Raw genomic sequence first — 56,120 nt, 5'->3', positions numbered from 1 at the left:
GAGGTCGGCGATGTCCTTGGAGTAACTGGTGTTGTCGTCCATGACGGCGACCTTCTTGGCTCCCTCCTTGGTGAGCCACTTGACCGCCGCGACCGCCTGCTGGCTGCCGGTGCCGTTGATGAGGAAGACGTGGTCGAGTTGCTGCGCGACCAGTTCGTTGGAGTTGGCCGCCGGAATGATCATGGGGATCTTCTGCTTGCCGAAGACCGGCAGGGTGGGCAGCGTGGCGCCGGAACAATAGCCGCCGACCGAGACGACCGTGCCTGCCGCAACCAGCTTGCTGGCCGCCGCGACCGCGGTCTTGGGGTCGCAGGCGTCGTCCTCGACCTGCAGCTTCAGCTTCCGGCCGAGCACGCCGCCCTTGGCGTTGATCTCGTCGATCGCAAGCTGTGCGCCGTTCTTCATGTACGGGCCGATGTCCGCGCTGCTGCCGGACATCGGTATGTCCATCCCGAGCACGATGGGGCCGTTGTCGTCAGCCTCGGAGCTGCCGCCGGCCAGTCCGTTGCAGCCCGTGGTGGACAGTGCGGCCACTGCGAAAAGCGAGGTCAGCGCCACAACGCGGGACGTGGCGTGGGCGGTTCGGGGCAGGACGGGGATGGTGGGTCTCTTCACGGGGGCACGCTCCTCTGCGAGGTAATGCGGACGGTCGGGTGGGAGGACCTGGGGGATCGGTAGGCGGGTGACACGGTGAGTGGCAGCCGGCACGTGGCGGCCGGCTCAGGACGCGGCTCTTCCCTCTTCCGGGTATGAGCCGTGGCCGCGCAATGTGCCGTGTGACATTTCACATCGCGCTGGAGTAGTCGGTCAATGGCTGGAACCCGACCGTTATCCAGGCCGGTCTCTCGCAAGCCCCTGCCGGCCCGTCGGACAGGGTGTGGAGCAAGACGCCCTCATCGCGCGGCTCGGATCGAAGACAGTGCCAGCGAACAAGGCGGCTCCGGTCCGGAGTGCCTCGGGACGTGAAGGGGCGGGAGTTCGAGCACCGTACAGCCGAAGCCGGTGATCCGTCCGACGATTGCGGCGGCCTCGAGATCACGCACGGAGAAGACGAACGGTCCGGGGATCAGCAGTACGCCGTAGCTGCCGCGAGCCACCAGGTCCATCAGCCTTTCCAGGCCGGGCAGCGGGCCTGGGGAGCGCAAGCCGTTGTCCAGGTGGATCGAGGGCTCGGGCAGCCCGAGTACTTCGGCGTAGCTGCGAAGTGCGATCCGATGCGTTTCCATTCCCCAGGCATCGAAGGGAAAGCACCGAAGGTATCCCGCGATCCCGGCGGTGCCGTGCACAGTGATGTCGAGGTTCATGCATGTCTCCTCCGCCATCGGATTCCCCGGCCATAAGGGGATTTCCCCGGATGTATGTGGCCGGTGCTTCCAGGAGACGGAGAGAAGGCGGCCACGTCCATGGCCGGACGAACACAGTCCGGTCACCGGTGGCGGCCCGTACCGAAGATCGCTGGGTAGGAGGTACCGGGTGTGGAATGGAACGCTACGTAGTACACAGCCCCCGTGTGCCTATGGGGTCGGCCGCAGCGGCCGACACGCATGAGGTACCGCGGCGACCTATGGGTTGTTGGTGGGCAGGGCGTCGCGGACGGCGTGGCGACTGGTGACGCCGAGCTTCTTGAGGACGCTGGCCACGTGGTGTTCCGCGGTGCGGGGGGAGAGGAAGAGGGCATGGGCGATGTCGCGGTTGGTGGCGCCGGTGGCGAGAAGGCAGGCGACTTCCTGCTCGCGGGGGGAGAGCTGCTCGCCGTAGCTGCGGCGTCCGACCGGCGGGCGGGCTTCGCCGAGGTCGCGCAGAGTGCGCTGGCAGCGGGCGGCGTCGAAGGTGGCCCCCAGGTGCCGGTAGATCTCGTCGATCTCTGTCAGGTCCTGCGCGGCACGGTGGGGCGTGGTGGGGATCAGGGTGCGGGCGGCGTGTTCGGCGGCCTGGGCTGTGGGGTAGGGGCGGCCGATGCCCTGGAAGGTGGCGCGTGCACGGTCGAAGTGATCGCGAGCCCGGGCCGGGTCGTCGTCGCGCAGCAGCAGTCCGAGGCAGAGGTGAAGGTGGGCGGTGGCGGCCGGCGCGTCCTGGCCCTCGATTGCGCGCTCGAAATCCCTGGTCAGCTTCGTGGCCGACTCGGGCCGCGCGGTGGCCAGGGCGGCCTCGACGGCGACCGGAACCACGGCTGAGGCTCTGAGCCAGGGCCCGCCGTGCCGCAGGCTGTCCGCTGCCGGGGCGCTGATCGCCCACGCTGTCTCGGGCTCACCCTGGGCAAGCCTGACCCGGCCGATTCCGGCGGCCGCATCGGCGGTCCAGACCGCGTAGTCACTCGCGTCTCTCGCGGTGGTGTACCTCTTCAGAGCCTGGCTCCACTGTCCGCGGGCTTCGGCGAGTGCCCCCAGAACCAGCGATCCCTCAACCTCCAGCATCAGGATGTCCTGGACTTGGGCGAACAAGGACGCGTAGGCGGCCTCCAGGTCGCCCCAGGCGCCCGAGTACCAGGCGAGTTCCTGGCGCAGTATGCGGCCGATGGCGTCAAGATGCGGGGCACCGGTGCGGTGGGCGAGTTCCTGGCTCTGTTCGAGCAGGGCGCCGACCCGATCGTCGTGGCCGAGATCCAGCGCGGCGTCGGCCGCGTTGTACAGCGCCCTGGCGGTCTGCCTCAGAACGGCCAGGTCTCTGCCTTCCCGGGGCAGGTGGTCGATCAGCTCCCACACCTTCGGATGTCCGAGCTGGGTCAGCACCGCGATCTTGTTGGCGTGCACCGTGGCCCGCGCCGCCTCATCGGGACTGGCCTGCACAGCGCGCTCGGCACGCTCGATCCAGGCCAGTGCTTCCGCGGCGGGCCGCCCTCTGAACGTCGCCCACAGGGCAAGATGACTCATCGCGTGCGCGGCGGTCTCGGGCCGCTGGTCGCCCAGCTCATCGATGGCGCTTTCCAGCTCCCGGATGCCTGCCGGGTCGCCGGCCTGACTGGTGAGGATGAGGCCGAGCCCGACGCGGATCTCACCGCGGGTGGTGGTGGGCAGCTGGGGGTCGGACAGGATTCGTTGCAGGACCGCCACCGACGCCGTGTACTCGACGCTGTAGGTGGCGGTGCGGCTGAGGGCCAGCGCTACGCGGGTACGCACATCCTCATCCAGCCCGGGTTCGGCGAGGATGGTGTGCAGAAGGGCGGCGGCGGTGCCCTGGTCACCCAGCGCGAGCGCCTGAGCGGCGGCCGCCTCGGCCTGGGTGAGCCAGCCCTCCCAGTCGCCCAGGGCACGGAAGTGATGGGCGATCTGCACCAGCGAGGGGCTGTCCGATGTGCGCAGGGCCGCGATCGCCCGCTCATGCAGGCGGCGACGCCGCGGACCCGGGATGGTCTGGTAGACGGCCTGCTGGGCGAGAGCGTGGCGGAACCCGTACTGCATCGGCTGGTTCTCGCGCAGTACTGCGGCGCCCAGCACCTCCATCAGGGCCTCCATGCCCTGTTCAGGGTCGAGATCGGCGACCTGGGTCAGCACGGGTTCCGCGGTGGGCACCGCCAGCACCGCGGCGGCCTCCGCCACCGCCACCGCCTGCGCCGACAGGCCTCGCACTCGTGTGGATACCGCCTCCCGCAGCCCTCGAGGCACCACCGCTTGGCCGAGCCTGGTCACCGGATCGACGACCTCGACGCTCAGGTATCCCCGATGTCCCTGTTCACTCAGGGTGATCAGGTCCTCCTCGACCACCAAGGGCAGGCCCGCACTGCGCTCGAACAGGATGCGGCCCAGTGCGTGAGTGGCACGGGGGCCGAGGGCGGCAGCGGTCAGGTCTTGGATGTCTGACTTGGTCAGCGGAGCCAGGTGGATCTCCGCGCCACTGGTGCCCGGCGGGCGGCGATAGGCCGCGCCCAGGACGGGCGCGCGCGGCGGCAGCTCTTCCTGCCGGTAGGTGAGCACCAGGCCCAAGCGCGGTGGCAGGTCGCGGGCCAGGAGCAGCAGCAGCTCGCGGGTGGCTTCGTCCACCCAGTGCAGATCCTCGATGACCAGGATCGCAGTGCCGCAGGCCTCCAGGACCGCGCGCACCGCCCGTACCAGCTGGTAGCGCTCAGCCCCGCTCTCCTGCACGTCGGCAGGGGCGGGAGGCAAGTGGTCGGTCAGTTCCGGCAGCAGCGGCGCCAGGACGCCGGCCAGCGGGGACATCTCCGGGGCCGGCGGCAAATAGGGGCCGGCCTGGCGCAGGGCGTCGATGACCGGCCCATAGGGAAAGGGTTCGCGCAGCGGGTGGCAGGACCCGTACAGGACCCGCCCGCCCTGGCCGACCAGGTCCGCAGTCACCTCGCTGACCAGGCGGGACTTGCCGACGCCCGCCTCTCCCTCGATCAGCACCACTGCGGGTGGATGCTGCAGGGCGCCCCGCAGCAGACCGGATTCCCGTCGACGGCCCACAAAGGCGAAGCCCCCGCCGCCCGCGGCGCGGGGGCTGGGATCGAGACTCACCACCATGACGCACCCAACCGTTCGCCAGGGCCACGGGCTGGGCGGCTGCCCCTTGCATCCCGCGTCACGCCCGCAGCCTCGTACCCACCACGCTAGACCCGCTCCAGCGAAGCGCGAAACGACGACCGTCGGATGATCGCGGTTTTGATCAAGAAGACCTCTCCCTTTCGGCCCGGGCGCAGTGACCACGCGTGTGTCGGGGTCTGCATGAATTACATGTGACATTTCACATAGGACTGATGGTTTCACTCCTCTGTTCGGGAGCTCCCGCCGGTCCTTAACATCCGCGCCATGGATCTCGAGGTACGGCACTTGCGAGTCATCTGCTCGATCGCGGAGGCCGGAAGTCTCACCCGCGCCGCCGCATCGCTGGGCATGACGCAGCCAGGGCTCAGCGCCCAGCTACGGCGCATCGAGATCATGCTGGGCGGGGCGATCTTCGACCGTGGACAAGCCGGTGCGGTCCCCACAACGTTCGGCGAGCTGGTGCTCACGCGAGCACGTGCCATCCTGCCGGGTATCGACGGCCTGCTGGCCGACACCGCCCGCGCCGCGCGCTGCCGATCGACAACCGACCGCGTTCGCCTCGGATCGGTGGGCGCCCCGGTGCTCGCCGATCTCATTGTGGCGGTAAGGGAGTTGACGCCCCGGTCGGAGGTGACGGTCCGATGCCAGTACTCACCCTCGCCACTGCTCGACGACCTCGCCGCAGGACGCCTGGAGGGTGCGGTCCTCGGGGACAACCCCGGCCAGGAGCTCTCGCCACGCGATGAAGTCGTACTGCGCCCACTGGCCACCGAGCCCGTCTTCGCCCTGCTCCCGTCAGCCCACCCGCTGGCAGAGCAGGAAGAGGTGAGCCTGAACCAGCTCATCGAGGAGGACTGGGCGGTGCCCCACCCGGACACCGACCGCACCCGGGAATACTGGGCGTCCGTCTTCGCCCTGGCGGACCGCCAACCGAAGACGCCCTACGAGGCGGAGGGCCGGCAGCTGATCGAGCTCGTACGGGCAGGCCTGGCCGTCAGCCTCTGCCAGGCCACGTTCATCGCGGTGCCCGGCGTCGCAGTCCGCCCTCTCGCCGGGAATCCGATCTGGTACCGCCACGTGCTTGCCTGGCGTCGCGACGGCCCGCTCGCCGCACACGGCGACGCGATCTTCCACAGGGTCGGCCAAGGCTATCTGGCCACCTGCGCCGCCACTCCGGCGTACGCACGGTGGCGCGAACGCCATCCGCGCTCGGTGCGGCTGCTGGACTGAGCCGGTGCGCGGTCGCGGACCCGTGGTGACTCGACAGCGCCCGGTTCCGGGCAGTGGCCGCGGTGGATGGCGACCGAGGACGTCTCGGTCGCCATCCACCGCAGTGGCCTACTGCTTGGTTATCGATATGTCGTCGTGCAGAGGGCTGCTGTTCTTGACGTCGATGCGGACTCCGGTGTCCGGATCGGTGAAGGATTGTCCTGGGTGGAATGCGGCCATGTCCAGTTGCGCGCAGCCCGACGGCGGGGTGGCGTCAGGGTTGCCGTTGACGACCTGGACCGGGCCGTAGCCAGTCTGGGCGGACGAGTCGACCTTGTAGATGAGCACGCCGGTGGAACAGGCATTGGCATCGTTCCCGACGGCCTTGCGTGACTCGGCGACGTACGCCGTGGTCTCTCCGGTGCGGACCACCGCGATCTTGGTTCCGTCGGGGCGCTCGACGGCCTTCAGGCGGACGGTGCGGCTCCCGGCCGTGGACAGGCAGGAGACCTGGTCGTCGTCGATCCAGCCGAACTTCCAGAGCTCCCAGCCGACGTACTGCGGGGCGGGCCCTGCGATGTTGCCCATGAGGTCCCAGCCGCGGACGTAGCGGTGGAAGTCGGTGCCCTCGAAGGCATACAGGTCGGGCAGCCCGAACGTGTGGCCGGTCTCGTGGTTGACGACTTTGAAGCCCCAGCGCCACAGGTCCTGTCCGAAGGTCACCCCCCACTTGACGCGCTTGCCGTCGGCGACGATGCCGGTGGTAGCGGGGTCGTACAGGTAAGTGGGGGAGAACTTGACCGCCTTCGCAGCCCTGGTCGGGACGATGTAGACCATGTCGTACCGGGAGAAGTCGACATGCGGATCGGCGGCCTCGACAGCCTGACGCACATACAACTCGTGCTGTTCGAAGGTGATCCCGCGGTCGAAGCCGTAGGTGGTGGAATCCTGCGGCATCCGCAGCCAGCGGTTCAGCTGGGTGATGTCGAGCTTGACTCTCCCGAAGGAGGCCTTCTGCATCCAGTCGGCGGCCGGAGCGAGTTCGTTGTAGTAGTCCGTGGTGGAATCGGAATCGGTGGCCTGGGCGTCGGGGAAGTCGACGTAGAGCATCAGCACGCGCTTGGTGCCGATGGGCTGCTGGAACTGGCGGTAGTCGGTGTCATGACCCTCGTCGGTCCAGCCGGTCCTGCCGGGGAGAGCGCAGTCGGCGGCGGGGGTGGTGGCGGAGTCCTCCGAGACGGCACTCGCCACGGGGGTGGCCGCCGCCAGAGGGATGAGCACGGTCAATGCGACGGCGAGCCGCCGGACCTTGGGGGCGTGTCTGAGCATTTTCTCAATTCCTTTCTTGCGGTGGCTGCCGGACGTCAGATGCGTCCGGCAGCCATGTCCATCGGGCGGGCCAGGACGCGGTCACCGGAGGCGGTGACCCCGTCGTGTTCCCACTCGTCACGTGTGGCTCATGGGGTCCCCCCCTGCCGAGAGCGGCTCGGGGTAGTGACAGGCGACCTCCTGGCCCGGAGCGATCAACCGCAGGGCGGGCCGCTCGGCGGCACAGCGCTCGGCCGCCCTGGGGCACCGGGTACGGAACGGGCAGCCGCTGGGGGGACTGAGCGGGCTGGGCAGGTCTCCGGCGAGCACGATCCGCTCGCGGGACCGCTCGGCGTCCGGGTCGGGCACAGGCACCGCCGACAGCAGCGCATGGGTATAGGGGTGTGCGGCGCGGCCGAACAGGGTGGCCCGGTCGGCCGTTTCCACCACGGTGCCGAGGTACATGACAGCGATACGGGTACTGATCTGGCGGACCGCACCGAGGTCGTGCGCGATGAACACATAAGCGAGCCCGAAATCCTCCTGGAGATCCTTGAGCAGGTTGAGGATCTGCGCCTGCACCGACACGTCGAGCGCGGAGACCGGCTCGTCGCAGACGACCAGCTTCGGCCGCAGTGCCAGCGCCCGGGCGATACCGATGCGCTGGGCCTGACCGCCGGAGAACTCGTGGGGAAAACGGTCGGCGTGCTCCGGCCGCAGCTCCACCCGCTCCAGCAGGTGCTCCACCGGCTCGTCTGGCGTCAGCCCTTGGTAGCGGTACGGAGCTGCGAGGATCTGCCGGACAGTTTTCCGGGGGTTCAGCGATGAGAACGGATCCTGGAAAATCATCTGCAGGTCCCGGCGGACCGGCCGCATCGCCGCCTCGTCCATCGATGCCAGTTCCCGGCCGGCCACCCGGATCGTGCCGGACGTGGGCTCGACCAAGCGCGTGATCAGCCGGGCGACTGTCGACTTTCCGCAGCCGGACTCGCCGACGACGCCGAGCGTCTCCCCGGCCTCCACCCGTAGCGATACACCGTCAACTGCCGCGACATGACCGGCGAGCCGCCGGGTCAGACCGTGCCGCACCGGGAAGTGCTTGACGAGGTCCTGGACTTCGAGCAGCGGTGCGTTCACGGTGTCAACTCCGGTGCTTCGACCGGTGCCGCGACCGGCGTGTGCAAGGTGGGAAGACGGCGCGGCAGCGGTCCGTCGACGCGTGGCACGCAGGCGAGCAGACCCTCGGTGTAGGCGTCCCGCGGTCGGTAGAACACATCGCGGACCCCGCCCCGCTCAACCGCACGGCCGCCGTACATCACGACAACCTCGTCGGCCAGTCCGGCAACCACACCCATGTCATGGGTGATGAGCATGATCGCCGTGCCGGACTGCTCCCTCAGTTCCCCGAGCAGCGACAGGATCTGGGCCTGTACGGTCACATCGAGCGCGGTGGTCGGCTCGTCCGCGATGAGCAGGTCGGGCTCCAGGCACAACGCCATCGCGATCATCACCCGCTGCCGCATGCCGCCGGAAAACTCGTGCGGGTAGGCGCGGGCACGCCGCTCGGGCTCGGGGATGCCGACCCGCTCCAGCATCCGCACCGCGACGCGGTGAGCCTCGCGGCGCCCGGCCCCGCGGTGCGCCCGGTATGCCTCGGCGATCTGGAACGCCACCGGATAGTAGGGGTTCAGACAGGACAGCGGATCCTGAAAGATCATCGCGATGCGGTCGCCGCGCAGCTTGCGCAGCGCACGTCGGCCCAATCCCGTCAGATCCTGTCCGTCGAACCGGATGTCACCGGTGACGCGGGCGTCCGGCAACAGACCAAGGACCGCAAGGCTGGTGACGGACTTTCCGCTGCCCGACTCACCGACCACGCCGAGCACAGCGCCGGCTTCCAGATCCAGGTCCAGTCCGTCCACGGCGCGTGTCCCGGAACCGAAGTCCACGGTCAGATCTCGTACTGTCAGCAACGTCATCCCACGGCCCTCACTCTCGGGTCGAGGACTGCGTACACCAGGTCCACAACGACGTTGGCGAGCACCACGAAGCACGCGGCGAACAGGGTCACCCCGAGGATCACCGGCTGGTCGGCGCTGTTGATCGCGTCGGCCGCGAGCTTGCCCACGCCGGGCAGGCCGAACACGGACTCGGTGATGAGTGCGCCTCCGAGCAGCGCACCGAGGTCCATCCCGAAGATCGTCACGATGGGCATCAGCGCTGGGCGCAGCGCATGCCGACGCATCACGGTCGGCTCGGGCAGGCCTTTGGCGCGGGCGGTGCGGACGTAGTTCTGGCTCAGGCTGCCCAGCATCTCGCTGCGGGTGATCCGGGCGTAGACCCCGGCGTAGAGCATCGCCAGCGTGATCCACGGCATGATCATCGATTCCGCCCAGCCGAGCGGGTCCGCGGTGATCGGGACCGCCTGCGGATAGGGCAGCAGCCCGAGCTTGACGACGAGCAGGTACTGCAGCACCAGGGCCGTGAAATAGATCGGCAACGAGACGCCACCGAGCGCGGCCGTCATCGCCGCCCGGTCCCACAGGCTGCCGCGGCGCAGCGCGGACAACACACCCGCCGAGACGCCGACGGCCAGCCACAGTACCGCCGCGCCCACCGCGATCGAGACGCTGATCGGCAGACGGTGTGTGAGCAGCTGCCAGACCGGCTCGTTCGTCTGGAAGCTGAACCCCAGACAGGGGAAGGGACATGTCACGGCCTGATCACCGGTGCCGTAGCTCCGGCCGGCCACGATGCCGCCGAGATAGTCGCGGAACTGCACAAGGAGCGAGTGGTCGAGGCCGAGCGTCGCGCGGATCTGCGCAATCCGCTCCGGGCTGCACGCCTTGCCGCAGGCCCCAAGTGCCGGATCGGCGGGCATCAGGTAGAAGATCGCGAAGGTGGCGCCGCAGATCACCAGCAGGATCGTCGCCGTTGCGGCCAGTCTGCGCAGGACATACAGAATCATCGTCGCCGGCTCCGGGGGTCGAGGGCGTCCTGTACCGCGTCGCCCAGCACGTTGAAGGCGAGCACGGTGACGAACAGGAAGACGCCTGGGATCAGGAAGTAGACGGGGTCGGAGGCGTACCACGGCACCGCGGAGGCGATCATCTGGCCCCACGAGGGGGTGGGCGGGGCCACCCCGACGCCGAGGAAGGACAGGCCCGCCTCGGTGGCGATGTAGCTGGGGATCGACATGGTCGCCACGACGAGGATCGGCCCGGTCAGGTTGGGGAGCACCTCACGCACCAGGAGCGCGCGCCGGGAGGCGCCGAGCACCCGGGCGGCCGCCACGAACTCCCCACGGGCCAGCACCATCGCCTGCCCCCGCACGATTCGCCCGACGTACGGCCAGCCGAAGAAGCCGAGTACGACGACCAGGAGCAACTGTCGGTCCACGCCCGGCGCCGCGGAGATCAGCGCGATCATGAAAATCAGGCTGGGGAACGACATCAGCAGGTCCATCAGCCGACCGACGAGGGCATCGGTCCAGCCGCCGAAGAACCCCGCGGCCAACCCCAGCGCCGTTCCCAGCACCACCGACAGACCGGTGGCGAGCACGGCGATCAGCAGCGAGACCCGCGCGCCGTACACGACACGGGCGAGGATGTCCCGGCCGCTGCCCGGCTCGACTCCCAGCCAGTGCGTGGTGCTGATGCCGCCCGCCGCTCCTCGCGGCAGTCCGCCGAGCGCCGGAGTCACCGCATCGGAGTGGAACTCGGTCGGCGACGTACCTGTTGCCCAGGTGATCAGCGGGGCCGCAAGCGCGATCAGGACGAGTGCGACGACTCCTGTGAGCGCGGCCGCCGCGGACGGCTGCATCAGCAGCCGCCGCAACAGGGACACCTCGTGCCGTCCGACGCCGTGTGACACGTCGGACGACACCGAGGTGGGGAGCATCGTGGTCACTTGCGAAGCCCCAGTGAGACCAGATCCAGACGCCCGACGTAGGCGACGTGCCCGTACGCCCCGGCGACGTTGGGACCGACGAGGACGGCCGCCTTGTCCCACAGGAACGGCACGACCGGCGCGTCCTGCATGATCTGCTTGGCCAGCTCGCCGTAGGCCATCGCGGCGGATGCCGGGTCGCGCACTTTGGCGATCTCGTCGATCCGCGCGTTGACCTTGCGTGAGTTGTACTGCGAGTGGTTGTTGTTGCCCTCCGGGGTGATCATCCGGCCGTCGAACACGATCGGCAGGTAGGTGGAGGCGCCGGGCCAGTCGGGCGTCCAGCCGTCGATCACCAGGTCGTGCTCCTGGGCCGTGTTGCCCACTGTGCTGTAGTACGCCGACGAGCTGATCGCGTTGATCTTCACCGTGATGCCCGCCCGGGCGAGGGACGCCTGCACCGCCTCGGCCTGCGCCTTGCCTGTGGTTGTCGCGGGGGCGTCGAGGGTGAGGGCCAGGCCCGAGGCGTGACCGGCCTGTGCGAGCAGCGCCTTGGCCTTGGCCGGATCCCCCTTGCCGTCCTGGCTCGGGTACGGGTCGTCAGAAACGAAGCCGGGCAGGGACGGTGGCAGCAGAGTGGTGGCCAGCTCCCCGATGATCGGGCCGCCGCGAGCGGTGCGCAGCGCCTCCTTGTCCAGCGCGTATGCGATCGCCTGCCGCACCCGGACGTCGTCCAGCGGCTTGTGCTTGGTATTGATGCTGACGAAGCGTGTGTTGATCGATTCACCGATGACATGTCGCTGACGCACCTTCGGGTCGGCCATCACCGGCCCGATGGAGGCTGCGCCGATCGGCTCGAGAGCGACCGCGTTGGCGTCCTCGCCCCCAGCGGCGATGAGCCGCTGGTCGATCACGGCCGGATCCAGATTGAGATCGATCACGATCTTGTCCGGGAGACCCTTGCGCACCGGGTCGATGTCCGGACTCCAGTGAGTGTTGCGGACGAGTGTGAGCTGCTTCTTGGCTTCGAAGTTCTCGATCTTGTACGGACCGGAGGAGAAAGGCCTGGAGTCGTACTTGACGCCGTTGTCCTTGTCTCTCGGTACCGGGGCGAACATCGGCAGCGACACCGCCGAACCGAAGTCGGCCACCGGGCGGTTGAGCTTGAAGACGATCGTCCTGTCGTCGGGGGTCTCGATCGAGGCGAGCCCTTGCTTGTCCTTGTAGGGGCCCTTGTACGTCTTGCCGCCCGCCAGCCAGATCCGGCCGTACGGCGGGCCTTCGGGCAGCTCCGCGGCGAACGTCCGCTCGACCCCGTACTTGATGTCCCGGCTGGTGATGGGCCGGCCGTCCTCGAATTTCACCCCCGCCCTGAGAGTGAAGGTCCAGGTTCGGGCGTCGTCGCTGGGGCGCCCGTTGTCCGTCGCCAGGTCCGGCACGATCTTGCCCCCGGCCAGGCCGGGGGCCGCCGCGAAAGTCGTCAGTGTCCGGTAGACAAGCCGGCCGACGTTCTGGGACGAGGTGACGTAGTTGCGGGCCGGATCGAGGTGCTCCAGGTCGATGCTGGACAGCACATGCAGTGTGCCGCCCTTGCTTGCCGTCTTGGCCTGCCCATCGTCGCCGCCCTGGCCGGTTCCCCCGCAACCGGCCACGGCGATGAGCCCAAGGGCCGCCGTCATGACCGTTCTGGCTCGTCGTATTCTCACAACAGGCTCCCTTTGTGATGTGACATTTCACAGAGTGGGGACAAGGTTGAATGCGACCAGTCCTTACGGATAGCTCCCATGTCTCCATAACTTCGCGTTATGGAGCCTCGCCCCGTCGTTGCCGGGTGGACTGCCGAGAGGATGGAGGCATGCCGGGGCGGTGTGGTCGGCGCATGCCGCGCCGGCCACACCGCCCGTTGACCAGAAGCATCCCGTGCTACGCGGTCACCATTTGTAGGTCCAGACGGTGTCGTTGTACGCGTCGGAGCTGTTCACGTAGATCCGGATGCGAGCGGTGTCGTCCTGGAACGACTGGCCGGGCTTCCAGGTCTGCATGTCGGGCGTGGAGCAGTTCCCGGTGGGTGCAGCGGCGTTGGGGTTCGTCACGATCCGGATCGGCCCGTTGCCGGTGGTGGTGGAGGTGTCGACCTTGTAGATGACTACGCCGGTGGCGCAGGCGCTGGAGTCGTTGTTGGCGGCCTTGCGGGACTCGGCGACGTAGGCCGTGGTGGCGCTGGTCTTGATCACTGCCAGCTTGTAGCCGGTGCCCCCGTACTCCACCCCGTTCAGAGTGGTTGAATACGTGTTTGCCGTGGACAGGCACGAGACCTGACTGTCAGTGATCCAGCCGAACTTCCACGCGTGCCAGCCGAAGAACTGCGGGGCCGCGCCGTTGACCTTGCCCATGATGTCCCAGCCGCCTACGTACTGGTGCAGATCGCCGCTGAAGGCGTAGAGGTCGGGCAGGCCGAAGGTGTGGCCGGTCTCATGGACGGCGACCTTGGAGCCCCAGGTCCACAGGTCCTGACCGAAGGTCACCGCCCAGTGGATGGCCACCCAGCTGTTCGTCTGCCCGTTCCAGACCCAGGTCACATTGGTGGGGTCCTGGATGAAGGTGGGGGAGTGACTGATCGCGGCAGCGGTGCTGGTCGGCACGATGTAGAACGTGTCGTAATTGGCGAGGTTGACGCCCGCACCGGCGGCGCCTGTGAGCGCGTCCTTGACATAGGTCTGGTGCGTTGCCCAGGAGAAATCGCGCTGCCAGTTGTACGCGGTGGAGTTCTTCGGCATGCGCACCCAATTGCCGTACGGGGCCTGAAGGTCCAGCCAGGTCTTCCCGTTGGAGGCGTTCCACAGCCAGTTGGCGGCGCCGGAAATCTGGTTGTAGTAAGGAGTGAGAGGCGTGGTGGTCCCGACGGCGTCGGGGAAGTCCACGTAGATCACGCCCACGCGCTTGGTCCCGGTCGGGCTCTGGAACCGGTTGTAGTCGGTTTGCTGGCCCTCATCGGTGAAGCCGGTCGTTCCCTGGAGCGCACATGCGGAGGCGCTCCCGTTGAATGCATGGGCGGGGCCGGCGGGGACGGTGACCAGGGCAAGCAGAGCGAGCAGGGCGGACAGGGCGATCAGGAGCGCCGCGGGGAGTGGGCGCCGTGGCCTGGTCGAAGAGCGCAAGGTATGCCTCCGGGGGAGAGTGGTCCGGGCTCGGACCCGGCAGCTGCGACCCTCCGGCAGGCGACGTGACGGCTGCCGATGACAGGTGGGCGGGTCGCAGACTCGGCTCGCCGTCTCTTCACAGCTGTTGCGATATGGCGGAGGGCAGGTCGGCAGCTCGTTGTGAGGAGCTCTCACCTGCCCTGGGGATCGCGCCGGTATAGGAGGTTCGACCTCCCGATCATCTGGGCGATCGCGGAGCGTACCTGTGCGTCCAGGCTGAGTGCCGCCGGGAATTGCCGCTGAGCAGGATCCGCTTGAATGTCGGTTCGGGGACATAGTGCGGGCCGGTCGGCGCCTCGGGTAGCTCTCACCTGTTCATCACATGGCGTTATGAGCCTGGAAAACTGCGACTGTTGCTCACCTTACGTGTATGCTCGGCCACTTTCGGCGAGCGCCATATGACTACCGCAATGCGCTACCCATCGTTTCCTCCGCTTAATGGGTGCGCCTACGCGTTGATCTCTCAGTGGCCGCCGGCGTTCTGTGGAGACAGATGTTCGGGACATCCGGAATGCGAAAGGGCGGCAGGACCATGACGATCAATGAAGGGGACGGACCGCTGATCGGCCGCCTGGCCCACGTCGTGGCCCACCTCAGTAGCCTGGTTCCCGGGGCTCACCGAGGTGTGACCAGATCTCAATGGTTCGAGCGCCACCCGGCCTCCGTGGCCGCCGCTCGGAGTTTCACCCGCGACACCCTGGTCGATTGGACCCGTGAGGAATCGGAAACCGTCGAGTTGCTCGTCAGCGAACTGGTTACCAATGCTGTGCGCCACGGAGCAGGCCCGATCCTGCTTCGTGTGACTGTCCGCGGCACGTCACTGCGGTGCGAAGTCACCGATGCGCATCCGGCTTCCCCGTGCCTCAAGGCGGCAGGCGCCGACGACGAATCCGGCCGAGGCATGTGGCTGCTTCATGAGCTGTCCCACCGCTGTGGCGTCCGTCCGGCGCACCAAGGAAAGACGGTCTGGTTCGAGCTGCAGGCTCCTGGCCCGGCCTCCGTCCCGGCTTCCGCCCCTGGCCCGGCCGAAGCCTCCGTCCCTGTCCTCAGCCGCTTCGCCCACGCATAGCCGCCCGGCCACACCACTGCAGTGCTGGTCGGCATCGCATAACTCCGGGTTATGGGCTTTCGAGATCTCCCCGACGACGAACCGGAGGCCAGATGCTGAGCGAGCCACGACGCTCGGACACCATGCCTCCTCGCCGGTTTCACCCACGAGCCGCGGGCAAGTCGACGCCCACGGACGGTACCCCTTCCGCATGAGGGAGAACGGCTTCCTGGCAGTCCTTGAGGCTCTGGCCCCGATGGTCGGCCGGGACGCTCAAACCACCTCGTGACGGGAGTACCGATGAGCATTGCTTGCGACCCCGCAGAGCCGGCCGCGACCAGCCCTGCTGCCGACGGGCAGCGGCCGTTGACGGACGTTCGGAACACAGCCGATGCAACCCGATCCCCGGATCCGTATGACTCCGCATGCCATTGCGGGCAGTCGCTGGTCTGCTGCGACGGTTGCGGTGCCCTGCGCTGCCTTGATTGCGACCCCTACCGTTCCGATGACTGCAACGTCGGCTGCTGAGGGTTCGCGCGACGGCGCCGCAGCCGAGGGGGACCCGGCCGCCGGCACGCTTTCGGACGGTAGCCGTGCCGACGAGTACTTCATCGTCGTCGGGAGCGACGTGGCGCGCAGGGTCTGCGGCTCGTTGAAATCGGCCGGTCACCAGGTGCGCCACCTGGCTCAGCCCACGGACGAGGATCTGCGCCGGGCGCTGGATCGGGACGTGGCAGGCGTCGCGATCCTGCTCGATGACGATGTCGAGTCCCTGCGCTATGCGCTTGCCGTGGAGCACATTCGTCCCAACGTCTCGCTGGTGGTGACGATCTTCGACCGAACGGTTGCCGAGCAGCTGGTACGCGTGGTCCCGAACTGCCGGGTCACCTCCCCGGCGGACGTCGTCGCACCGACCTTCCTGGCCGCATGCGTCGAGTCCGATCTGCTGGCCCTCGCCCGGACCTCTTCCGGCCACATCGCCGCCCGCCGGGAGGGGGACAGTGTCCGCCTCGCGCCCTACAGGCCACCACGCTCCTTGAGATACCGGGCACGGCTGGGGAGGATCCGGGGGCAGCTTCGGCCGCACGACAGCAGCTCACGGATCACGCTGACCGGCCTCGCCGGGCTTCTCTTGGTGCTGTTCCTGGACTGGCTCTGGTCCGTGACCCTCCAGCACCGGCCCCCGATCGAGGCCCTGTTCGAGGCGGCGCGAACGGTGTCGGCCGTCGGCCCCGTGTCCGCGCACGGTTCGGACGCCTACATGGTGTTCGCCAGCGTCGCGATGCTGCTGACTGTCGTGTTCACCGCCGTTTTCACCGCAGGCCTGATCGATCGCCTCCTGGCTCCTCGTTCGGTCGGCATCGTGGGTCCCCGGGCCCTTCCCCGGGCGGGCCACGTGGTGGTCGTCGGGCTGGGACAGGTGGGTCTGCGGCTCTGTACCCAGGTGCAGGACCTGGGCATCGGTGTGGTCGCCGTGGAGCGGGACCCGGCAGCTCCCAACCTCCGGCTGGCCAGGGCACTTGGCGTACCCGTCGTCGTCGCCGACGCGACGGACAGGTTCGTGCTGGGCGAGCTCGGCCTGCACAAGGCGCAGGCGATGGCCGCCGTCGCCTCGGACGACCTGGACAACATCGCGGTTACCGTGGCCGCGCTGGCGGTCGCGCCTGATCTGCGGGTGGTCATGCGCGCAGGTGACCACGAGGCCATCGCGGAGACCCGTTCGTTGTTCAGGATCGGCCTCGTCCACGACCTCAACAGCATGTGCGCCGCGTACACGAGCGCAACCTTGTGCGGAATGCAGCCGCGCGGCGTGGTGGCAGACGGAAAGCAGCTCCTGGTGGAACGTGCAGACGGAAGCTTCGTGCCCTGGCCGCACGCGGACCGGTGTGGCCATGAGTAACTTCCTGGATTCAGGGCGTTCAGGCTCAGCCGCGTCTCAGCTCGTGCTCCGGGACGGCGTCGGCTCCCACAAGGATGCGGACCTCAGCCTCGGCGAACTCAGCTCCGTCCACCTCCCTCGGGTCGAAGAGCGATCCGAGCCAGCCCAGCAGGAAGCCGAGAGGGATCGAGAACACAGCGGGGTTGCCGAGGGGAAAGACGTCGAAGTCCGCGTCCGGCAGCAGCGCGGTCGGACCTCCCGACACGGCAGGGGAGAGCAGCACCAGCCCCACCGAGGTGAACAGTCCCCCGTAGATGCTCCAGAGCGCCCCTCTCGTCGTGAAGCCCTTCCAGTACATGCTGTAGAGGAGGGCGGGCAGGATCGCCGAACCCGCGACGGCGAAGGCGAGACCCACCATGAACGAGATGTTCAGGCCCTGGGCGTACATGGACAGCACTGTCCCCACGACACCGATCAGCAGCACCGAACCCTTGGCGACCAGGAGTTCACTCTTCTCAGACGCCTTGCCGTTCCTGAAACCGACTTGGTAGAGGTCGTGTGCCAGCGCGGTTGAGGCCGCCAGCACAATCCCGGCAACCACGGCGAGGACCGTCGTGAAGGCGACACAGGAGATGAGTGTGAGGAGGAAAGCGCCTCCCAGGAACTCGGCCAGCAGCAGAGTGGCCGAATTGCCCGAGGCGCTGTCTGCCGTGATGGCCTCGCGTCCGAGCAGCGCCACGGCACCGAAGCCCATCACCCCGGCAAGGAGACAGAACGCGAGCGTCAGGTAGGCCGCCCACTGGACCGATGTGCGCGCCGCGCGCGCGGTGGGCACCGCGCCGAGCCGCATGAGGAGATGCGGTAGTCCGGCCGCTCCCAGCAGAACCGCCAACTGCAGGCTCAGCGAGTCGAGTTTGCTCACGCTGTCGTCGCCGTAGCGCACACCGGGCTGGAGGAAGGCATCCCCCAGACCGCTGCGGGTCGCCGCTCGGTTCAGCAGGCCCGCGGGATTCCAGCTGAACCTCGACATGACCAGGAAAGCCAGAAAGGCGCCCCCGCCCAGCAGGATGACGGCCTTCACCAACTGGACCACGGTGGCGGCCCGCATCCCGCCGATCAACACGTAGATGATCATCAGCATGCCGAGCGAGGCGACCAGCACCTTTCGCGCGCCCTGTCCGTCCAGCCCCAGGATCGGCGCGGCCAATGCCCCGGCGCCGACCAGCTGTGCGATGAGGTAGACCAGGCAGATGACGAGCGTGGCGGTCCCCGCGGCCCGGTGGACGGGCCGCGAGCGCAGGCGCCGTGCGAGGCTGTCGCCGATGGTGAACCGCCCAGTGCTGTGATACGGCTCGGCGACCAGCAGGAGCATCACGATCCAGGCGACGATCGGTCCCAGCAGGTAGGGGATGCCGTCGTACCCCGTCAGTGCGATCACGCCCGGGGAGCCGAGCAGTGTCGCTGCCGACATGTAGTCACCGAACAGGGCGATGCCGTTGCGAGCCGGGGTCAGCCGGCCGTCACTGATGTAGAAGTCACCCGGCGTAGCCCGGTCCGTCGTGGCCCAGATGGCCAGAAACAGCGTGCTGGCGACGAAGGCGGCGAAGACCACGAACACGGGGAACCCGTCGGAGTCGGCGAGTGGCAGAGCAGTGGTCACCGCGTGTTCTCTCTCTTTTCGACGTGAGCCCTCAGACGCCTGCCGTCAGGGTCGAGGAAGTTCCTGGCGTAGCGCGTGTACCACCAGACGGCCCAGGCCGTGGTGACGCACTGGATCAGGCTGAGGGCGAGACCGATGTTCAGCGGTCCGGCTACTCCTACGGCCATGAATCCCCGCGCTTCGCCGGCGAGCAGCGCGTTGAGCAGGTACAGCCCGACGACAGCGCCGGCGACGGCGAAGACCGGGCGCCGGCGTGCCGCTCGCAGGCGCTGCAGACCGGGGTCGGCTTGCAGCTGCTCGTAGACGGTCGGGACCGGCCGCTGCGGCGGACTCGGTTCCCTCAGCGAGTCCGAGGCCCATGGCGGCCCCGGTTCCCACGGCGGGGGTGGTGGCGCCGAGGGAGTCATGACACCCCTCTCAGCGACGCGGCGCCGAGGCCGGCGGCGGGTCGGCCCGCGGGCGGGTGCGTCTCGCCGGTCCGGTCGTGGACCAGGTCTTCCGCCATACGAAGGGCCCACCTCCGGCGTACCTCGCTCATCTCGCCGCCTCGCGCTGCCGCCTGGCGCAGGGCTTCGGCGTACCGGCGACCGAGCGCGTCCGGCCCGCCGACTTCTGAGACGGTCTGGGCGATGGCCCCACGCAGTTCGGTGTTGGAGTACAGGGACTCATGGTCGAGTTGGCTCATATACAAGGCCGACACCGGATAGGGATCCTGTTCGGGATGCTGGGGAATGCGGCTCATTGCGTGTCCTGGACTGATCAGGGGACGGATGGTCCGGTGACTCGGGAAAGAAGGTCACTCGGGGAGAGAAGCGGCTATGTGATGACGTCCACCTCCAGCTCCCCGTCCGCGTACTGCTTGCGCACCGTCTTTTTGTCGAATTTGCCGACAGATGTCTTGGGCACCTCCCCGACCAGGGCCCAGCGCTCCGGGAGCTGCCATGCGGCGACCTTTCCGGCGAGGAAGCCCCGCAACTCCCCAAAGGCGGCCGTGCTGCCGGGCCGGAGAACCACCGCGGCCAGGGGGCGCTCACCCCATTTGTCGTCCGGGACGCCGACGACACACGCCTCGGCCACGCCCGGGTGCGCCATGAGGTGGTTCTCCAGTTCGACGGACGAGATCCACTCTCCGCCGGACTTGATCACGTCCTTGACCCGGTCGGTGAGCGTGAGGAAGCCGTCGGCGGCGATCGTGCCCACGTCGCCGGTCCGCAGCCAGCCGTCGTCGAACTTCTCCGGGTCGTCGTCGAGGTGGTACGAGCCGGTGATCCACGGGCCGCGCACCTCCAGCTCGCCGACGCTGTGTCCGTCCCAGGGCAGGACCGTCCCGTCACGGCCGATGAGCCGGGCCTCCACCGGCGCCGGGAAGCGGCCCTGGCTGAGCCGGTAGCGCCAGGCGTCCTCGCCCTGTGCACCTTGGGGCACACGGGCCAGGGCGCCCAGCGGCGACACCTCGGTCATGCCCCAGGCGTGCAGCAGCTGGATGCCGAATTCGTCCTCGTAGGTCCGCATCAGGGACGGCGGGCAGGAGGAGCCGCCCACGACGGCCTCCTGGAGGGAGGAGATGTCGGCCTCCGGGTGTTGCTCGACATGGTGGGCCAGGCTCTGCCACACCGTGGGCACACCGGCTCCCTTGTTGGGGCGGGAGGCGGCGATGAACTGCGCAAGGGGCGCGGGGGCCAGGAACCGGTCCGGCATGGCGAGCGAGGCGCCGGTCAGGAACGCTGCGTACGGCAGACCCCACGCCTGGGCGTGGAATTGCGGGACGATGGCGAGCAGGCGGTCGCGGGCGGAGATGCCCATGAGGTCCGGCAGGCTGATGCCCAGCGAGTGCAGGTACAGCGAACGGTGGCTGTAGACCACGCCCTTGGGATTGCCCGTGGTGCCGGATGTGTAGCACATGCCTGCCGCCTGGTTCTCGTCCAGGTCCGGCCAGTCGTACGTCTCGGGCCGCTTCTCCAGCAGCCGGCCGTAGTCGTGTACGGCAGCAGGACCGCCGGGCAGGACCGAGCCCTTCGCCTCGCCGTTGACGACGACGTGCCGCACGGTGCGCATGCCGGGCAGCAGCTCGGCGAAGACCGGCAGGAGGGAGGCATCGACGATGACCACCGTGTCCTGTGCGTGGTTCGCGATGTAGGTGAGCTGTTCCGGGAAAAGGCGGATGTTCAGGGGGTGGATCACAGCGCCCATGGCGGGTACGGCTAGGTATGCCTCCAGGTGCTCCTGGTTGTTCCACATGAACGTGGCCACCCGGTCGCCCGGCTGTACGCCGAGGCCGGCCAGCGCGTGGGCCAGCTTGGCGGCGTTGCGGCCGACCTGGGCGTAGGTGGCAGTCCTGGTGCCGTTGTTGTCCGTGGCCGTGATCACTTCGCTGCCGCCGTGCAGGTTCATGCCGTTCTCCAGCAGCCTGCGGACGAGCAGCGGCACCTCCTGCATGGTGCTGGGGACGGCTGGACGGCTGGACATTTCCTTGGTCATCTTCGGTCTCAGTTCCCCGTGACGGTTTTCGAGGGTCAGCGGCCGGGCCGGTGGGCGGCCGGGCTTTCGAGCCTCCATCGCTTCCATCGCTCGCTGTGGCGATGGGCGAGAGCTTGGGTTTTGCCGGGGCGAGCGGGTAGCTCCAGGGGGAGGTGTGACTTCGGAGGTCTCCATTCGGAGATGGACTCAGCCACCGCCCCAAGTCACCATGTGTGCAGCGGAGCGCGAGGGCGTCCGACACGGTCCCGCAGGGCGTGAGGCGACATACCATGACAGACGAGGCAGGCAGAGGGCGGGAACGGCCCTTGCCGAACGCACTGTTCGAGCTCACCGAGGGGTACGGCCAGATCCTCGGCCTGCTCGACCAGTCCATTGCCATGCACCGGGTCGTGGACGATGTGCCGGAGATCAGCGGGGTCGACGTGGCCTGGGTGGGCGAACCGGACGGCGCGGACCGGATCGTGCTCGGACACACGGTGAACACGCGGACACCCGCCGTGAACGGCTTGGTCGTGCCGTCCGGGTGTGGGCTCGGCGGGCAGGTCATGCTCCAGCGCAGGCCCCTGTGGGTCAGTGACTATCGCAGCTCCGACACCATCACCCATCACTTCAAAGCCCAGGCCGAGACGGAGGGGCTGGGCGCGATGATCGCCGTGCCCGTGATGCACGAAGGCCGGCTGTTCGGTGTCCTCTACGGCTCCAACCGCGAGACCAGCACGTTCAGCGACCGGACGACCCGGGCCCTGGAGCAGGCGGCGAGCCGCGCCGCGGCCGCCGCCGTCGTCGCCGAGCGGGCCCGCCATGCGGCCGAGGTCGCCGTGCACGAGGAACGACGCCGGCTCGCGTTGGAACTCCACGACACCATGGGGGCCATGCTGTTCTCCCTGGGGGCGGGCATCCGCACCCTGGCCGACGAGCTGCCGCCCGAGGACGCCGTGCAGGCACGGCTGAGTGACCTGGAAGAACAGGCCGTCCAAGCCGCGGCCGCGCTGCGCGTCTCCCTGTATGCGCTGAACGCGCCGCCGGAGCAGGTCGCCCTGGGAGTCGCGCTGCGTGGCGACTGCCGGGCATTCCAGGAGCGCACCGGGGTCATCGCCCGGCTCATCATTGTCACCGAGGTCCCGGTTCTGGCGGCGGCCCCGGTCAAGGCACTGACCAACGCAATACGGGAGGCGCTGCTGAATGTCGAGAAGCATGCGCGGGCCCGATCCGTGGTGGTCAGCGTCTTCACTCTGTCCGGGGGAGTCTGCGTGACCATCGCGGATGACGGGGTCGGGCTGCCGCCTGTGGAAGGACACTCCCGCGGCCTTGGCCTCTCCGCCATGTCCGAGCGCCTGGAGCGGGTGGGCGGCAAGGCCCACATCCTCCGCAACGAGGACGGCGGCGTCACCGTCCAGGCATGGGTGCCGGCGTGAACGAACCGACCGTACATGTGCTCGTGGTCGATGATCACCCCATCGTCCGCGACGGCGTCGCGCTCGCGCTGGGCAACGCCTCCTGGATCACCGTGGCGGGATACGCGAGTTCCGGCAGGGAAGCGGTCATGGAGGCGGAACGCCTGAAACCGGATGTCGTGCTGCTCGATCTGCGCCTGCCCGACATGCTCGCCCCCGAGGTGATCCGGGCGATGCGCACCCATGTCCCCGGTGTCAAAGTGGTGATCTTCACGGCTTACCCCGAGCACGCGGCTCTGGAGGAGGCGCTCGGCGCCGGAGCGCACGCCGTGGTCGTCAAGGACGCCGAGCGATCGGATCTGGTGGACATCGTCCGCCGGGTCCACGCCGGGGAACGAGTCGTTCGGACCAGCCCGGACCATCTCCTCCATGTGTTGCTGGCCAGAAGACTCAAAGAGAGCGGGCTGACCCGTCGTGAGTACGAGATCCTGCGCAGGGTGGCGATGGGCGAGACGAACCCGGAGATCGCAGACGTCCTGGGACTGACGAGGAACACGGTCAAGACCTACCTCCAGCGAACGCTGGAGAAGCTGGGCGCGCGCAACCGAGTCGAGGCGCTGGCCCGCGCCAGCGAGCGAGGGATCCTCTAGTTCTCCGGCTTGCAGCGGACGGCGCCACTGCTCAGACACGCCCGGCCGCCGGACCGAAGGACACCCCTGGGTCAGGGCAGCGTCCGCATCGGTCGCCTGAACGCTGGGGAGGATGCGGATCTCACCTGCCACCCGATGCAGCGCCGCCGCCGGTGTGGGCCGGTTTGGCTCGCCGGCCGGACATGCCGCCCCATGCGTCGGCACGCCATGCGTGGCACGGTGGGATCGAGGGGGCCGGAAGGCGGTGAGGGTCATGCGAGCCCAACTTGGTGATCTGCTCGTGGTGGAAAGCCCCACTACAGGCTCCACCAGACGGGACGGCGAGATCGTCGGACTGCACCACGAGGACGGCACGCCTCCCTACGACGTCCGCTGGTCGGACACGGAACAGATCACCCTGGTGTTCCCCGGGCCCGACGCGCATGTCCAGCACAGCAACCACATGCCCGAAGGGCTTCGGCAGGTGTCCCGCCGGGGGACGGAAGACATGACCCCGTCCCCACGACCCCCTGACCCCGGCGACATCGGCCGGCGCGTGGCCCTCGAACGAAAGCGCCAGGGACTGACCCGTGCGGAAGCGGCCCGCCGGGCCAAAATCGCGCCGGAATACCTGCGGTATCTCGAAGAGCGGTCCGCCCACCCGAGCCCGGCGACGCTCATCAGACTGGCCGACGCCTTGGGGACCAGGGTCGCCGAGCTGCGGGGAGGCGGCGTCGACCTGCCGCCCGGACAGGGCCGGGCACTCGCCCATCCCACACTGGAGGAGCTCACGCCCGATGAATGCCGCACCCGCCTTTCCACACACGGCGTCGGACGGGTCGCGGTGTCGACGCCCGACGGCCCGGTGGTCGTTCCGGTGAACTACGAGGTCATCGACGATGCGATCGTCTTCAGGACGGCCCCTGGCTCCGAAGCGGCAGCGGCTGTGGGAACAGACATCGGCTTCGAAGCGGACCATGTGGACGAGGCCCTGAGCCAGGGCTGGAGTGTGCTCGCCGTCGGCCCCGCACAGACGGTTACCGAGCCCGACGCGATGCGGCGGCTGTCCGAGCGGGCACACACCGCTCCCTGGGCCGGCGGAGACCGCGAGCTGTGGGTGTCGATCCGGCCGACACGCCTCACGGGTCGCCGCATCGTTCCGTCCCGCTGACTGCCGGCCGCGTTCCAGAGCACCGGGCGGTGGCCGGCGTCCGCCGTACGGCTCTCAGGCGTGCGGAACAACCGCGACCGGGCAGGTCGCATGGTGGAGGGTGGCATGGGCGACAGACCCGATGTGCGGACCGATGGGGGAGCGGCGCACGCGGCGGCCGACCACCAGCAGCCCCGCACGGGAGGCGGCCGACAGGAGCACCTGCCCCGCGCTCCCGATCTCGACATGCTCGATCACCGGCACGTCGGGAAACCGCTCGCGCCAGGGGGCGAGTGCCTGCTCCAGTGCCTTCTTCTCGAACGGCTCAAGCCCTCCCGCCTCATCGGCAAGGTACAGCGAACCAGGGCTGTACGCGAAGACGGGCGGCAGACTCCAGGCCCGCACCGCTCGCACGGTCGTCCCCCTTACGGCCGCGGCCTCGAAGGCGAATCCCAGCACCGCGTCGCTGTCCTCCGCCCCGCCCTGCTGCCCCACGACGATCTCGGCGCCCTCCGGCTCGCCCGCATCCTCTGCGTGGGCCCGGACCGAGACCACCGGACGCGTCGCGGCGGCGATCACCTGCTGACCGTACGAACCGAGGATGAAGCCGACGAGGCCGCCGTGCCCCCGTGATCCCAGTACCAGCATCTCGGACTGTTCGTCGGCGCCGAGCAGCGCGGCAACCGCGGTGTCGGGCACCACCTCGGCGGACACCGGCAGGTCCGGATACCGGCCGGCCACAAGGGTCTCGGCTTCCCGGACCACAGCGTCGGCCGATTGCGTCTGTGCCTCCCTGTCCTGGACCACGGGCGCGTCGAGGGGCTGCCAGAGCCAGGCGTGCACGATCCGGAGTGGCAGCCCCCGGAGCGTCGCTTCGCGGGCTGCCCAGTCGGCCGCGGCCAGGCTTTCCGGGGATCCGTCCACTCCTGCAGCGATCGCGCGGGTCATGAGGTTGCCTCCATGCGGCGTAGACGGCACGGTCACTCGAACCGGCCTCTGTCCCCTCAGCATTGCGGAACCGGAGGCAGCCTGCAGAGGGCCGTTCGGCCCTCAGCCGGTACCCGTTCGTCCGCCGCGGCTCCGCCCCGTCGTTCTTGCGCGGCCGGGCTCCCGGGAGCCGTGGAGGAAGAGCACCGAGTTGACGTACCGCCGGCGCAAGGGGCTCAGGCTGCGGCGCAGCAGTCCGTGCTCGGCGACGTGCGCCGTCAGCAATTGGTGGCCCGGCAGGTCGAAGTCGTTCAGCGGCAGCCAGTCGCGGCCCGGAAGCACCCAGCCCCGGTAGCCGTGGTGGGCGAGCCGGTCCAGGACCGGGTCCACCGGCCCGATCCGGCCCTCCAACTCGACGAAGAGCGCGGGGCGGTCACGGACCAGGATCTCCTCGGCGCCGCTCAGCACATCCAGCTCGCTGCCGTCCACATCGATCTTGATCAGGGTGATGTCTTTCAGGCCCAGACCGTCGATCCGGACGCACGGTACCGGTATCGATCTGCTGTGGATGTCCCTGCGGACGAGTGAAGAGACACCGCGGCTGCCGCGGTCGCCCGCCGGCAGCCAAAGGTGCGCCGTGCCGCCGTCGTGGTCCGTGGCCGCCGCGTTCACCACCTCGACACGGTCCGGTGTGGTGGCCGCCAGCAGGCGGGCGAGGTGGGGGACGGGCTCGATCGCCACCACCCGGTCGGCCCGCCGGGCCAGCCGCCGGGACCACGGGCCGTACCATCCGCCGACATCCACCGCCGTGCCGCCGGCCGGGCAGAAGTCCGCCAGCCGCCGCAGCTCCGGCTCGTACCGCGGATACAGCAGACCGACGCCCGTGGCGATCAGCGCCGGCGGCAGATGAGGGGCGATCCGGGCGGCCAGTGTCATGGACCGATCCGCCTGAGGATCCGCTCGTGCTCCTCGTCGGGCACCCGCGTACCCGACGAGGGAAGCAACTGAGGGATCCCGTCGACGATCGGATAGCGCCGTTGCAGCCGCGGGTTGTAGAGGACCTCCTCGGGCAGAAGCAGCGTCAGCCGGCCCTTGTCGATCGGACAGGCGATGATCCGGAGCAGCGGATCGTCAGGCTTCATGAGCCAACTCCTTTGTCGGCGTGGGGGGTTCGTCATGACGTGGCAGCATCAGCAGGACCGAGACCGCCAGCGCCGTGCCGCCGAGCCGCAGCGCGAGCCGCAGCGGGTCCTCGGGCAGGGACTCGCCGAAGACGAACGTGCCCAGGGCGGCCGTGAACAGACAGGTGACCGTCGTGCACACGGGCACGATCAGAGAGGCCCGGCAGCGCTGCAGAGCGGTCTGGGACAGGATCAGTCCGGTGGCACCTGTGACGAGAAGGATGTACGGGTACGGGGACTTCAGCAGGTCGAACGCCGCGTCCGAGACACCCCGGGTCCTCAAGAGACCGGAGACGCCCTTGATGGCGAGCGAGCTGACTCCGTACAACAGCCCCACCGCAACACCGTATTCGACGCCCGCGGTGGGCAGCCGGTGACGGCGGCGTGCCCGGCGTTCCACGGACCGGTACAGCCACAGCCCCGCCGCGAGCGCGGGAAGGCAGATCAGCAGCACACGGCGGGACGAGGCATGACCACCCACGGCGTCGGAGTGCTGGAGGGAGGCCACGACCATCAGCAGGGCGAGGGTGATGGCGACCACGCTGCGCCGCTCGCGGCCGCTGGGACGCTCGCCCAGCACGACCGAGGAGAGCAGAAGCAGCAGGACGAGACCGGAGACGAAGATGCCCTGCGCGGCCGCGATGGGAAGGGTGCGGTAGACGGCGAGCTGCGCCGCGAAGCCCGCGGCGAGCGCGAACGAACCGCCGAGCCACAACGGGCTGCCGATGAGCAGGCGTACGACGCGCGCCGGTTGTCCTGTACTTAAGTGCGGCAGATCCGACAGTGCCCGCTTCTCCAGTACGAAGCCGGTGCTGTAGAAGACGTTGGCCAGCAGAGCCGATGCCACCCCCCACCACATGGCGCTACACCCGCCTGGCGTGCACCAGGAGGACGGAGGCCAACGACGGCGCGGCACAGGCGGCACGGTCCACCGGGCGCAGCGGGCGCGGCACGCCGTGGAAGGGCGCGCCGGCCAGGGAGACCACCTCGAAGCCCGCGGCGGTCAGGAACTCACGCAGCGCGCGGGCCGTGAACAGGCGCAGATGGCCCACCACTTCGGATCCCGGGCGACCGTGGATGCCACGCAGGCTGACCTCGGAGAACACGGGCTGCACCCCGACGGCCAGCAGTACCCGGTTGTACCAGGCGGCCAGGTTCGGGGTCGAGAGCATCAGATGGCCGCCCGGTTTGAGGATGCGGCGCAGCTCGTCCAGGGCACTGTCCGGATCGACCAGATGCTCGACGACCTCGCTGAAGAGCACGGCGTCGGCGGTCGCGTCCCCCAACGGCAGCCCGCCCGCGGTCAGTTCACCGCGTACGACATCGTTCATCCGGGTGGTGGCCCGGCGCAGCGCGTCCTGGGACCAGTCGATGCCCACGATCCGGTGATCGCCGAGCAGCGGGCCCGCGGTGGCGGCCGCGGAGCCGTCGCCGCAGCCGACGTCCACGACGACGCAGGGCTCGGCGGGGAGCACCCGGGCCAGCATCATCGCCTGGCGGCGGCTGCGTTCGTCCCCGGAGGCGACGGGGACGGCCGGGTTCTCGTAGAACTCGCGCAGGCCCGCCGGGACCGTTCCGGTCATGGCCCGTCACCTCCTGAATCGGCCCGCAGGGCCGTCATGGCCGCCAGGTACTCCGTGAAGTAGTCGCACAGCCGCCTGCCCGCGGCGTCGTCGAGGAGCGCGCGCGACCAGCGCAGTGCCAGATGCAGCCGACCGCCCGTGCTGGCGGTGGTCACGGTCAGCCCGCGCGGCATCGATGCGGGAGCCGAGAACCAGACGGCCTCGGCCCGGCCCGCCTCCGCGAAGTCCAGTGGATACGGGATGCGCCCGATGTTGCTGAGCAGCGTGGTCGAGGTCCATGCAGCGGCAGCCCGCCGAAGACCACGGGTCAGGGCAGCCCGCATCACGATGGGCACGGCGGGTGCGGTGAGGAGCGCTGCGGCACGGCCGAGTTGAGGCCGGGGAGCCGACTTGAGGGCGCGGGTGCGTTCCGCGGTGCGGTGCAGCAGCGCGGCGAGCGCGTCGGGGCCGGGCTCGCGCGCGCACTCCTGCGCCGTGAATCCGACCTCGACGAGACGTGTGCCGTTTCCGATGGGCATCTCGGCTCCGCGGGGCCGTTCGTCGATGGGCATGGTGATACGCATCGGGCGCGGCGGAGCATCGTGCTGCCGGTTCCAGCGGGCGATCATCAGGCAGGTGGCGACGAGGAGTTGATCGTTGACGGTGTAGCCCGCCCCGGCCGGCCGGCGCGGCACCGGCAGATCGGCCAGCAGCAGGCCGTTCCCACCTTCTGCGCATACATCGGACGCCGGTGCGACACGAGCGGGCCGTGCACCGCCCCCGCCGGTGCGGGCGGGCGGCGGCCCCGGCCGCTGCGGCGAGCCGGCCGGGCCGCGTACGGGGGAGGTGGAGGAGGGGGCGCCCGAGTACAACTCGGCGGCCGTGGCCAGCACACGCAGACACGCCGGCCCGTCCAGGGCGGTGTGGTTGAGCGTCAGCAGCAGCACGCACGAGCCGCCCGACGACGGCCCGACCACCTCCAGCCGGACGGGCGGGGAAAGGGACAGCGGCGGAGCCTCGGCCAGTGCTCTTGCCCTGGCCCGCTCCAGCGCGCCCGCTCCCGGCTCGCGGAAGCCGACCGGATCGACGTCCGGGGTGCCCGTCAGCTCCCATTCGTAGCGCCGCCGGTACCAGCGGCCGGGTGCCTCGCGCACCAGAATGCGCGGGTGCCTGAGCAAGGCCTCGCCGAACGCGGCCCGAAGCCGCTCCGGATCCGGCTGCCGGGGCAGGTGCACCTCGATGTGTACGGTCTCGGGCTCGTCCTCGCGCACACAGTGCCGGGAGATCTCATCGACGACCGGAAACGGAATCCGGCCAGAAGCCGCGGGCTTGGCCGATGGCCCCTGCCGGGCGGGTTGCAGGGCCGTCATATCGGCGGGGCCTCCCTCGGGGCGATCGCTGCGCTGCCTGGCGGATCGGGGTGGGGCGCCGGGTCCGGACTGTGGCGCCCGGCAGGGCCGTTCGCCGACCGCATCCGCTGGGGCAGGGGCGGCAGGTCCGGGTCCACCGCGCCCGGTGAGCTGCCCCGCGTCCGCCGGTCCACGGTGACCACCGCCGCGCACAGCGCTATGAGCGCCAGGACTTGGGCCGCCGGAGAGAACGCGCCGCGCCCGACGGCGACCGGATCGCCCGCCCCCGTCGCGGCCGCGATCCCGGCGCCCGCCATGGCCAGCAGCGCTGTCGGCACCAGCAGGGAGTGCCGCAGGCGGGCAACCACCGCCAGTACGGGGACGATCAGGGCGAAGGGACCCGCCACCACCGCGACCACAAAGGTCAGCGCGAGGCAGCCCAGCACCCACCCGGGCTCGGGCGGCGTCATCGCCGCGGCGTCCGGAGTCGTGCTCCGGCGGCGTACGAGTGCGAGGCATGCCAGCAGCGCCACCGCCACCGCGCCCCCGATCATCCCGACGTCGTAGAGCAGCACGGGCGTGTATTCGAGCTCGACCGTGCCGCCGGCGCCCGCGGGGATCAGCCAGGCCTGCTGCCAGCCGTCGATGCGCAGCGGGATGAGCGTCCTGCCGTTCAGGGTGGCTTTCCAGCCGTCGTTGGCGTTCTCGTACATCTGGAGGTATGCGGCCTCGCCCGCGCCGACGTTCACGGTCCGCCGGTCTCCGCGCCAGTCCACCGCGGTCGCCTCCCGCTGGTCCTTCACGACGGGTGGCCGGAGTTCGCCGCGGGTCAGCGTGATGTCGGTGAGGGCGAGGGGCCCTTCGTCGCCCGCCTCCACCTGGTGCAGCCCCCGGCCCAGGGGAAGCGTGCCCTGCGCAGTCCGGCAGAGCTTCACATCGACCGGGCTGCGTTCGGTCAGATCGCGCACCGTTCCGGACGCGCTCGTCGCGTGCAGCGTGCCGTCGACCGCGACCGGCGGACCCTCGCCGCACGGCACGGAGAACCGCAGTTCGGCGGCGGGCGGCGGTGTGCGCAGGTCGGCGAGTGCCGGAACGTAGACCTCGCTGAGGCCGACCGGCAACTGCATCCGGCTGTCGGCAACGGGGTTGTGGACGGTGAGCGGTGCCGCCCGGCTGACGGTGATGTCGAGCCGGTCCGTGGTGATCGGCTCGAAGCGGGCCAGGCCGTTCTCGTCGACGGCGGCCGTCACTCCACCGTTCGGGGTGCTGATCAGTATCTGCTCGGGCCGGGTTGACAGGCCGCCCGCCGCCGCGAGGACGATCTCGTCGATGGTCTTCCGGCCGGGCCAGCGCAGATGGATGACCGGCCGGTCTCCGGCGATCCATGCGGTGGTCAGATCCTCGTCGACGAGATTGCGCGGGCTGAGGCTGTTCCCGAGCCGGCTGGTCGAGTCCGCGGTCGCCGTGATCCGTCGTCCCTGCCGCGGATCGGCGGCCGTGACGAGCCGGTCGAGCGCTTCGCCGGGCACCGGCAGTGCTGTGGCGGTGATGGCGAAGTCACCGCCTTGGGCGACGCCGAACCGGCGGTGCAGACCCTCTTCGGCGGAGACAGGCGAGAGGCCGCCGGGGTCGCTGCCGCGATGCAGCGAGAACACCTCGGCGCCCGCCTCGGTGTCGTGCGCGTCGGTGGGGAGCCGGAGCAGCCGGGTCACCTGGATGCCCGGGAGAGAGACCTCGCTGAATCCCGCGCCGCCCAGTCCGGCCCTGGGGGACTGCGCGGCCAGGACGGTGATCTTCAGCCAACTGGTCTGCCCCGCGGGCGCCGTGACCGGCTGCGGGTTCCCGTTCGCAGCGAGCGGGCTGTCCGCGGAGCCCTTTTCGGTCTCGACCCGTACGAGTGTGGGGGCGGCCCTCATTCCGTCGCCGGGCAGCGGAGTGAGCTGAAGCGAGGCGGGGACGTCTGTGGGGGAGGAGAAGCCGATACGGAGCCACTGGCCCGCGGCGTTTCCGGCGCTGCCCTCGGCCCACGCCGTCTCCGGGTCGCCGTCGAAGGCGTTCACCGGGTCGTACTGCGGCAGATGGAACAGCCAGTTGCCGCTGCTGGACGCGGTCACCGAGGCGGCGCCCCGCAGGACGGCCGTCGTCTGGTGCCCGGTGCCCTTGGTCGGCAGGATCTGCCGCGGCCGCTCGCCCGGATCCTGGAGGCTTCCGGTGGGGTTGCGTTCGTCCGCGGTGTACGTGTACGAGGTGTTGCTGTTGACCAGTCCGAAGCGGGTGTCGGCGCGGCGCAGCCCATCCGCCACGTATTGCGCCGCGGGCGTGCCGAGCCCTGGGTGGTTGTCGCCGGTGAGCACGGTGGGCCTGCCCCGCAGACCCGGATCGGCCGACAGTTGCAGCAGTGCCTCGGGGCCGCCGCTGACGACCGCTGTGTCGGCGACCGCCTGCAGGCCGACCTGTCCGGGCCGCCGGGTGTTGCCGGTCGGCTCGTAGATCTCGACGGCCTGCATGCGCGGGAAGATGCCCTGGACCTGCACCGGTGTGTCGGTGGGGATGCGGCCGCCGGTGAGCACCGGGTCGAATCCGGTGACCCGCCGATAGCCGGAGGCCTCCAGAGTGCGTCTCACGGTGATCGGCGGGACGTATCCGAGCTGGTCCGGGTCGAGGTCATTGCGTACGACGACGAAGTGGAGGCCGGCGCGTGACAAGTAGTCGCGCAGGCCGGGCACTTCGCTGCCGCTCATGAGCACCTGCTCGACGGCGTCCATCGCGCGCCGTGAGCCGGGTGTGCCGAGGGGCACGAAGTCGCGTTGTGCCCAGCGGGAGTCGGCGAGGACATCGAGGGGCTCGTCGATGGGAGAGCCCCAGGTGTACAGGCCGTGGGCGGTGGCGGGAACGACGAGCGCACGGCTGTCGGGGGAGTTCTTCTCCAGCCAGTGGGCGGCCTGCGTCCACTGGCTGGGCAGTTTCTTGAAGGCGCCGGGCTGCAGGATCGTCCCGTTCAGGTACGGCCAGGCCAGAGGGGGCAGGACCAGCAGCGCGGCGATCAGCGGCGCATGGCGGCGCGCGGGCAGGCGCCGGGCTCCGCGGCTCTCGCTCGACGTCGCCACCAGGTGCATCAGCCCGAAGGCGAGCGCGAGGGCGAGCCCGGGCTGGAACTTGTAGACGCTGCGGAAGGGCTTGAGCGGCCCGTTCAGCCAGTCCCGCACCGTCTCGTGGAAGGGGCCGCCGAAGGACCCGGCGTATCCGGCCAGGGTGATCAGGACCACGGCCAGCACGGTGAGCAGCAGCCAGCGGCGCTCGGGCAGATCGCGCCGTGCCAGGCCCGCGAGCCCCAGCGCGGCCGCGAACGCCGAACCGAGGACGGTGACCGCCGCGGTGGCCACGGTCCAGCCGGCAGGCAGCCAGGCTTCGCCGAAGTGGAGGTAGGCGACCCAGTTGCCCGCTCCGCGCAGCAGTTCGGTCGCGGACATCGTCCCGGTGGTGGTGTCGGCCTGCTCGACGTACGGCATGAAGTCCTCGCCGTAGGCGCCGAGAAGCAGCAGGGGAACCACCCACCAGGCGGTGGCGAGTACGACGCCGGGAATCCACCAGGCGATCAGGGCCCGCTTGCGCGGACCGGCAGGGCGGCTGAGCAGATAGAGCCCCACCGGCAGCAGCGAGGCGAGCGTCGATGCCGCGTTGACCCCGCCCATGAAGGGGATCAGCAGCGCGGATGTGGCCGCTGCCACCCGGGGGGAAGTCCGGGTGGCAGTGAGCGGCAGCAGCACCCATGGCAGCAGCGCTCCGGGGAGCGCGGCCGCCGAGGTGGAGCCGACGACGATGGTGAAGGTCGGCCACAGGGCATAGCCGGCGGCGCCGAGCAGCCGGGTCCGGGCGCTGCCGATCTCCAGACGCTCGGCGAGCCGGAGGGCGCCCCAGAACGCGGTGGCCACGATCAGCGAGAGCCACAGCCGCTCGGCCAGCCACACCGGGATGTGCGCGAGGTCGGTGAGCGCGTAGTAGGGGAGGGTCGGGAAGGAGTAACCGGCGTACTGGTTGGACAGCCCGCCGAATCCGGAGCGGCTCTGCCACAGCTCCCCGAGGTCGCCGATGAACTTCCAGGGGTCGGCGACCACGCCGAGCTTGGTCTCGAAGGTCATCCTGCCCGGTGACACGGACAGGAACGCGACGAGCACCGCAGCCCAGAAGGCCAGCAGCCATGATCTGCGGCGCGGCCCGCCGGGCTGTGGGGACGGAGGCGGAGCGGTGTGCCGGGGACGGCCCGGCCTGCCCGGGGGGAGGGTCAACGTCGTCTCAGCCACGGGTGACTCGCAGGGGGCTGGTCATCGCTGCTGCCGTTTCTGTTCGGCGCCTGAGGACGAGGAGGAGGTTCCAGGTGGCTATTTCGCGCAGGCCCGGGACGCGGGTGACGGCCTGCGCGAGGAAGGGCCAGTAACGGGAGCGTGCGGTGACCAGTGAGACGTCCTCGCGGGTGCGTACATGGCGCAGGGTCGGACCGATGTGGATCGCGAACAGGTTCTCGCCCAGGGTGTGTTTGGCGGGGCGCCCGGTCCGCCGCAGGTAGCGGGCACGGGCCCGGTCCGCGCCCAGGTAGTGCCAGGGCGCCCACTCGTGACCGCCCCAGGGGGAGAGCCAGTTGGTGAACGAGACGTAGATCAGCCCGCCCGGCCGGGTGACGCGGATCAGTTCGCTGAGGAAGGTCTGCGGGTCGGCGACGTGTTCCAGCACGTTGGAGGAGAAGCAGATGTCCGCGACTCCGTCGGCCAGGGGCAGCAGATAGCCGTCGGCGACCACCGAGCCCACGGGGGCGGTGCCGCGGGCGCCCAGTTCGCGCAGATCGGGCTCGAAGAGGTAGCTGTGCGCCCCGCGCCGCCGGAACTCCTCGGTGAAGTGGCCGCGTCCGCCGCCCACGTCCACCACCGTCCGGCCCTGCAGGGGCATCTGTCGCTCCAACTGGTCGGCCGCGTCCTGGGCGAGCAGGGTGTAGCAGCGGTCCGGGTCGGTCTGCTCGCTCATGAACGCCCGGAAGAGGGTCAGAGACCTGCGGATGGAGGGATCCTTCACGGCCGCATCACCTCCGCTGCGGCGCGGCCTCCGCGGCCGCCGCCCGGAACTGCCGGACCGTGGCGCCCCAGCGGAAGTCCGCTGCCCGCTGCCCGGCCGCGCGGCCGAGCGCCTCGCGCCGCTCGGAACTGAGCGCCAGCGTGCACCAGGCCGCGGCGAACGAGCTCTCGCCGCGGGCGAGTACACCGGTGACGCCGTCCTCGATCGAGTCTCTGAGACCGGGCACGTCGAAGCCGATGGCAGGTGTGTACCGGGCAGCGGCCTCGGTCACCACGAGCCCCCAGCCCTCGACGAGCGAGGGGTGCAGCAACAACCAGGCCGCGCACAGCAGCCGGTGTTTCTCCGCTTCACAGACCCGGCCCGTGAAGGTCACGCCGGGCCCGGCGAGAGATTCCAGCCTGGCCCGTTCCGGCCCGTCACCCACGATGACGAGCCGGCCTCCGGTGACCGGCCTGACCCTTTCCCACAGACGAAGCAGCAGCTCGATCCGCTTGTACTCGACGAGCCGCCCCACGGCGAGGAACAGCGGCTCGGCCGAGGTCGGCTCGAGCGGGCCCGGCTCCTCGACACCGTTGTTGACGAGCCGGATCCGCTCCCGCGGGACACCGAGGCCGTGGAGCGCGTCGGCGGTCGAGGGGGAGACGGCGACCAGCAGGTTGCCGCTGTGGGCACGGGTCAGTGCCCAGCGCTCGAGCCTTCTGCCCAGCCGGGCGGCGGGGCCGGGGAAGCGCTCGCCCCAGATGTCGGTGTGGACATGGTTGACCAGGCAGAGCGTCGGTCCGCTGTGCCACAGCGGGGCGAGGTAGGGCATGCCGTTGCACACCTCGACGAACAGGTCGCAGTCACCGACCTGCCGTTGGAACGCACCTCGGGCCCGCAGAAAGTGTCCCGCGTCCCCGCCGGCGGAGACAACGCGGTAGCCGCGGCAGGCGGCGGGACCGCCACACAGGAGGGTGACCTGGTGGCCGTGAGCGGTGAGCCCGTCGGCGATGCGGTCGATGAGCAGTTCGGAACCGCCCGCGGCCGGGTTGCCGAGGTCGCGCCGGGCGAGGAAGACGATCCGGCGAGGATGCGGGCCAGGCCCGGACGCGGGGTCGAGCCGCGGGGACATCCGCGGATGGTGGGGGAGTGGCGCGCGCAACGTGGGGGGTACGTGCTGGGGCATTCGAGCTCCAACTCGCCTCGGGGTGCGGGACGTTGGGGATGTTGGGTGCGCGAGAGCGGTCGGCGTGGCGGGGTGGGTTGGTAGTCTCCGCCCGGCTGTTCGATGCCGCTACTCACGTTGGTGACAAATTTGGCCCGCAACGGGCCTGACGCTCCATCACATTGTGCGCATTACGTCGGATTCGGGCGCTCTGGGCCGCGCAACAGGAGGATGACACCCGCGGCAGCAAGGACGAGCCCGGCCGCCCCGCCGCCGATCGGTGCGAGGTCTCCCAGAGCCCGCAGTCGGCCGCTGTCGGTCTTCGCCAGCGCCACCTGCTCCCGCTGGGTGTCCGGGGTGAACTCCAGCCCGGCGCTGTCCAGCAGGACCACCTTCGCCGCGTCGCCACCGGGTGCCCGCAGAGTCTTGCGCGGAGCGGTCCTCGCGTTCATGATGCGGCCCGTCCGCCGGTCGACGACGAGTTCGATGCCGTGGTTGGCGTACCACTCCTCGGCATGCACCTGGCGCTGTTTCGGCAGGCCGACCAGCCGCCCCGGCACCTGGCGGGTGCCCGTCCGGGTGTCCTTCACGGATCCGGTGAACCGGTAACCCTCGTAGCCCGCGACCTTCTTGGTGCCCTTGAACTCCAGCCGTACCGTGGATCCCAGCGTGGTGTCCCACCAGAGGTATCCGCGCTTTTGCACGTCGAAGGGGAACTTCAGGTACGCCTCGCCCTGATACTGCGGCGTCTCCCCGCAGCAGTGCACCGGAGCGTTGGTCCGGCGGTCGGTCACCCAGCGCTCCAGCGTCCACTGGTAGGATCTGCGCGGATCGCCGAAGGCCAGCGTGTTCGGGGTGTCGATGGCCGTGGACACGTCCCACACCGCCCGTCCGCTGCGCTCGCTCGCCGCGACATCACCCAGCACCCGGCGGGTGATGGTGATCGGTTCTCCCTGTACGGGTCTGAGACTCTCGGTGTCGAAATAGTCGCCGTTGCCGGTGAACACCGTGGTGACATCGACATCGGTCGGGGTGCGTTCTGCGCGTGGCTCGACGTACCAGGCGAGCAGCGGAGCCAGGACGAGCAGGAAGACGCCGGTGCCCAGCAGGAGCAGTGACAACGGCGAAGCGGTACGACGCATAGGGGCACTCCCGGGCGGTGGGGGAATCAGGACGGTGCGCGTCTGTACGGGCCGGGACCGTAAGCGCCCTCTTGACTAAGTGTCAATGCCCCTCACAGACTGGGCAGTCGCCGAGCCGGTGGCCGCGGGGCGGGGTGCCTTCCGACCGAGAGGCTCGCTGAACCATGCACATACTGACCGCCGCCGTGCTGACCACCATGGCCGCAGCCGTCCTCGCCGTGGGGGCTGCCTTCGGCATCGTCGCCGCACTGAACGCCACACCCGAGCAGCCCAATGTGCCTCTCGTCTCCTTCGAGACGGGCCGGCCGACAGCGTCCCCGCAGCCCTAGGGGGAAACCATGCCCGTGCGCACGGCGTGGCGGGACGTCCCCCGCCCGCGGGCACGCAGATTCGCCGCCCTGGCCATGGCCGAGGTGCCCGCACTCGCCCAGGCGATCCTCGGCGAGATCCGCAAGGAGTACCCCGGCCTGCCGCTCGTCGTCGACGATTCGGGCGAGCCCATGGCCCTGATCGGCATCCGCGAGGCACTGGAGGACTTCGTCGGCCATCTTGTGGTGGAGGATCACCTGCCGCACGGGCGCCGGCTGGAGGTGTTCCAGGAGTTCGGCCGCGGCGAGGTGCTGCAGGGTCGCAGCCTGGACTCGCTCCAGGCCATCTACCGGCTCGGTGTCCGGCTCGCGTGGCGTCGTCTCGCCGAGATCGGGCAGCAGGTCGAGATTCCGCCCCCGGCCATGTACGAGCTGGTGGAGTCGGGCTTCGAGTATCTCGACGGGCTCGTCGCACAGTCCGTACGCGGTTATGTCGAAGCAGCCGCCCGCCAGGCCGGCGAGCGGCTTCGGCTGCAGCGGCGGCTGATCAGCCTGATGCTCAGCGAGCACCGTACCGATCCCACCGATGCCCTGGCCGAGCATGCCGAGCGCATCGGATGGCCGCTGCCCGAACAGGTCGCCGTCGCCGTACTGCTGCGGCCCGCCCCGGAATCCGTGGCCCCGGCCGTGGGCCAGGAGGTGCTCCTGGACATGGAGTACGAGCAGCCCCGCATGGTCGTCCCCGAGCCGCACGCGGCCGGGCGGCCCGAACTCCTGGAGCGCGCGATGACCGGCTGGTCGGGCGCGATGGGCCCGCCGGTTCCGCTCGCCGAGGCCGCCAAGTCGCTGCACTGGGCCTTCGCCGCCGTACGCCTGATGGAGCGCGGGCTGCTCCCGGTCGGGCACGTGCTGCAGTGCACGGAGCACACCGAGGCGCTGGTCCTGCTGCCGCCGGAGGAGCTGATCGAGGACATGGCCCGCCGCTGCCTGGCACCGCTCGACCAGTGCGCCCCCGCGCACAGCAGGCGGCTCGTCGAGACGCTGCTCGCCTGGCTGGAGACACGCGGTGGAGCCCCCGAAGTCGCGGCGCGGCTCGGCGTCCATCCCCAGACCGTGCGCTACCGATTACGCCAGATCCGGGCCCTGCTCGGCGACGAGGTGGACGATCCGGACCGTCGTTTCAAGCTGGAGCTGGTGTTACGGGCCCGCCGCCTGCGCGACAGCGGGATGGTCCGGGACACCGGTGAACCCTTGCGGCGCGGTTGGCAATGACGGGGATTCGCCTCAGCGTTGCGTGAACGCGGGAGCCGCCGGAGCCGGTCCCAGGGTCGTCGTGCCGGGGGCCGCCCGGTGGCCCAGTCCCGTGCGGTAGGCGTCCAGAGCGGCTTCGGTGCGTCCACCGCGGCGCAGCAGGTCCCCCAGCAAGCGGCAGAGGTCGGCCAGGTCGCCGCTCGCTCCGCTCCGCTCCAGCAGGGCGAGCGCCACGACATAGTGCTCCTCGGCCGCCTCGGTGTCGCCGCGCTCCTCGGCGATCAGCCCGAGCAGGCGGTGCGCGCCGCCCGCGTGCACCGCGCCGTGCCGGTCGCCGAGTTCCAGGAGGGCCGAGAGCAGACCGGCCGCCTCATCGTGCCTCCCGAGCCGCCGCAGTACGTCGGCGAGCTCCACCTCCACCTGGGCGGTGTAGAGCACGGCGCGCTTGGCGGTCAGCATGTCCCGGGCGGTGCGCAACTCCTTTTCAGCGAAAGCGAGTTCGCCGTTCTGTGCCTGGACGTAGCCGCGCATCCAGTGGCAGTGTGCGAGGTCGGTCCGCAGTCTCAGCTGGCGGTAGATCGCCTGGGCCTTGGCGAGCGAGGCGTCGGCGTCCGCCGTGCGTCCTTCGGCCAGGAAGGTGCGGGCCACCTGCCGGTGCATGCCCGCCACCAGTGCCGGATCGCTGACCTGCGGCGCCAGGGCCAGGGCGAGTTCGGCGGCGTGTGCGGCACGGGCGAGGGCGCCCATGTCGATGTACGGGCCGATGACGGCGGCGTACAGCAGAACCAGCGCCTCGGGGTCGGCCAGGCCGCTCGTTCCGAGCTCGTCGATGGTGGACTCGAGGAGGTAGCAGGCGTAGCGCAGCTCCCCGGCCAGCAGGTGCGCGACGGCACGGCCCCGGATCGCGCGGGCGCGGCGGGGCAGCGGTTCACCGGCCAGGAGCCGCTCCGCCTCCTCGAAGTGCCGTCCCGCATCGGCCAGTTCACCTGATTCCAGAGCGCAGTCGCCGAGCCCGAGCAGCGCCTCGGCCTGCTCGGGAGCGAGGCCGAGGTGTTCCGCGTCGGTCAGGAGACGGCGGTAGCTGACGGCGGCCTCGTCGGCTGCGCCGGTGGCCAGCTGCTGCTGGGCGTCGGTGAGGGCGAGCCGCAGCTCGGTGGCCACATGGGCGGGCCGTCCGGTGGTCAGCTCCTCGTATGTCGTGCCGAGCCGTTCCGCGAGGAAGCGAAGCGCGGTCTCGGAGGGCCGGACCTTGCCGGACTCCAGGGTCGAGACATACGCGGGCGTGTAGGAGGGCTCTGCCAGCTGGCGCTGTGTCAGTCCGCGCTGGTTACGCAGACGCTGCACCCGGCGTCCGATCTCGACCGGTTCGTCCATTGGTACCCCCTCCTGATTCCTGAACTCCCCAGTATTCAGGGGTAGCAGGCATTGCGCACCTCCGGTACGCCCCCTAATTTAAGCAGCCAGTTCATCAGACTTAACCAACCACTTAACTTCCATGACAGGGGGAGGATTCATGCGTTCAGCACGGGGCAGTGCCCTGGCGGCGGCCGGAGTGGCCGCTGTCCTCGTTGCCGTTGTGGCGTCCGCGCCGGGCAGCGCGGCCGCCGACGGGGCGACGCCGGGCCGGAGCGGGGTCGAGGTCGAGATACCCGGGCCGGAGCACGGCAGAGCCGCCGGATCCGGCCACACGCACGTACCGAAGGAGGGCCAAGGCCGCCCGGCCTCCCGGCTCTCGGCGGCAGAGGAAGCCGCCGACGGCGATGTCACCAAGCTGGTGGACAACGGCTCCACCGCCGACCGGCTGGACATCGTCGTCATCGGGGACGGCTACACCGCCGCCGAGCTGGCGCAGTTCCACATCGACGCCAAGGAGAAATGGGCCGAGGTGGCGGCCGTCGAGCCGTACTCGACCTACCAGGGCCTCTTCAACGTCTGGGCGGTCGACGCCGTGTCGAATCAGTCCGGTGTGTCCGGCGACCCCGGAAAGGACACCGTCCGCGACACCGCGCTGGGCTCGTACTTCTGGTGCGACGACATCGAGCGGCTGCTCTGCATCGACCAGGACAAGGTCGACCGCTACGTGGCGAAGGCGCCGGAGGCGGACCTGGTACTCGTCCTCGCCAACAGCACCAAGTACGGCGGTGCCGGCTACAACGAGCCGAGCGCGAGCCTCGGCTACGAAGGCATCTCGACCGCCTCGGCGGGCAATGACAAGTCCGGCCAGGTGGCCATCCACGAGACCGGCCACTCGCTGGGCAAGCTCGCCGACGAGTACTACTACCCCGGCTACCCGGGCTACGAGAAGTACACGGGGGGCGAGCCGGCCGAGTCCAACATCTCCAAGCTGACCGCCGACGAGATGTCCGGACAGTCAGCCAAGTGGCACCGCTGGCTCGGCGAGCAGTCGCCCGACGGCGGTGCGGTCGGCACGTACGAGGGCGGAGGCTACTACGTCACCGGTCTGTACAGGCCCACCGACAACTCCCTGATGCGCTCTCTCGGCAAGCCCTTCAGCCTGCCCGGCGTCGAGGCGATGATCGCCGGCTTCTACCGCCATGCCAGGGTCGTCACCGCCGTCACTCCCACCAGTCGCACACTGCGCCCGGGAAACACCGCGAAGGTCGCCGTGCCCCGGCTGGCCGCCGCGGACGGGCATCAGCTCAGGGTCCGCTGGTATCTGGACGGCAGGGAGCTGAGGTTCTCCGAGGGCCGCACTCAGCTGCGGGTGTCGGAGCTGGTCCCGCGGCTGCTCGACCGCCGCGCACACCAGTTGTCGGCCACCGCCGAGGACCGTACGGCCTCAGTGCGCGACCCGGAAGTCGCCGGGACGCTGAAGTCCACCACCGCCTGGACGATCCGCCTCTGATGCCGAGCGGTCCGCCTCGGAGCTCCTAACGGTCCAGAACCAGTGCCACCAGGGCCTCCGGAGCGCCGGACTGACCCCGGACCCCGGGGAACGCATTGATGTCCACGACGAGCGGGGCCCCGTCGCCCGTGTCGATGATGTCCACGCCGTAGACATCGAGTTCGAAGACCTCGCCGACCCGGCGCACCAGAGCCGGCCAGCCGGGCGGCAGGTCACCGGGCGCGAGCGGCAGTGTGGGACCCCGCCCACCGGGCGAGAGTTCGGAACGGCGCAGGGCGGCGAAGAGCCCGTCTCCGACCGCCCAGAGTTTGTGGTCCCAGCCACTGTTCGGCGCGAACTCCTGGACCACGACAGGCTCATGGGGGTGCGCGGCGGCGAGCTCCCGCAGTTGTATGCCGCCGTCGACACGGGCCACCAGGTCGTGCCGGCGGCTGTGGCGGCTCTTGACGACCGCGGGGCCGGGGAGCGGTGATCCGCAGGCCAGTTGTGCGAGCGTGGCGAAGGTACGGGTGGCCGCGAACGGGAGGCCTGCCCCATGGGCCTTCGCCGCCATCTGAGTCCGGTCCTGGCACAGCGCGGTCGCCGCAGCCGAGTTCACCACCCGGGCGCCGCGCCGCTCCAGACCGGCTGCGAGGGCCAGGGCACGTGGCGTACGCGACTTGAGCAGATAGACATCGGCGAGCGGCCCGGGGATTTCGTCCACCATTCCGGGATCAAGTGTCTCCACCTGATGCGAGGGCGTCAGCAGGGCGGTGGCCGCGGCCAGCAGCGGATGCCCGGGCTCGGGTGTGATCAGGCCGATCCTCATGTGCTCTCGCCCGCCGCCGCGGGAACGTGCACCGGAGCCGGGAGCTGCACGGAATGCGAGCGGGCCGGGGGCAGCACGGCCGCCCCCAAGGACCCGCCCGTGCGGGCGAGCCCGAGCACGGCTCGTGCCACCCGGGCGGCGGCGTCGGGGACCTGACGGAAGCTCGGGAAGTCGTTCACATCGACGACCACGGGACCGTCCGGTCCCAGCACCACGTCCACGCCGTACAGATCGAGGCCGTAGACCACCCCGACGCGCGCGGCTATCGCGGCCACCTCGGCCGACAGCGGCACGCGGCGTTCCGGCACCGAAGGGTCCGGGTGCAGCGGGGAGCAGCGCTCGGTCGCGTACAGCTCGCCGCCCACGCAGTACACCTTGACGTCGATGCCCCGGTTGGTCACATACGGCTGGGCGATGAGCATGCCTTCCGCCGCCAGTTCGGGGACCACGGCGGCGAGCCGGTCCGGTGACGGGACCAGGTACACGGCCCGCCCGGAGCTTCCGTCGGCTGGCTTGACCACCAGCGGGTACTCCGACGCCGGTATCTCTGCCAGCAGATCGGGCCGCGCCGCCGCGTAGGTCGGCGGCAGAGGGAGCCCATTGCTGCGGCCGATTGCCGCGGCAAGTGCCTTGTCCCGTACGCCTCGTATCGACCGGGCGTCGTTGACGGTCGTCATCCCCGCCGAGGCCGCGGCTTCCAGCAAGGTCAGCCCCGGTCCGCCGGAGACCGTCTTGAGCACCCACGCGTCATGGGTGCCGGCCTGCACCACCTCGGTCATGCGCACCAGGGAGCCGCCTGGCCGCAGCACATCGACCCGGTGCCCCCAGGAGGTCAGCTGACGGATCACCTCAATCGGCATGCCGTCGTGCAGGTAGTGTTCCTCCACCAGGAAGCAGAGCCTCATCGACCTTCCCCGTAACCCCCGGACGTCCGCCGATCCCGTCCGGCGAGTTGTGACATCACAGGATGTCATGGACGCCGTGAGGTGATCTCCCTGGGCGTCCCCCGGTGCTTCAAGGCTTCGACCGGCGGCCGCGCGAAGGCATCGCGGACGAGGACCTCACGGCTGTGGGGCGGGTCCTCGTCCGGATGCGTGCCAGACGTCGCCGGGCAGACAGGACTCTGACGACGCGACCTACGACTTGCGGAGCAGCCCGCCGTACTCGTAGATGCCCTTGTTCTTCTCGGTGGCGCCCAGGTACGGGGCCAGGGCCTCGTGCACCGGGGCGAGGGCCGGCTGCTCGGGGTCGGGGCGCCAGTCGGCCAGGTTCACCAGTCCCGGCTCCACCGGGTCAAGACCGTCCAGCAAGGCGTCGAGTTCGGCCGGGGTGCGGGTCTGCCACGGGATGCCGCGTTCCGAGATGTGCTCGGTCATCTGGGCGCCCCTGGCCGGATCGTCGGAGACGACCTGGGACAGGCCGAGATAGCTGCCCGGTGCCGCCCCGTCGATGACGGTGCGCAGAACCCTGTGCGGATCGTCGGCGTCGGTGAGGTGGTGCCCCACTGACAGGAACAGCACCGCCACCGGCTCGCGGAAGTCGATCAGCCGCCGTACCTCGGGGTGGTCGAGGACCGACTGCTGGTCCCGCATGTCGGCCGTGATGACGGTGGTGGAATCGTCGTCGGCGAGCAGCGCCCGGCCGTGTGCCAGCACGATCGGGTCGATGTCGACATAGACGACGCGGGCGTCCGGTGCGAACCGCCGGGCGACCTGGTGGACGTTGTTGTCGGTCGGCAGGCCGCACCCCATGTCGAGGATCTGGCGGATGCCCGCCTCCTGCGTCAGGTAGCGCACGGCCCGGAAGAGGAACTGACGGTTCTGCCGCGCGATGTCCACACATTCGGGGAAGGACGGCAGTGTGGACAGGAGGAAGGCCCGGTCGACGTCGTAGTTGTCCTTGCCCCCCAGCATCCACCCATAGGCTCGTGCCGAGGTGGGCACGTCGAAGGGTATAGAGGTTGTCCCGGACTGCCTGTCATCGGCCATGCGTGCTCTCCGTCTCTCCGTCTGCGGAGCCCGGCTCCGCCGTGGCGAGACTACCCGCTGCCGCTGTCTCTCATGGCGGGTTCGTGGTGGTCAACTCGCCCACTGCCAAGGGAGATTGGCGACTGGTTCGTACAACTCGGGTATACCCGCTCCGCCGACGCCGCGAAGGCCCCGCCGGGGACGGGGCCTTGAAGCGGCTCGGGAAAGCCGGCGAGACGGATCAGCTCCGGGACTGACCGGACATCGGCGCCGTCGCGTAGACACGGGTCGCGAACTCGGCGATCTGCTCGTCGCTCAGGTTCTTCGCGAGATTGGCCTCCGAGATCATGCCGACCAGGCGGTGACCGCCCTTGACGTCGATCACCGGGAGCCGCCTGATCTGGTGCTCCTCCATGGTCGTCAGGACTTCGGTCGCGTCCGCATCCGCGTCGATCCAGTGCACCTTGGCATTGAGCGATCCGGCCTGCACGGTCGCCGGATCGACGCCTTCGGCGCAGCACCTGACGACAATGTCACGGTCGGTGATCAAGCCTGTGAGCCTGTTGTTGTCGCCGCAGATGGGCATGCATCCGACGTCCAGGTCGCGCATCATCTTCGCTGCGTCCATCAGCGACTGGTGCGCACCGACGCACTGCACGCCACCGGACATGATGTCCCGAGCTCGCAGTTTCTCAGCCATGATTTCCTCCCGTCCTCGAGAGCGTTGTGTTCTCTGCCATCGATCACAACACGGATGGCGCAACACCGCTCCTCGGATGCGCGGGCCTGTCAAGGCTCCAGATGGCTGAATCCCACCTCGAAGCGTTCCACCGAGACAACCCGCTGGCCTTCGCGCTGCGCCACCTGGTCGCGGAGCCGGTTGGCCCGTTCCTCGCTGGCGTACATGGTCTGCTCGTCCTCCCACAAGGTCAGCGATTTGGCCTTCCCCGAGGGCCGGTCGATGAGGTAGTACAGGCCCCGGAAGCCGGGAGCCTCCCGCACCTCTTTGAGAACCGCTTCCCAGTTGGCTGTCAGGTCTCCCTGCGACGGGACCGGTGAACCCTGGTACGTGCTCAGCCTCACGAACATCGCGCCAACCCTTTCCTGGCCGGCTGCCGGCCGGAGGGCAGGCAGCTCCAGAACCAGGGTGCTCCGGCATCCCGCACACCGCACGACGAGGGTCGTGACCTGGACATATGCCGGGAGCGGGCGCCTAGAGGCCGGTCCGACGCGCGCCTGCCCCACGCCCGCGCTGGAATGGACGGGTGGCCAGGGCGAGGGAGTTCCGGACGAGGGCGTGGCACGCTCTCGCGTCCGCCGTGCTGATGACGCTCGCCGCCTGCTCGACCGGGCCGTCCGTGGAGAGCCAGGGCGCTGTCGCCGCCGCGCCCAGTGCCGGCAAGCATCTGACCATCGGTTCCGCGGGCTCCACCGAGAGCGAGCTGCTCGCCCGGATGTACGCGCTGCTCCTCGGCAAGGCCGGATACAGCACCGAGATCCTGCCCTTCACCAGCCGGGAGATGTACGAGCCGGCGCTGCAGAGCGGCAGGATCGATGTGGTGCCCGAGTACGCCGCCACCTTCGCGGACTGGCTGAACACCAAGGTCAACGGCCCCGACGCGGGCACGGTCGCCTCGCCCGACCTCGCGAGGACGATGACGGCCCTGCGGAAGCTGGCGACACCGCGCGGTCTGACCGTCCTCGGCCCGGGCAGCGCCGCCCACCAGTACGCCTTCGCCGTCAGCGCGTCCTTCGCCCGGGGCCTCCGCCTGGCTACCCTCAGCGACCTGGGGAGGACGAAGCTGCCCGTGCTGCTGTCGGCGGACGAGGAGTGCGTCCGTCGTCCTGACTGCGCGCCCGGGCTGACGACGACGTACGGAATCGACATCACGGCGGTCGACCCCCGCGGCGTCGGCACCACCCGGGCCAAACAGGCCGTGCAGAGCGGCCGGGACCAGATGCTGCTCACCACGACCACCGACGCGACGCTCGACGACTTCGGCCTCGCCCTGCTCGCGGACGACAAACACCTGCAGAACGCCAATTACATCGTGCCCGTCGTCAACCGTGCCGACGCGGGCAACACGGGGGTCACGCGCGCGTTGGGCAGGCTCAACACCGTACTGACAACGGCCGATCTGGCCCGGCTCAACGAGCAGGTGGACAGCCGGGGGCGGCCGCCGCAGGACGTGGCCAGAGAGTATCTGGTGTCGAAGGAACTGCTTCGCGAGTCCGGCGGCTGAACGCGGCGGCCGGGGCCCTCTACGCCACCGGGCCGGTGTGCAGGCTCTCCAGGCGCCGTTGCAGCACCTGCAGCGCCCCGCGCTGGCGGCCCGGGACAGTGCGGCGCAGCCGGACCAGCGCGGGTGCGAGCGCCCGCGCCCGGGGCAGGTCCCGGATCTGTTCCCACTGGTGATGAGCGCGGTCGACCGCGCCCTCGACATCGAGGTCGTCGGTGGCCTGCCGGCGCGTCAGCCGGGCCTCTGCCGCGGCCATCCACAACTCACAGCTGCGGGCCGGATCCTGTGCGAGCCGCGCGAGATCGGCCCGGACTTCCAGCCAGTGGATTGCCTGCACCGAACCGGTGCCGTGGGTGCGCAACTCCTGCTGCTCCCAGGCGGCGGCCGCGGCGGCGGCCTCCGTGTGCCGCCCGGCGCGGGCGGCGGCGAGGATCGCCGGGTGCGGATCCTGGGGAGGCTGCCGATCCTGGGGAGGCCCCAAAGCCCCGTGCGGCTGCGCGGCCTGTACGCGCGGGGGAGTACCGATCGCCAGCAGCATGGCCTCTTCACCACCGGCCCTTGCCGCGGCCTGCTCGTGCAGGGTGGGCAGGTCCGGCCGTGCCCCGCTGCGCCAGATCGCCGCGCACGCCTTCAGGTAGGCGGGAGTTGCGGCTTCGCGGCCGCGCTGGGGAGCCGGACAGACGCGCCCGTAGAGACGGACGCCCAGTCCGAGTGCGAGGCCGCGCGAGGCGAGGTGGTGCCAGGCGTCGGCGTCGGCGACCAGGTCGACGACGACGGTGGTGGTGCCGGGCCGCCGGATCGCCGTCTCGGCGGCCAGCCAGTGCCACGGAAGCGCCGTGTAGCGCATGGTCGTCGCAGTGGTCCGGGCGAGGGCGAGATGCAACAGCCGCTGTTTCCGGTCCAGTTGGAGCTGGCCCGCGATATAGAGGAAAAGCGGCCCTGCCGCGGTCGCCGCCGCCCGGATCCGGGTGAGGACGGTCTGTGGATCGAGGGGATCGGCGAGTTCGACGACTGTCGCCGCCCGGGTTCCGGTCAGCGCGCCGGGCGGGACTGCGGCGAGTGCGGGCAGCACGGAACTCGCGTCCACGAGACGGCCCTTGCCGACCGGGGCCGCCGCGATGAGCAGCGCTGTTCCCGGTTCTTCCGTGTCCCCTCCATTGATCACCACCCCAGCACGGTAGCCGACGCCTGGCGTCGTACCGTCCGCGTGGACCGTGCCCGACGTGCCTCGACGACGAGCGCTCCGGCGCCGTCTTCAAGGGCGGCACCTGCGACAGGAACGGTCCCTGGACCGGCACCGGGCGGCTCAAGCCCGTCGGCGCCCGGGTCCGTGACCGCGCCAGGACCCCCGACGACTTCCCGACGGGCTGACCAGGGGCTGTCTGTCACCCTGCCCGCCCATGTGATCCCATGGGCGGGCAGGGACACAGAAGAGGAGCATCAGTGACCAGCTATCGCCAGCCGGGAATCGTCCTCACCGACCGGCATTTCACCGTCCCGCTCGATCACGCCGACCCGGCGGGCGAGCAGCTCGACCTGTACGGCCGCGAGGTCGTCGCGAGCGGACGGTCCGGTGCGGATCTGCCCTGGCTGGTCTATCTGGAGGGCGGCCCCGGCTTCGGAGCCCGCCGCTTCGTCGGCAAACAGGCATGGCTCGGGCGGGCGGTACAGGAGTACCGGGTGCTCCTCCTCGACCAGCGCGGCACCGGCCGGTCCACCCCCCTGAACCGCCAGACGCTGCCCCTGCGCGGCGGGCCCCGCGCCCAGGCCGACCACCTCGCCCTCTTCCGCGCCGACAGCATCGTGCGCGACTGCGAGACCATCCGGCCGCGGCTCACCGGCGGCGCGCCGTGGACCGTACTGGGCCAGAGCTTCGGCGGATTCTGCGCCACGCACTATCTCTCCAGCGCCCCCGAAGGGCTGCGGACCGTGCTTGTCACGGGAGGTCTGCCCGCCCTGGACGCCTCTGCCGACGACGTCTACCGCGCCGCCTATCCCCGCATCCAGCGCAAGGTGGAGGCACACTACGCCCGCTATCCGCAGGACGTGGGGCGGGCGCGCCGTATCGCCGAGTATCTGGCCGAGCGCAAGACCGTGCTGCCCGGCGGCTATCGGCTCACCCCCGAAGCCTTCCAGTCGCTGGGCATTCTGCTCGGCGGCGGGGACGGCAGCCACCAGCTGCACTATCTGCTGGAGGACGCCTTCGTCCATGCGGCAGCGGGGTACGAACTCTCCGACGCGTTCCAGGAGGCCGTGCTCGCGATCCTCTCCTACGCGGGACATCCGCTGTACGCCGTGCTGCACGAGGCGATCTACGCCCAGGGCGCGGGGTCGACCGCCTGGGCCGCCGAGCGGGTCCGGGCGGAATTCCCGCAGTTCGACGCGGCGACGGCGCTGGACGGGGACGGCCCGCTGCTGTTCACCGGGGAGAGCATCCATCCCTGGCACTTCGAGGTGGACCCGGCCCTGCAGCCGCTGCGCGAGAGCGCCGAACTGCTGGCCGCCCGCGCCGACTGGACCCCCTTGTACGACCCGGCCCGGCTGTCCGCCAACCAGGTGCCCGTCGCCGCCGCCGTCTACCACGACGACATGTACGTCGACACCGAGCACTCGCTGTGCACCGCCCGCGCCATCCGCGGACTGCGCAGCTGGATCACCGACGAGTACGAGCACGACGGGGTGCGGGCGAGCGGGCAGCGGGTGCTCGACCGGCTGCTCCTGCTGGCCCGCGGGGAGGTATGACGCCCTGTCAGCGTCGTATCCTGCCCGCATGAACGAGCCTGCGACCGAGCAGCTGGAACCGATGCCCGAGGACTGGCAGCGCGCGCTCGCCGTCGTCGCGCACCCCGACGACCTGGAGTACGGCTGCGCCGCGGCCGTCGCAAGCTGGACCGACGGCGGACGTGAGGTCTCCTACCTTCTCGCCACCCGCGGCGAGGCGGGCATCGACACGGTGGAACCGGCCACGTGCGGCCCGCTGCGCGAGCAGGAGCAGCGGGCGAGTGCGGGCGTCGTCGGGGTGTCCTCGGTGGAGTTCCTGGACCACAGGGATGGTGTCGTCGAGTACGGGACCGGGCTGCGCCGGGACGTCGCGGCGGCCATCCGCCGCCACCGGCCGGAGCTGGTGATCACCCTCAACCACCGGGACACCTGGGGCGGCACCGCCTGGAACACCCCCGACCACCGCGCCGTCGGCCGGGCCACGCTGGACGCGGCCGCGGACGCCGGAAACCGCTGGATCTTCCCCGAACTCATCGCCGAACAGGGCCTTCAGCCCTGGAACGGGGTGCGCTGGGTGGCGGTCGCGGGCACCACGACGCCCACCCATGCCGTCGACGCGACGGCAGGCCTTGAGCGCTCCGTCCGCTCCCTGCTGGAGCACCGCACCTATATCGAGGTGCTGACGGACCAGGACCCCGAGGAGTACTGCAGGACCTTCCTGACGGGGAACGCCCGGCGGGCGGCGGCACGCTTCGGCGGCCGGCCCGCCGTGACCTTCGAGCTGTTCGGCCGCTGACACGGGCACCGTCGAAACGGTCGGTCCGCTGTCGCCCGATTGACACATGCGCTTGCCGTTTCTGCAATGGACGGCATGGACGACGACACACAGCTCGATGCCGTACTCAGCGAGGTGGGCCCCCGGCTCCGCAAGATCAGGCGGGAGCGGGGGGCCACGCTCGGGGCGCTTTCCGAGGTGACCGGGATCTCCGTGAGCACCCTGTCCCGGCTGGAGTCCGGACGGCGCAGGCCAAGTCTCGAGCTGCTGCTCCCCATCGCGCGGGCGCACCAGGTGCCACTCGACGAACTGGTCGGTGCGCCGCCGGTCGGGGATCCGCGGGTGCGGGCGAAGCCCATCGTGCGTCATGGCAGGACGATGCTGCCGCTGACCCGGCAGCCGGGGGGTCTTCAGGCGTACAAGGTGGTGCAGGAGGGCGGCGGCCCGGAGCCCGAGCTGCGGACCCACGAGGGGTACGAATGGCTGTATGTGCTGTCCGGCCGGCTCCGGCTGCTGCTCGGTGATCACGATGTGGTTCTGACCGCGGGGGAGGCGGCGGAGTTCGACACCCGTGTACCGCACGGCTTCGGCCCGGCGGGGGGCGCCCCCGTGGAGTTCCTGAGCCTGTTCGGCCCGCAGGGTGAGCGGATGCATGTACGGGCCAGGCCCAAGCGCGGCTGAGAGGGGTCTTCCCGAGAGGCAAGCGACCGCTTAGTATGCGACGAGCATGGTACTGCCTACGGTTTGTGGAGGCCCCGAAATGCAGGCATGGCGAGTGCACCGGAACGGCGAGCCGAGCGAGGTGATGCGCCTCGAAGAGGTGGACCGGCCGACGCCCGGTGAGGGGCAGCTGCTGCTGAGGGTCCGCGCGGCGAACATCAACTTCCCCGACGCCCTGCTCTGCCGCGGCCTGTACCAGGTGCGGCCCCCGCTGCCCTTCACACCGGGCGTGGAGATCTGCGGCGAGACCGAGAACGGCCGCCGCGTGATCGCCAACCCCGTACTGCCGAACGGTGGACTCGCCGACTATGTCGTCGCCGACGCCGCGGCCGTGCTGCCCGCGCCCAACGCGCTCGACGACGCAGAGGCGGCCGCCCTGCACATCGGCTACCAGACCGGATGGTTCGGACTGCACCGCCGGGCACACCTCCAGGCGGGCGAGACCCTGCTCGTCCACGCGGCGGCCGGCGGCGTCGGCAGCGCCGCCGTCCAGCTCGGCAAGGCGGCCGGAGCACGCGTCATCGGAGTCGTCGGCGGCGCGGACAAGGCCCGCATCGCGCGGGAGCTCGGCTGCGACCTCGTCATCGACCGCCGAGAGGACGACATCGTCGCCGCGGTCAAGGAAGCCACCGGCGGCCGCGGTGCGAACGTCGTCTACGACCCGGTCGGCGGCGACGCTTACGCCAAGTCCGCCAAGTGCGTCGCCTTCGAGGGCCGGATCGTGATCGTCGGCTTCGCGAGCGGCACGATCCCCAGCCCTGGCCTCAATCACGCCCTGGTCAAGAACTATTCGATCGTCGGCCTCCACTGGGGCCTGTACAACCAGATGGATCCCGCCGCGATCCGCGGCTGCCACGACGAGCTCACCAAGCTCGCCGCACAGGGCGTGATCAAGCCGCTGATCAGCGGACGCGTCGCCATGAAGGACGCGGCGGACGCCGTCCAGCGCGTCGCCGACGGCACGACCACCGGCCGCCTGGTCGTCATCCCGGAAGGAGATGCCCGATGACGGACGCCGCCGAACTGCTCACCCGTACAAAAGAGTTGCTGGCCGCGCATCCCCCGGCAAGCACGGACCGCACGGACTTTCTGAAGGCGCGCTTCGACGCGGGACTCGCCTGGGTGCACTACCCGAGGGGCCTCGGCGGCCTCGGAGCACCCCGCACACTTCAGGCCGTCGTGGACGCCGAACTGACCGCCGCGGGCGCACCCGACAACGACCCGCGCCGCATCGGCATCGGCCTCGGCATGGCCGCCCCGACGATCCTCAAGTACGGCTCCGACGAGCTGAAGCAGCGCTTCCTGCGGCCGCTGTGGGTCGGCGAGGAAGTGTGGTGCCAGCTCTTCAGCGAGCCCGGCGCGGGCTCCGACCTCGCCGCGCTCGGCACCCGCGCCGTCAGGGACGGCGACGACTGGATCGTGGGCGGGCAGAAGGTGTGGACCTCCAGCGCCCATGTGGCCCGCTGGGCGATCCTCATCGCCCGCACGGACCCCGATCTTCCCAAGCACCGCGGCATCACCTACTTCATCTGCGACATGAGCGATCCGGGTGTCGAGGTGCGCCCGCTGCGCCAGATCACCGGCGAGGCCGAGTTCAACGAGGTCTTCCTGACCGATGTGCGCATCCCCGACGCACACCGCCTCGGCGAGATCGGCGAGGGCTGGAAGGTCGCCCAGACGACCTTGATGAACGAGCGGGTTTCCATCGGCGGCAGCCGCATCCCGCGCGAGGGCGGCATGATCGGCCCCATCGCGCAGACCTGGCGCGAACGCCCCGAACTGCGTACACAGGATCTGCACCAGCGGCTGCTGACAATGTGGGTTGAGGCCGAGGTCGCCCGGCTTGCCGGTGAACGGCTGCGCCAGCAGCTCGCCGCGGGCCAGCCAGGACCCGAGGGCAGCGGGATGAAGCTCGCCTTCGCCCGCCTCAACCAGGAGATCAGCGGACTGGAGGTCGAACTCCGCGGTGAGGAAGGCCTGTTGTACGACGACTGGACCATGCGCCGTCCAGACTTCGTCGACTTCACCGGGCGCGACGCGGGCTACCGTTACCTGCGCTCCAAGGGCAACTCCATCGAGGGCGGCACCAGCGAAGTGCTGCTGAACATCGTCGCGGAACGTGTACTCGGACTGCCTTCCGAGCCGCGCAACGACAAGGACGTCGCCTGGAAGGATCTCGCGCGATGACTGACCTGCTGTACTCCGAGGCCGAGGACGACCTGCGCGCCGCCGTACGTTCCCTGCTCGCCGACCGCAACGACACGACGTCCGTCCTGGCGCGTGCCGAGGCCGGTGCGCCCTACGACCCCGAACTGTGGAAGGCGCTCGCCGCGGACATGGGCGCGGCCGGACTGCTCGTACCCGAGAAGTTCGGCGGCCAGGGAGCGAGCCACCGCGAGGCGGCCGTGGTCCTGGAGGAGCTGGGCCGGGCGGTTGCCCCCGCGCCGTATCTCACGAGCTCGGTGATCGCGACCGAGACGCTGCTCGGGCTTGATGTGGAGTCGCCCGAAGTGGCGGATCTCATCGGTGAGCTGGCGGCGGGCAGGAAGACCGCAGTGCTCGCCGTGCCGCTGTCGGCCTCGCCGGACGGCCCGCTCCCCGCCGGTGCCTCAAGGATCACGGGTGTCGCGGACGCCGCCTTCGCCGATCTGCTGCTCGTCCTGACGTCCGACGGGCTGCACGCGGTCGAGAGAACGAGTATCACTGTCGAGGCGCTGACCCCGCTCGATCTCACGCGTCCGCTCTGTGCTGTCACGATCGACGGCACGGCGGGCGGCACGCGCCTCGCCGACGCTGCGACCGCCGAGCGGGCAGTACGGCGTGGACTGCTCGCCGGCGCCGGACTGCTCGCCTCCGAGCAGCTGGGGCTCGCCGAGTGGTGCCTTGAGGAGACGGTCCGCCACACCCGCGAACGCCACCAGTTCAACCGCCCCATCGGCTCGTTCCAGGCGCTCAAGCACCGTATGGCGCAGCTGTGGCTCGAGGTCGTCTCGGCCCGCGCCGCGGCCCGCAACGCCGCCGACGCGCTGGCCACCGACAGCCCGGAGGCCGCCCTCGCGGTCGCTGTCGCCCAGGCGTACAGCTCACGGGTCGCCGTGCACGCCGCCGAGGAGTGCGTGCAGTTGCACGCGGGCATCGGCATGACCTGGGAACACCCGGCGCATCTTTACCTCAAGCGTGCCAAGTCCGACGAGATCGCCCTCGGCACGCCGGGCCGCCACAAGGAGAAACTGGCCGAACTGGTCGACCTCCAGGCTCCCTAGCCCCAACTCGCCTCCCCGGCCGCCGCGCTGAACCATCAGCGCGGCGGCCCTCGTATGTCACCGCACTGACCGTCGCCCGACCGCTGACGACCCGGTGGCGGGTGGCCGAACTCTTCGCGCTGCACTGCCCATTGGGCCGCCCGCGACGGATACTCGCCGATGTCCCTCCCGACCTGTAGAGCCCGGAGGCACCATCGTGCTGACCACCCGTCGCAGAGCCGTCACCACCCTCGCCGCCGCACTGGCCGCCGTCGCCGCGCCGTCCTATGCGCGGGCCGCGCAGCGGCACAGCGCACAGACCCGCCCCAAGCCGCTGCGCAGGGCGCACGCACACAACGACTACCTGCACCAACGGCCCCTGCACGACGCACTGTCGCACGGCTTCACCAGTGTGGAGGCGGACATTTTCCTCGTGGACGGCGAGCTGCTCGTCGCCCATGAGCCGGCGGACCTCGACCCGACGCGCACCCTGCGTTCGCTCTACCTCGACCCGCTGCTCGCCCGGGTGAAGGCCAACCACGGCTCCGTGTACCGCGGTTACCGGCGCCCCGTACAGCTCCTGATCGACATCAAGACGGACGGCGTCAATGCCTACCTCGAACTCGACCGCCAGCTACGGCACTACCGCGGCATGCTGAGCAGCTGCTCCCACGGCCGGGTCCAGCTCGGCGCCGTCACCCCCGTCATCTCCGGCGACCGTGCGGCTCGCATGCCCATGGAGGCCCAGAGCCAGAGGTACGCCTTCTACGACGGACGCCTCGACGACCTTGGCACCGCCGCCCCCGCGTCCTTCGTCCCGCTGATCTCCAGCAACTGGACGCAGAGCTTCACCTGGCTGGGCACGGGCCCGTTCCCGGCCGCCGAGCGGCAGAAGCTGCACGGACTGGTCGCCGAGGCCCACGGACACGGTCAGCGGGTGCGCTTCTGGGCCACTCCCGAGGTGGCGGGGCCCGCCCGCGATGCGGTGCGGAGCGAACTGCTCGCCGCCCGGGTCGACCACATCAACACCGATGACCTGGCGGGCCTGGAGAGCTTCCTGCGCGCCCGCGCCCAGTAATCGAACTGGCCCGCAGACAACACCCGTACGGCGGACACGCCAGTCGGCCGTACGGGCCCCTTGCTGCGTCAGACTGACCGCCGTACGCCGCGATCCCCGAGCGGCGGAGGAGGTTGGCGATGGCCATTTCTATCTCGATCGTGCTGCTTCTGCTCGTTCTCGCAGTGATCTTTCTGCGCAACGGCGGACTGAAGATGTCCCACGCCGTGGTCTGCGCGCTGCTCGGGTTCTACCTCGCGAGCACCAGCATGGCGCCGACCATCCAGGAGGGCATCGCAGCCACCGCCAACGTGGTCGGCAGCCTCAGACCGTGACGTCGTCCGGCAGCTCGAAGCAGCTGCCGCGGCCTTCGTCCACATGCACCACATACCGGCCGACGCGGACGATCTGAGCGGTCCCCACCCGCCAGGAGCCGCAGGCCCCTTCGCTGTCCGGCAGTGGCGTCCACACCTCGCGGAACGTACTGCCGTCCGTGTTCACGCCTGTCTCGATCATGTCCTCGCCCGACCGCCGGAGTGTGCCCACATCCTCGCCGGGCTCCCCGACGTCATGGTGGAAGCGGACCTGTCCGCCCTCGTATGTGGTGACGCCCGCGAAGCCGCGGCTGTCGGCGTAGTAGGCGTCGATCTGGAGCCAGACCACGTGCTCGTTCTCCTGCAGCGGTCCGCCGTTACGGCTGATTCCGGCGCGCAGCCATGCGCCGCGAGTGGGGGCGTTCACATACACCAGCATGTCAGCCCGGGCTCTGCGCGGATGTCTCCCGGATCGTGGTCCATGGCTCGCGGCCGGAGCCGATCCGTCAGTCGCCGTCCACCATGTGCGAGCGAATCAGGAACCGCACGCCTTCCGGCGCCTCCAGCGAGAAGCCGCTGCCCCGGCCCTCGACGACATCGACGACGAGCCGTGTGTGTCTCCACACCTCGTACTGGCTCCTGGAGATCCAGAACGAGACCGGCTCCTCGACGCCGTCGACCCGGAGGTGTTCCAGGAGGACGTCGGACGCGCCCGTGCGGAACTCTCCGTCCGGGTAGCACATGGGGGCGCTGCCGTCGCAGCAGCCGCCGGACTGATGGAACATCAGCGGACCGTGGGCGGACCGCAGCCGCCTCAACAGATCGGCGGCTTCGGGGGTCAGCTCCACACGCGGGGCATCGCTCATTCCGTCAGCAGAGCACCGGCCAGGTTGCAATGCCGTTGCAGCGCCTTCGCGGAAGATCTTTCCCTGGGGTGTCGATCGGGCTCGGCCCCGTTCGACATGAGGGCGAGGGCGCCCCAGGGGGGCGCCACGGAGCAGGAGGAACGGCCATGAGGAAGATCATCTACTACGTTCACACGTCGCTCGACGGACACATCGACGGGCCCGGCGGAGCCTTCGACTGGCCGCTGCTCGGACCGGAACTCGCCGCGTACAGCGACAGCCTGCAGGAGCGTGCTGACACCTTCCTCTACGGGCG

The 56,120-nt window shown here is 70.0% G+C and carries 52 protein-coding genes (2 of these 52 running past the window's edge); 19 read left to right on the top strand and 33 right to left on the bottom strand.

Annotation, left to right across the window (positions count from 1 at the left end):
- The 3 genes from FBY35_RS04270 to FBY35_RS04260 all read right to left on the bottom strand — a co-directional run.
- Window positions 1-615: the 5' portion of a branched-chain amino acid ABC transporter substrate-binding protein gene (locus tag FBY35_RS04270; RefSeq protein ID WP_260848508.1), read on the bottom strand. 585 nt of this gene lie to the left of the window's left edge; the window shows 615 of its 1,200 coding nt (coding positions 1-615); its start codon is at window positions 613-615; the stop codon falls past the left edge of the window.
- A 278-nt stretch (window positions 616-893) separates the two neighbouring features.
- Window positions 894-1,304, bottom strand: coding sequence for a hypothetical protein (locus FBY35_RS04265; RefSeq protein ID WP_142212492.1), 411 nt, complete (start codon window positions 1,302-1,304; stop codon window positions 894-896).
- Window positions 1,305-1,562: 258 nt separating this feature from the next.
- Window positions 1,563-4,451: an AAA family ATPase gene (locus FBY35_RS04260; RefSeq protein ID WP_260848507.1), complete on the bottom strand. Its 2,889-nt coding sequence runs from the start codon at window positions 4,449-4,451 to the stop codon at window positions 1,563-1,565.
- 291 nt (window positions 4,452-4,742) lie between these two features.
- Here FBY35_RS04260 and FBY35_RS04255 point away from each other — a divergent pair, with 291 nt between their 5' ends.
- The gene (locus FBY35_RS04255) at window positions 4,743-5,708 is read left to right on the top strand and encodes a LysR family transcriptional regulator (RefSeq protein WP_142212490.1); all 966 of its coding nucleotides are present in this window, start codon (window positions 4,743-4,745) and stop codon (window positions 5,706-5,708) included.
- 108 nt (window positions 5,709-5,816) lie between these two features.
- On the opposite strand, the gene FBY35_RS04250 is transcribed toward FBY35_RS04255, so the two are convergent.
- The 7 genes from FBY35_RS04250 to FBY35_RS04220 form a co-directional block, all read right to left on the bottom strand.
- Complete coding sequence (locus FBY35_RS04250; protein ID WP_142212489.1) at window positions 5,817-7,016, bottom strand: M6 family metalloprotease domain-containing protein; 1,200 nt, start codon at window positions 7,014-7,016, stop codon at window positions 5,817-5,819.
- A 117-nt stretch (window positions 7,017-7,133) separates the two neighbouring features.
- Complete coding sequence (locus FBY35_RS04245; RefSeq protein ID WP_142212488.1) at window positions 7,134-8,132, bottom strand: ABC transporter ATP-binding protein; 999 nt, start codon at window positions 8,130-8,132, stop codon at window positions 7,134-7,136.
- On the bottom strand, window positions 8,129-8,974 hold the full coding sequence (locus FBY35_RS04240) for an ABC transporter ATP-binding protein (RefSeq protein WP_142212487.1): 846 nt from the start codon (window positions 8,972-8,974) through the stop codon (window positions 8,129-8,131). The genes FBY35_RS04245 and FBY35_RS04240 overlap by 4 nt, the downstream gene beginning before the upstream one ends.
- Window positions 8,971-9,963: an ABC transporter permease gene (locus tag FBY35_RS04235; protein ID WP_142212486.1), complete on the bottom strand. Its 993-nt coding sequence runs from the start codon at window positions 9,961-9,963 to the stop codon at window positions 8,971-8,973. Before FBY35_RS04235 ends, FBY35_RS04240 begins: the two co-directional genes overlap by 4 nt.
- Window positions 9,960-10,895: an ABC transporter permease gene (locus FBY35_RS04230; RefSeq protein WP_142214890.1), complete on the bottom strand. Its 936-nt coding sequence runs from the start codon at window positions 10,893-10,895 to the stop codon at window positions 9,960-9,962. The genes FBY35_RS04235 and FBY35_RS04230 overlap by 4 nt, the downstream gene beginning before the upstream one ends.
- A gap of 5 nt (window positions 10,896-10,900) precedes the next feature.
- On the bottom strand, window positions 10,901-12,589 hold the full coding sequence (locus tag FBY35_RS04225; RefSeq protein WP_142212485.1) for an ABC transporter substrate-binding protein: 1,689 nt from the start codon (window positions 12,587-12,589) through the stop codon (window positions 10,901-10,903).
- A gap of 225 nt (window positions 12,590-12,814) precedes the next feature.
- Window positions 12,815-14,041 carry a M6 family metalloprotease domain-containing protein gene (locus FBY35_RS04220; RefSeq protein WP_260848506.1) on the bottom strand — a complete coding sequence of 409 codons (1,227 nt, stop codon included), beginning with the start codon at window positions 14,039-14,041 and terminating at the stop codon, window positions 12,815-12,817.
- A 535-nt stretch (window positions 14,042-14,576) separates the two neighbouring features.
- Between FBY35_RS04220 and FBY35_RS37930 the strand changes: the two genes are divergently transcribed.
- Both FBY35_RS37930 and FBY35_RS04210 read left to right on the top strand, forming a co-directional pair.
- Window positions 14,577-15,152, top strand: coding sequence for an ATP-binding protein (locus FBY35_RS37930; RefSeq protein ID WP_142212483.1), 576 nt, complete (start codon window positions 14,577-14,579; stop codon window positions 15,150-15,152).
- A 484-nt stretch (window positions 15,153-15,636) separates the two neighbouring features.
- Window positions 15,637-17,031: an NAD-binding protein gene (locus FBY35_RS04210; RefSeq protein ID WP_142212482.1), complete on the top strand. Its 1,395-nt coding sequence runs from the start codon at window positions 15,637-15,639 to the stop codon at window positions 17,029-17,031.
- Between the two features lie 25 nt (window positions 17,032-17,056).
- Here the strand turns inward: FBY35_RS04210 and FBY35_RS04205 are convergent, their stop codons facing one another.
- From FBY35_RS04205 to FBY35_RS04190, 4 genes are all read right to left on the bottom strand, one after another.
- Window positions 17,057-18,670 (bottom strand): cation acetate symporter, encoded by a 1,614-nt coding sequence (locus tag FBY35_RS04205; protein ID WP_260848505.1) that lies wholly within the window; start codon window positions 18,668-18,670, stop codon window positions 17,057-17,059.
- Window positions 18,667-19,077, bottom strand: a complete 411-nt coding sequence (locus FBY35_RS04200; protein WP_142212481.1) for a DUF485 domain-containing protein — start codon at window positions 19,075-19,077, stop codon at window positions 18,667-18,669. Before FBY35_RS04200 ends, FBY35_RS04205 begins: the two co-directional genes overlap by 4 nt.
- A complete protein-coding gene (locus tag FBY35_RS04195; RefSeq protein ID WP_142212480.1) occupies window positions 19,074-19,412 on the bottom strand; it encodes a hypothetical protein in 339 nt (112 codons plus the stop codon). Before FBY35_RS04195 ends, FBY35_RS04200 begins: the two co-directional genes overlap by 4 nt.
- A gap of 74 nt (window positions 19,413-19,486) precedes the next feature.
- Window positions 19,487-21,136: a long-chain fatty acid--CoA ligase gene (locus FBY35_RS04190; protein ID WP_222123100.1), complete on the bottom strand. Its 1,650-nt coding sequence runs from the start codon at window positions 21,134-21,136 to the stop codon at window positions 19,487-19,489.
- A 281-nt stretch (window positions 21,137-21,417) separates the two neighbouring features.
- Here FBY35_RS04190 and FBY35_RS04185 point away from each other — a divergent pair, with 281 nt between their 5' ends.
- From FBY35_RS04185 to FBY35_RS04175, 3 genes are all read left to right on the top strand, one after another.
- Window positions 21,418-22,563 (top strand): GAF domain-containing protein, encoded by a 1,146-nt coding sequence (locus tag FBY35_RS04185; RefSeq protein WP_142212479.1) that lies wholly within the window; start codon window positions 21,418-21,420, stop codon window positions 22,561-22,563.
- A complete protein-coding gene (locus FBY35_RS04180; RefSeq protein WP_142212478.1) occupies window positions 22,548-23,192 on the top strand; it encodes a response regulator transcription factor in 645 nt (214 codons plus the stop codon). Before FBY35_RS04185 ends, FBY35_RS04180 begins: the two co-directional genes overlap by 16 nt.
- 253 nt (window positions 23,193-23,445) lie before the next feature.
- A complete protein-coding gene (locus FBY35_RS04175; RefSeq protein ID WP_142212477.1) occupies window positions 23,446-24,342 on the top strand; it encodes a DUF1918 domain-containing protein in 897 nt (298 codons plus the stop codon).
- A 54-nt stretch (window positions 24,343-24,396) separates the two neighbouring features.
- On the opposite strand, the gene FBY35_RS04170 is transcribed toward FBY35_RS04175, so the two are convergent.
- The 10 genes from FBY35_RS04170 to FBY35_RS04125 form a co-directional block, all read right to left on the bottom strand.
- A complete protein-coding gene (locus FBY35_RS04170) occupies window positions 24,397-25,269 on the bottom strand; it encodes a universal stress protein (RefSeq protein WP_142212476.1) in 873 nt (290 codons plus the stop codon).
- 102 nt (window positions 25,270-25,371) lie between these two features.
- Window positions 25,372-26,184 carry an FkbM family methyltransferase gene (locus tag FBY35_RS04165; RefSeq protein ID WP_142212475.1) on the bottom strand — a complete coding sequence of 271 codons (813 nt, stop codon included), beginning with the start codon at window positions 26,182-26,184 and terminating at the stop codon, window positions 25,372-25,374.
- Entirely contained in the window at window positions 26,181-26,390 is a 210-nt protein-coding gene (locus FBY35_RS04160) for a Trm112 family protein (RefSeq protein ID WP_142212474.1), read from the bottom strand. Before FBY35_RS04160 ends, FBY35_RS04165 begins: the two co-directional genes overlap by 4 nt.
- Window positions 26,380-27,288, bottom strand: coding sequence for a hypothetical protein (locus tag FBY35_RS04155; protein ID WP_186356854.1), 909 nt, complete (start codon window positions 27,286-27,288; stop codon window positions 26,380-26,382). Before FBY35_RS04155 ends, FBY35_RS04160 begins: the two co-directional genes overlap by 11 nt.
- A gap of 4 nt (window positions 27,289-27,292) precedes the next feature.
- On the bottom strand, window positions 27,293-28,012 hold the full coding sequence (locus FBY35_RS04150; protein ID WP_142212472.1) for a class I SAM-dependent methyltransferase: 720 nt from the start codon (window positions 28,010-28,012) through the stop codon (window positions 27,293-27,295).
- Window positions 28,009-29,361 (bottom strand): condensation protein, encoded by a 1,353-nt coding sequence (locus FBY35_RS04145; RefSeq protein ID WP_260848504.1) that lies wholly within the window; start codon window positions 29,359-29,361, stop codon window positions 28,009-28,011. The genes FBY35_RS04150 and FBY35_RS04145 overlap by 4 nt, the downstream gene beginning before the upstream one ends.
- Window positions 29,358-33,641, bottom strand: coding sequence for an alpha-(1->3)-arabinofuranosyltransferase (locus FBY35_RS04140; protein WP_260848503.1), 4,284 nt, complete (start codon window positions 33,639-33,641; stop codon window positions 29,358-29,360). Before FBY35_RS04140 ends, FBY35_RS04145 begins: the two co-directional genes overlap by 4 nt.
- A complete protein-coding gene (locus FBY35_RS04135; RefSeq protein ID WP_142212471.1) occupies window positions 33,634-34,404 on the bottom strand; it encodes a class I SAM-dependent methyltransferase in 771 nt (256 codons plus the stop codon). The genes FBY35_RS04140 and FBY35_RS04135 overlap by 8 nt, the downstream gene beginning before the upstream one ends.
- A gap of 7 nt (window positions 34,405-34,411) precedes the next feature.
- Window positions 34,412-35,569, bottom strand: a complete 1,158-nt coding sequence (locus FBY35_RS04130) for a glycosyltransferase family 4 protein (RefSeq protein ID WP_142212470.1) — start codon at window positions 35,567-35,569, stop codon at window positions 34,412-34,414.
- A 170-nt stretch (window positions 35,570-35,739) separates the two neighbouring features.
- Window positions 35,740-36,690 (bottom strand): DUF3068 domain-containing protein, encoded by a 951-nt coding sequence (locus FBY35_RS04125; RefSeq protein ID WP_142212469.1) that lies wholly within the window; start codon window positions 36,688-36,690, stop codon window positions 35,740-35,742.
- 164 nt (window positions 36,691-36,854) lie between these two features.
- Between FBY35_RS04125 and FBY35_RS36345 the strand changes: the two genes are divergently transcribed.
- A complete protein-coding gene (locus FBY35_RS36345) occupies window positions 36,855-37,019 on the top strand; it encodes a hypothetical protein (RefSeq protein WP_186356853.1) in 165 nt (54 codons plus the stop codon).
- Between the two features lie 9 nt (window positions 37,020-37,028).
- Entirely contained in the window at window positions 37,029-38,270 is a 1,242-nt protein-coding gene (locus FBY35_RS04120) for a CdaR family transcriptional regulator (RefSeq protein WP_142212468.1), read from the top strand.
- A 12-nt stretch (window positions 38,271-38,282) separates the two neighbouring features.
- On the opposite strand, the gene FBY35_RS04115 is transcribed toward FBY35_RS04120, so the two are convergent.
- Window positions 38,283-39,623, bottom strand: a complete 1,341-nt coding sequence (locus FBY35_RS04115) for a helix-turn-helix transcriptional regulator (RefSeq protein WP_142212467.1) — start codon at window positions 39,621-39,623, stop codon at window positions 38,283-38,285.
- Window positions 39,624-39,762: 139 nt separating this feature from the next.
- Here FBY35_RS04115 and FBY35_RS04110 point away from each other — a divergent pair, with 139 nt between their 5' ends.
- Window positions 39,763-41,115 (top strand): M64 family metallopeptidase, encoded by a 1,353-nt coding sequence (locus tag FBY35_RS04110; RefSeq protein ID WP_142212466.1) that lies wholly within the window; start codon window positions 39,763-39,765, stop codon window positions 41,113-41,115.
- Window positions 41,116-41,140: 25 nt separating this feature from the next.
- Here FBY35_RS04110 and FBY35_RS04105 read toward each other — a convergent pair whose 3' ends face one another.
- The 5 genes from FBY35_RS04105 to FBY35_RS04085 form a co-directional block, all read right to left on the bottom strand.
- Window positions 41,141-41,923 (bottom strand): RimK family alpha-L-glutamate ligase, encoded by a 783-nt coding sequence (locus FBY35_RS04105; protein WP_142212465.1) that lies wholly within the window; start codon window positions 41,921-41,923, stop codon window positions 41,141-41,143.
- Complete coding sequence (locus FBY35_RS04100; protein WP_142212464.1) at window positions 41,920-42,828, bottom strand: RimK family alpha-L-glutamate ligase; 909 nt, start codon at window positions 42,826-42,828, stop codon at window positions 41,920-41,922. The genes FBY35_RS04105 and FBY35_RS04100 overlap by 4 nt, the downstream gene beginning before the upstream one ends.
- A 231-nt stretch (window positions 42,829-43,059) precedes the next feature.
- Window positions 43,060-43,911 carry an SAM-dependent methyltransferase gene (locus tag FBY35_RS04095; RefSeq protein ID WP_142212463.1) on the bottom strand — a complete coding sequence of 284 codons (852 nt, stop codon included), beginning with the start codon at window positions 43,909-43,911 and terminating at the stop codon, window positions 43,060-43,062.
- A gap of 220 nt (window positions 43,912-44,131) precedes the next feature.
- A complete protein-coding gene (locus tag FBY35_RS04090; protein ID WP_142212462.1) occupies window positions 44,132-44,590 on the bottom strand; it encodes a CBS domain-containing protein in 459 nt (152 codons plus the stop codon).
- Between the two features lie 89 nt (window positions 44,591-44,679).
- Window positions 44,680-44,979 (bottom strand): hypothetical protein, encoded by a 300-nt coding sequence (locus tag FBY35_RS04085; RefSeq protein WP_142212461.1) that lies wholly within the window; start codon window positions 44,977-44,979, stop codon window positions 44,680-44,682.
- Window positions 44,980-45,215: 236 nt separating this feature from the next.
- On the opposite strand from FBY35_RS04085, the gene FBY35_RS04080 reads away from it, so the two are divergent.
- A complete protein-coding gene (locus tag FBY35_RS04080) occupies window positions 45,216-46,133 on the top strand; it encodes an ABC transporter substrate-binding protein (protein ID WP_142214886.1) in 918 nt (305 codons plus the stop codon).
- 19 nt (window positions 46,134-46,152) lie between these two features.
- Here the strand turns inward: FBY35_RS04080 and FBY35_RS04075 are convergent, their stop codons facing one another.
- On the bottom strand, window positions 46,153-47,298 hold the full coding sequence (locus FBY35_RS04075; RefSeq protein WP_142212460.1) for a hypothetical protein: 1,146 nt from the start codon (window positions 47,296-47,298) through the stop codon (window positions 46,153-46,155).
- A gap of 275 nt (window positions 47,299-47,573) precedes the next feature.
- On the opposite strand from FBY35_RS04075, the gene FBY35_RS04065 reads away from it, so the two are divergent.
- The 8 genes from FBY35_RS04065 to FBY35_RS04030 all read left to right on the top strand — a co-directional run bounded on the left by FBY35_RS04065 (window position 47,574) and on the right by FBY35_RS04030 (window position 54,980).
- The gene (locus FBY35_RS04065) at window positions 47,574-48,872 is read left to right on the top strand and encodes an alpha/beta fold hydrolase (RefSeq protein ID WP_186356852.1); all 1,299 of its coding nucleotides are present in this window, start codon (window positions 47,574-47,576) and stop codon (window positions 48,870-48,872) included.
- Window positions 48,873-48,900: 28 nt separating this feature from the next.
- Entirely contained in the window at window positions 48,901-49,647 is a 747-nt protein-coding gene (locus tag FBY35_RS04060; RefSeq protein ID WP_142212458.1) for a PIG-L deacetylase family protein, read from the top strand.
- A 75-nt stretch (window positions 49,648-49,722) separates the two neighbouring features.
- Complete coding sequence (locus tag FBY35_RS04055) at window positions 49,723-50,307, top strand: helix-turn-helix domain-containing protein (RefSeq protein ID WP_399208229.1); 585 nt, start codon at window positions 49,723-49,725, stop codon at window positions 50,305-50,307.
- Between the two features lie 79 nt (window positions 50,308-50,386).
- Window positions 50,387-51,355: an NADPH:quinone oxidoreductase family protein gene (locus FBY35_RS04050; RefSeq protein ID WP_142212456.1), complete on the top strand. Its 969-nt coding sequence runs from the start codon at window positions 50,387-50,389 to the stop codon at window positions 51,353-51,355.
- On the top strand, window positions 51,352-52,533 hold the full coding sequence (locus tag FBY35_RS04045; protein ID WP_142212455.1) for an acyl-CoA dehydrogenase family protein: 1,182 nt from the start codon (window positions 51,352-51,354) through the stop codon (window positions 52,531-52,533). Before FBY35_RS04050 ends, FBY35_RS04045 begins: the two co-directional genes overlap by 4 nt.
- A complete protein-coding gene (locus FBY35_RS04040; protein ID WP_142212454.1) occupies window positions 52,530-53,609 on the top strand; it encodes an acyl-CoA dehydrogenase family protein in 1,080 nt (359 codons plus the stop codon). The genes FBY35_RS04045 and FBY35_RS04040 overlap by 4 nt, the downstream gene beginning before the upstream one ends.
- 193 nt (window positions 53,610-53,802) lie before the next feature.
- Window positions 53,803-54,666 (top strand): phosphatidylinositol-specific phospholipase C/glycerophosphodiester phosphodiesterase family protein, encoded by an 864-nt coding sequence (locus tag FBY35_RS04035; protein ID WP_142214885.1) that lies wholly within the window; start codon window positions 53,803-53,805, stop codon window positions 54,664-54,666.
- A 119-nt stretch (window positions 54,667-54,785) separates the two neighbouring features.
- Window positions 54,786-54,980 carry a hypothetical protein gene (locus FBY35_RS04030; protein ID WP_142212453.1) on the top strand — a complete coding sequence of 65 codons (195 nt, stop codon included), beginning with the start codon at window positions 54,786-54,788 and terminating at the stop codon, window positions 54,978-54,980.
- Here the strand turns inward: FBY35_RS04030 and FBY35_RS04025 are convergent.
- Together FBY35_RS04025 and FBY35_RS04020 are read right to left on the bottom strand one after the other, a co-directional pair.
- Entirely contained in the window at window positions 54,970-55,386 is a 417-nt protein-coding gene (locus FBY35_RS04025) for a hypothetical protein (RefSeq protein WP_142212452.1), read from the bottom strand. The genes FBY35_RS04030 and FBY35_RS04025 overlap by 11 nt on opposite strands.
- Before the next feature lie 79 nt (window positions 55,387-55,465).
- A complete protein-coding gene (locus FBY35_RS04020; protein WP_142212451.1) occupies window positions 55,466-55,825 on the bottom strand; it encodes a DUF779 domain-containing protein in 360 nt (119 codons plus the stop codon).
- A 146-nt stretch (window positions 55,826-55,971) separates the two neighbouring features.
- On the opposite strand from FBY35_RS04020, the gene FBY35_RS04015 reads away from it, so the two are divergent.
- Window positions 55,972-56,120 carry the beginning of a dihydrofolate reductase family protein gene (locus FBY35_RS04015; protein ID WP_142212450.1) on the top strand. Its footprint extends 418 nt past the window's final position, so the window shows 149 of its 567 coding nt (coding positions 1-149); it begins with the start codon at window positions 55,972-55,974; its stop codon lies off the right edge, out of view.

This window comes from Streptomyces sp. SLBN-118 (genome assembly GCF_006715635.1).
GTDB lineage: Bacteria > Actinomycetota > Actinomycetes > Streptomycetales > Streptomycetaceae > Streptomyces.
Note: the sequence above shows the minus strand (reverse complement) of the source record. Positions and strands in the feature narration are given on the sequence as shown.

What these genes read in the sequence shown, in the direction of transcription:
- FBY35_RS04265 (WP_142212492.1), bottom strand. Translation starts at nt 1,304, where the DNA reads ATGAACCTCGACATCACTGTGCACGGCACCGCCGGGATCGCGGGATAC.
- FBY35_RS04255 (WP_142212490.1), top strand. Translation starts at nt 4,743, where the DNA reads ATGGATCTCGAGGTACGGCACTTGCGAGTCATCTGCTCGATCGCGGAG.
- FBY35_RS04250 (WP_142212489.1), bottom strand. Translation starts at nt 7,016, where the DNA reads ATGCTCAGACACGCCCCCAAGGTCCGGCGGCTCGCCGTCGCATTGACC.
- FBY35_RS04240 (WP_142212487.1), bottom strand. Translation starts at nt 8,974, where the DNA reads ATGACGTTGCTGACAGTACGAGATCTGACCGTGGACTTCGGTTCCGGG.
- FBY35_RS04235 (WP_142212486.1), bottom strand. Translation starts at nt 9,963, where the DNA reads ATGATTCTGTATGTCCTGCGCAGACTGGCCGCAACGGCGACGATCCTG.
- FBY35_RS04230 (WP_142214890.1), bottom strand. Translation starts at nt 10,895, where the DNA reads ATGCTCCCCACCTCGGTGTCGTCCGACGTGTCACACGGCGTCGGACGG.
- FBY35_RS37930 (WP_142212483.1), top strand. Translation starts at nt 14,577, where the DNA reads ATGTTCGGGACATCCGGAATGCGAAAGGGCGGCAGGACCATGACGATC.
- FBY35_RS04210 (WP_142212482.1), top strand. Translation starts at nt 15,637, where the DNA reads ATGACTGCAACGTCGGCTGCTGAGGGTTCGCGCGACGGCGCCGCAGCC.
- FBY35_RS04200 (WP_142212481.1), bottom strand. Translation starts at nt 19,077, where the DNA reads ATGACTCCCTCGGCGCCACCACCCCCGCCGTGGGAACCGGGGCCGCCA.
- FBY35_RS04195 (WP_142212480.1), bottom strand. Translation starts at nt 19,412, where the DNA reads ATGAGCCGCATTCCCCAGCATCCCGAACAGGATCCCTATCCGGTGTCG.
- FBY35_RS04190 (WP_222123100.1), bottom strand. Translation starts at nt 21,136, where the DNA reads ATGTCCAGCCGTCCAGCCGTCCCCAGCACCATGCAGGAGGTGCCGCTG.
- FBY35_RS04185 (WP_142212479.1), top strand. Translation starts at nt 21,418, where the DNA reads ATGACAGACGAGGCAGGCAGAGGGCGGGAACGGCCCTTGCCGAACGCA.
- FBY35_RS04180 (WP_142212478.1), top strand. Translation starts at nt 22,548, where the DNA reads ATGGGTGCCGGCGTGAACGAACCGACCGTACATGTGCTCGTGGTCGAT.
- FBY35_RS04175 (WP_142212477.1), top strand. Translation starts at nt 23,446, where the DNA reads ATGCGAGCCCAACTTGGTGATCTGCTCGTGGTGGAAAGCCCCACTACA.
- FBY35_RS04170 (WP_142212476.1), bottom strand. Translation starts at nt 25,269, where the DNA reads ATGACCCGCGCGATCGCTGCAGGAGTGGACGGATCCCCGGAAAGCCTG.
- FBY35_RS04165 (WP_142212475.1), bottom strand. Translation starts at nt 26,184, where the DNA reads ATGACACTGGCCGCCCGGATCGCCCCTCATCTGCCGCCGGCGCTGATC.
- FBY35_RS04160 (WP_142212474.1), bottom strand. Translation starts at nt 26,390, where the DNA reads ATGAAGCCTGACGATCCGCTGCTCCGGATCATCGCCTGTCCGATCGAC.
- FBY35_RS04155 (WP_186356854.1), bottom strand. Translation starts at nt 27,288, where the DNA reads ATGTGGTGGGGGGTGGCATCGGCTCTGCTGGCCAACGTCTTCTACAGC.
- FBY35_RS04150 (WP_142212472.1), bottom strand. Translation starts at nt 28,012, where the DNA reads ATGACCGGAACGGTCCCGGCGGGCCTGCGCGAGTTCTACGAGAACCCG.
- FBY35_RS04145 (WP_260848504.1), bottom strand. Translation starts at nt 29,361, where the DNA reads ATGACGGCCCTGCAACCCGCCCGGCAGGGGCCATCGGCCAAGCCCGCG.
- FBY35_RS04130 (WP_142212470.1), bottom strand. Translation starts at nt 35,569, where the DNA reads ATGCCCCAGCACGTACCCCCCACGTTGCGCGCGCCACTCCCCCACCAT.
- FBY35_RS04125 (WP_142212469.1), bottom strand. Translation starts at nt 36,690, where the DNA reads ATGCGTCGTACCGCTTCGCCGTTGTCACTGCTCCTGCTGGGCACCGGC.
- FBY35_RS36345 (WP_186356853.1), top strand. Translation starts at nt 36,855, where the DNA reads ATGCACATACTGACCGCCGCCGTGCTGACCACCATGGCCGCAGCCGTC.
- FBY35_RS04120 (WP_142212468.1), top strand. Translation starts at nt 37,029, where the DNA reads ATGCCCGTGCGCACGGCGTGGCGGGACGTCCCCCGCCCGCGGGCACGC.
- FBY35_RS04115 (WP_142212467.1), bottom strand. Translation starts at nt 39,623, where the DNA reads ATGGACGAACCGGTCGAGATCGGACGCCGGGTGCAGCGTCTGCGTAAC.
- FBY35_RS04110 (WP_142212466.1), top strand. Translation starts at nt 39,763, where the DNA reads ATGCGTTCAGCACGGGGCAGTGCCCTGGCGGCGGCCGGAGTGGCCGCT.
- FBY35_RS04105 (WP_142212465.1), bottom strand. Translation starts at nt 41,923, where the DNA reads ATGAGGATCGGCCTGATCACACCCGAGCCCGGGCATCCGCTGCTGGCC.
- FBY35_RS04100 (WP_142212464.1), bottom strand. Translation starts at nt 42,828, where the DNA reads ATGAGGCTCTGCTTCCTGGTGGAGGAACACTACCTGCACGACGGCATG.
- FBY35_RS04095 (WP_142212463.1), bottom strand. Translation starts at nt 43,911, where the DNA reads ATGGCCGATGACAGGCAGTCCGGGACAACCTCTATACCCTTCGACGTG.
- FBY35_RS04090 (WP_142212462.1), bottom strand. Translation starts at nt 44,590, where the DNA reads ATGGCTGAGAAACTGCGAGCTCGGGACATCATGTCCGGTGGCGTGCAG.
- FBY35_RS04085 (WP_142212461.1), bottom strand. Translation starts at nt 44,979, where the DNA reads ATGTTCGTGAGGCTGAGCACGTACCAGGGTTCACCGGTCCCGTCGCAG.
- FBY35_RS04080 (WP_142214886.1), top strand. Translation starts at nt 45,216, where the DNA reads ATGACGCTCGCCGCCTGCTCGACCGGGCCGTCCGTGGAGAGCCAGGGC.
- FBY35_RS04060 (WP_142212458.1), top strand. Translation starts at nt 48,901, where the DNA reads ATGAACGAGCCTGCGACCGAGCAGCTGGAACCGATGCCCGAGGACTGG.
- FBY35_RS04055 (WP_399208229.1), top strand. Translation starts at nt 49,723, where the DNA reads ATGGACGACGACACACAGCTCGATGCCGTACTCAGCGAGGTGGGCCCC.
- FBY35_RS04050 (WP_142212456.1), top strand. Translation starts at nt 50,387, where the DNA reads ATGCAGGCATGGCGAGTGCACCGGAACGGCGAGCCGAGCGAGGTGATG.
- FBY35_RS04045 (WP_142212455.1), top strand. Translation starts at nt 51,352, where the DNA reads ATGACGGACGCCGCCGAACTGCTCACCCGTACAAAAGAGTTGCTGGCC.
- FBY35_RS04040 (WP_142212454.1), top strand. Translation starts at nt 52,530, where the DNA reads ATGACTGACCTGCTGTACTCCGAGGCCGAGGACGACCTGCGCGCCGCC.
- FBY35_RS04030 (WP_142212453.1), top strand. Translation starts at nt 54,786, where the DNA reads ATGGCCATTTCTATCTCGATCGTGCTGCTTCTGCTCGTTCTCGCAGTG.
- FBY35_RS04020 (WP_142212451.1), bottom strand. Translation starts at nt 55,825, where the DNA reads ATGAGCGATGCCCCGCGTGTGGAGCTGACCCCCGAAGCCGCCGATCTG.